This is a genomic window from Clostridium bornimense (assembly GCF_018917145.1).
In the GTDB taxonomy this organism is placed as follows: Bacteria; Bacillota; Clostridia; order Clostridiales; family Clostridiaceae; genus Clostridium_AN; species Clostridium_AN bornimense_A.
The window spans coordinates 57672-115342 of record NZ_JAHLOD010000004.1 but is presented as its reverse complement, the minus strand read 5'-3'; the positions used below and the strand labels follow the sequence as shown (position 1 = coordinate 115342).

The 57671-nt window shown below is 28.3% G+C and carries 55 protein-coding genes and 2 pseudogenes (2 of these 57 cut by a window edge); 48 read left to right on the top strand and 9 right to left on the bottom strand.

Going from position 1 to position 57671, the window contains the following annotated elements; all coding sequences use genetic code 11:
• The coding region annotated (locus KQI30_RS02675; protein ID WP_253287353.1) for an IS66 family transposase crosses the window boundary (this coding region is incomplete at its 5' end): on the top strand, positions 1–247 show 247 of its 396 nt. The annotated region extends 149 nt beyond the left edge of the window.
• 291 nt (positions 248–538) lie between these two features.
• On the top strand, positions 539–733 hold the full coding sequence (locus KQI30_RS02670; protein WP_216461612.1) for a hypothetical protein: 195 nt from the start codon (positions 539–541) through the stop codon (positions 731–733).
• Between the two features lie 307 nt (positions 734–1040).
• Here the strand turns inward: KQI30_RS02670 and KQI30_RS02665 are convergent, their stop codons facing one another.
• From KQI30_RS02665 to tnpC, 3 genes and pseudogenes are all read right to left on the bottom strand, one after another.
• Positions 1041–1274 carry a transposase domain-containing protein gene (locus KQI30_RS02665; protein ID WP_367397823.1) on the bottom strand — a complete coding sequence of 78 codons (234 nt, stop codon included), beginning with the start codon at positions 1272–1274 and terminating at the stop codon, positions 1041–1043.
• 12 nt (positions 1275–1286) lie between these two features.
• Positions 1287–1349: pseudogene (locus KQI30_RS17485) on the bottom strand (hypothetical protein); the annotation flags it as partial.
• A gap of 38 nt (positions 1350–1387) precedes the next feature.
• The gene (gene tnpC, locus KQI30_RS02660) at positions 1388–2761 is read right to left on the bottom strand and encodes an IS66 family transposase (RefSeq protein WP_216461610.1); all 1374 of its coding nucleotides are present in this window, start codon (positions 2759–2761) and stop codon (positions 1388–1390) included.
• Between the two features lie 106 nt (positions 2762–2867).
• Here tnpC and manA point away from each other — a divergent pair, with 106 nt between their 5' ends.
• Positions 2868–3800, top strand: a complete 933-nt coding sequence (manA, locus tag KQI30_RS02655) for a mannose-6-phosphate isomerase, class I (RefSeq protein WP_216461609.1) — start codon at positions 2868–2870, stop codon at positions 3798–3800.
• Positions 3801–3908: 108 nt separating this feature from the next.
• Here manA and KQI30_RS02650 read toward each other — a convergent pair whose 3' ends face one another.
• The 3 genes from KQI30_RS02650 to KQI30_RS02640 are packed head-to-tail and all read right to left on the bottom strand — an operon-like array spanning position 3909 to position 4614.
• The gene (locus tag KQI30_RS02650; RefSeq protein ID WP_216461608.1) at positions 3909–4127 is read right to left on the bottom strand and encodes a hypothetical protein; all 219 of its coding nucleotides are present in this window, start codon (positions 4125–4127) and stop codon (positions 3909–3911) included.
• A gap of 42 nt (positions 4128–4169) precedes the next feature.
• Complete coding sequence (locus KQI30_RS02645; protein WP_216461607.1) at positions 4170–4382, bottom strand: DUF2922 domain-containing protein; 213 nt, start codon at positions 4380–4382, stop codon at positions 4170–4172.
• Positions 4383–4398: 16 nt separating this feature from the next.
• On the bottom strand, positions 4399–4614 hold the full coding sequence (locus tag KQI30_RS02640) for a DUF1659 domain-containing protein (RefSeq protein ID WP_216461606.1): 216 nt from the start codon (positions 4612–4614) through the stop codon (positions 4399–4401).
• A gap of 206 nt (positions 4615–4820) precedes the next feature.
• On the opposite strand from KQI30_RS02640, the gene KQI30_RS02635 reads away from it, so the two are divergent.
• The 24 genes from KQI30_RS02635 (at position 4821) to KQI30_RS02520 (ending at position 34786) form a co-directional block, all read left to right on the top strand.
• Complete coding sequence (locus KQI30_RS02635; RefSeq protein WP_367397821.1) at positions 4821–5684, top strand: Rpn family recombination-promoting nuclease/putative transposase; 864 nt, start codon at positions 4821–4823, stop codon at positions 5682–5684.
• A gap of 359 nt (positions 5685–6043) precedes the next feature.
• Positions 6044–7126, top strand: a complete 1083-nt coding sequence (locus KQI30_RS02630; RefSeq protein ID WP_216461605.1) for an SEC-C metal-binding domain-containing protein — start codon at positions 6044–6046, stop codon at positions 7124–7126.
• A gap of 316 nt (positions 7127–7442) precedes the next feature.
• Positions 7443–8507, top strand: coding sequence for a YecA family protein (locus tag KQI30_RS02625; protein ID WP_216461604.1), 1065 nt, complete (start codon positions 7443–7445; stop codon positions 8505–8507).
• A 37-nt stretch (positions 8508–8544) separates the two neighbouring features.
• The gene (locus KQI30_RS02620; RefSeq protein ID WP_253287352.1) at positions 8545–9438 is read left to right on the top strand and encodes an LCP family protein; all 894 of its coding nucleotides are present in this window, start codon (positions 8545–8547) and stop codon (positions 9436–9438) included.
• 222 nt (positions 9439–9660) lie between these two features.
• The gene (locus KQI30_RS02615) at positions 9661–10512 is read left to right on the top strand and encodes an Rpn family recombination-promoting nuclease/putative transposase (protein ID WP_294346003.1); all 852 of its coding nucleotides are present in this window, start codon (positions 9661–9663) and stop codon (positions 10510–10512) included.
• A gap of 361 nt (positions 10513–10873) precedes the next feature.
• Entirely contained in the window at positions 10874–12619 is a 1746-nt protein-coding gene (locus tag KQI30_RS02610) for a methyl-accepting chemotaxis protein (RefSeq protein WP_216461602.1), read from the top strand.
• A 130-nt stretch (positions 12620–12749) separates the two neighbouring features.
• Positions 12750–13049, top strand: a complete 300-nt coding sequence (locus tag KQI30_RS02605; protein ID WP_216461601.1) for a hypothetical protein — start codon at positions 12750–12752, stop codon at positions 13047–13049.
• Between the two features lie 307 nt (positions 13050–13356).
• Positions 13357–14160: an ABC transporter permease gene (locus KQI30_RS02600; RefSeq protein ID WP_216461600.1), complete on the top strand. Its 804-nt coding sequence runs from the start codon at positions 13357–13359 to the stop codon at positions 14158–14160.
• Between the two features lie 13 nt (positions 14161–14173).
• Complete coding sequence (locus KQI30_RS02595) at positions 14174–16144, top strand: ABC transporter ATP-binding protein (protein WP_216461599.1); 1971 nt, start codon at positions 14174–14176, stop codon at positions 16142–16144.
• A 33-nt stretch (positions 16145–16177) separates the two neighbouring features.
• The gene (gene tagD / locus KQI30_RS02590) at positions 16178–16567 is read left to right on the top strand and encodes a glycerol-3-phosphate cytidylyltransferase (RefSeq protein WP_216461598.1); all 390 of its coding nucleotides are present in this window, start codon (positions 16178–16180) and stop codon (positions 16565–16567) included.
• Positions 16568–16594: 27 nt separating this feature from the next.
• Positions 16595–17788, top strand: coding sequence for a CDP-glycerol glycerophosphotransferase family protein (locus tag KQI30_RS02585; protein WP_216461597.1), 1194 nt, complete (start codon positions 16595–16597; stop codon positions 17786–17788).
• A gap of 28 nt (positions 17789–17816) precedes the next feature.
• On the top strand, positions 17817–18917 hold the full coding sequence (locus tag KQI30_RS02580; protein ID WP_216461596.1) for a CDP-glycerol glycerophosphotransferase family protein: 1101 nt from the start codon (positions 17817–17819) through the stop codon (positions 18915–18917).
• A 953-nt stretch (positions 18918–19870) separates the two neighbouring features.
• Positions 19871–22699, top strand: a complete 2829-nt coding sequence (locus KQI30_RS02575; protein ID WP_216461595.1) for a bifunctional glycosyltransferase/CDP-glycerol:glycerophosphate glycerophosphotransferase — start codon at positions 19871–19873, stop codon at positions 22697–22699.
• Between the two features lie 487 nt (positions 22700–23186).
• On the top strand, positions 23187–23672 hold the full coding sequence (locus KQI30_RS02570; RefSeq protein WP_216461594.1) for a VanZ family protein: 486 nt from the start codon (positions 23187–23189) through the stop codon (positions 23670–23672).
• 137 nt (positions 23673–23809) lie between these two features.
• Positions 23810–25540, top strand: coding sequence for a phospho-sugar mutase (locus KQI30_RS02565; protein ID WP_216461593.1), 1731 nt, complete (start codon positions 23810–23812; stop codon positions 25538–25540).
• Positions 25541–25630: 90 nt separating this feature from the next.
• Positions 25631–26695, top strand: a complete 1065-nt coding sequence (locus KQI30_RS02560; protein ID WP_216461592.1) for a tetratricopeptide repeat protein — start codon at positions 25631–25633, stop codon at positions 26693–26695.
• 14 nt (positions 26696–26709) lie between these two features.
• Positions 26710–27573, top strand: a complete 864-nt coding sequence (gene galU / locus KQI30_RS02555) for a UTP--glucose-1-phosphate uridylyltransferase GalU (RefSeq protein WP_216461591.1) — start codon at positions 26710–26712, stop codon at positions 27571–27573.
• 98 nt (positions 27574–27671) lie between these two features.
• Positions 27672–28400 carry a WecB/TagA/CpsF family glycosyltransferase gene (locus tag KQI30_RS02550; RefSeq protein WP_216461590.1) on the top strand — a complete coding sequence of 243 codons (729 nt, stop codon included), beginning with the start codon at positions 27672–27674 and terminating at the stop codon, positions 28398–28400.
• On the top strand, positions 28400–29392 hold the full coding sequence (locus KQI30_RS02545; RefSeq protein ID WP_216461589.1) for an LCP family protein: 993 nt from the start codon (positions 28400–28402) through the stop codon (positions 29390–29392). Before KQI30_RS02550 ends, KQI30_RS02545 begins: the two co-directional genes overlap by 1 nt.
• Before the next feature lie 72 nt (positions 29393–29464).
• Positions 29465–30652: an O-antigen ligase family protein gene (locus KQI30_RS02540; protein ID WP_253287350.1), complete on the top strand. Its 1188-nt coding sequence runs from the start codon at positions 29465–29467 to the stop codon at positions 30650–30652.
• 44 nt (positions 30653–30696) lie between these two features.
• Positions 30697–31539 carry a dTDP-4-dehydrorhamnose reductase gene (gene rfbD / locus KQI30_RS02535; RefSeq protein ID WP_216461587.1) on the top strand — a complete coding sequence of 281 codons (843 nt, stop codon included), beginning with the start codon at positions 30697–30699 and terminating at the stop codon, positions 31537–31539.
• Positions 31540–31543: 4 nt separating this feature from the next.
• Positions 31544–33085, top strand: coding sequence for a murein biosynthesis integral membrane protein MurJ (murJ, locus tag KQI30_RS02530; protein ID WP_216461586.1), 1542 nt, complete (start codon positions 31544–31546; stop codon positions 33083–33085).
• Positions 33072–33716, top strand: coding sequence for a cyclodeaminase/cyclohydrolase family protein (locus KQI30_RS02525; RefSeq protein ID WP_216461585.1), 645 nt, complete (start codon positions 33072–33074; stop codon positions 33714–33716). Before murJ ends, KQI30_RS02525 begins: the two co-directional genes overlap by 14 nt.
• Positions 33717–34276: 560 nt before the next feature.
• Complete coding sequence (locus tag KQI30_RS02520) at positions 34277–34786, top strand: hypothetical protein (protein WP_216461584.1); 510 nt, start codon at positions 34277–34279, stop codon at positions 34784–34786.
• 31 nt (positions 34787–34817) lie between these two features.
• Here the strand turns inward: KQI30_RS02520 and pdaA are convergent, their stop codons facing one another.
• On the bottom strand, positions 34818–35642 hold the full coding sequence (gene pdaA, locus KQI30_RS02515) for a delta-lactam-biosynthetic de-N-acetylase (RefSeq protein ID WP_216461583.1): 825 nt from the start codon (positions 35640–35642) through the stop codon (positions 34818–34820).
• Between the two features lie 84 nt (positions 35643–35726).
• Between pdaA and KQI30_RS02510 the strand changes: the two genes are divergently transcribed.
• Together KQI30_RS02510 and KQI30_RS02505 are read left to right on the top strand one after the other, a co-directional pair.
• Positions 35727–37451, top strand: coding sequence for an Eco57I restriction-modification methylase domain-containing protein (locus tag KQI30_RS02510; protein WP_216461582.1), 1725 nt, complete (start codon positions 35727–35729; stop codon positions 37449–37451).
• 17 nt (positions 37452–37468) lie between these two features.
• Entirely contained in the window at positions 37469–37924 is a 456-nt protein-coding gene (locus tag KQI30_RS02505) for an S-ribosylhomocysteine lyase (protein WP_216461581.1), read from the top strand.
• 352 nt (positions 37925–38276) lie between these two features.
• Here the strand turns inward: KQI30_RS02505 and KQI30_RS02500 are convergent.
• Positions 38277–39278, bottom strand: a pseudogene (locus KQI30_RS02500) (glycosyltransferase family 2 protein).
• 577 nt (positions 39279–39855) lie between these two features.
• On the opposite strand from KQI30_RS02500, the gene spoIIAA reads away from it, so the two are divergent.
• The 7 genes from spoIIAA (at position 39856) to KQI30_RS02460 (ending at position 44002) form a co-directional block, all read left to right on the top strand.
• Positions 39856–40191 carry an anti-sigma F factor antagonist gene (spoIIAA, locus tag KQI30_RS02490; RefSeq protein ID WP_216461578.1) on the top strand — a complete coding sequence of 112 codons (336 nt, stop codon included), beginning with the start codon at positions 39856–39858 and terminating at the stop codon, positions 40189–40191.
• Positions 40192–40202: 11 nt separating this feature from the next.
• The gene (spoIIAB, locus tag KQI30_RS02485; protein WP_216461577.1) at positions 40203–40619 is read left to right on the top strand and encodes an anti-sigma F factor; all 417 of its coding nucleotides are present in this window, start codon (positions 40203–40205) and stop codon (positions 40617–40619) included.
• A 29-nt stretch (positions 40620–40648) separates the two neighbouring features.
• On the top strand, positions 40649–41446 hold the full coding sequence (gene sigF / locus KQI30_RS02480; RefSeq protein WP_216461617.1) for an RNA polymerase sporulation sigma factor SigF: 798 nt from the start codon (positions 40649–40651) through the stop codon (positions 41444–41446).
• A 159-nt stretch (positions 41447–41605) separates the two neighbouring features.
• A complete protein-coding gene (gene spoVAC, locus KQI30_RS02475) occupies positions 41606–42058 on the top strand; it encodes a stage V sporulation protein AC (protein WP_216461576.1) in 453 nt (150 codons plus the stop codon).
• Between the two features lie 3 nt (positions 42059–42061).
• The gene (gene spoVAD, locus KQI30_RS02470; protein WP_216461575.1) at positions 42062–43075 is read left to right on the top strand and encodes a stage V sporulation protein AD; all 1014 of its coding nucleotides are present in this window, start codon (positions 42062–42064) and stop codon (positions 43073–43075) included.
• Positions 43076–43082: 7 nt separating this feature from the next.
• Complete coding sequence (gene spoVAE, locus KQI30_RS02465) at positions 43083–43439, top strand: stage V sporulation protein AE (RefSeq protein WP_216461574.1); 357 nt, start codon at positions 43083–43085, stop codon at positions 43437–43439.
• A gap of 2 nt (positions 43440–43441) precedes the next feature.
• Positions 43442–44002 carry a stage V sporulation protein AE gene (locus tag KQI30_RS02460; RefSeq protein WP_253287348.1) on the top strand — a complete coding sequence of 187 codons (561 nt, stop codon included), beginning with the start codon at positions 43442–43444 and terminating at the stop codon, positions 44000–44002.
• A gap of 32 nt (positions 44003–44034) precedes the next feature.
• Here KQI30_RS02460 and KQI30_RS02455 read toward each other — a convergent pair whose 3' ends face one another.
• Positions 44035–46623, bottom strand: coding sequence for a transglycosylase domain-containing protein (locus KQI30_RS02455; protein ID WP_216461573.1), 2589 nt, complete (start codon positions 46621–46623; stop codon positions 44035–44037).
• Positions 46624–46891: 268 nt separating this feature from the next.
• On the opposite strand from KQI30_RS02455, the gene hflX reads away from it, so the two are divergent.
• The 12 genes from hflX to tgt all read left to right on the top strand — a co-directional run.
• Complete coding sequence (gene hflX, locus KQI30_RS02450; protein ID WP_216461572.1) at positions 46892–48679, top strand: GTPase HflX; 1788 nt, start codon at positions 46892–46894, stop codon at positions 48677–48679.
• Positions 48680–48740: 61 nt separating this feature from the next.
• Positions 48741–49634, top strand: coding sequence for a nucleotidyltransferase domain-containing protein (locus KQI30_RS02445; protein WP_216461571.1), 894 nt, complete (start codon positions 48741–48743; stop codon positions 49632–49634).
• Between the two features lie 95 nt (positions 49635–49729).
• A complete protein-coding gene (locus KQI30_RS02440; RefSeq protein ID WP_216461570.1) occupies positions 49730–51163 on the top strand; it encodes a PLP-dependent aminotransferase family protein in 1434 nt (477 codons plus the stop codon).
• Complete coding sequence (locus tag KQI30_RS02435) at positions 51141–51800, top strand: HEAT repeat domain-containing protein (protein ID WP_216461569.1); 660 nt, start codon at positions 51141–51143, stop codon at positions 51798–51800. The genes KQI30_RS02440 and KQI30_RS02435 overlap by 23 nt, the downstream gene beginning before the upstream one ends.
• Positions 51797–51952: a hypothetical protein gene (locus KQI30_RS02430; protein ID WP_216461568.1), complete on the top strand. Its 156-nt coding sequence runs from the start codon at positions 51797–51799 to the stop codon at positions 51950–51952. Before KQI30_RS02435 ends, KQI30_RS02430 begins: the two co-directional genes overlap by 4 nt.
• A gap of 78 nt (positions 51953–52030) precedes the next feature.
• On the top strand, positions 52031–52675 hold the full coding sequence (locus KQI30_RS02425) for a YigZ family protein (protein WP_216461567.1): 645 nt from the start codon (positions 52031–52033) through the stop codon (positions 52673–52675).
• Positions 52676–52775: 100 nt separating this feature from the next.
• On the top strand, positions 52776–53510 hold the full coding sequence (locus KQI30_RS02420; protein WP_216461566.1) for a YebC/PmpR family DNA-binding transcriptional regulator: 735 nt from the start codon (positions 52776–52778) through the stop codon (positions 53508–53510).
• Between the two features lie 208 nt (positions 53511–53718).
• Positions 53719–54372 carry a hypothetical protein gene (locus tag KQI30_RS02415; RefSeq protein WP_216461565.1) on the top strand — a complete coding sequence of 218 codons (654 nt, stop codon included), beginning with the start codon at positions 53719–53721 and terminating at the stop codon, positions 54370–54372.
• Between the two features lie 356 nt (positions 54373–54728).
• Entirely contained in the window at positions 54729–55331 is a 603-nt protein-coding gene (ruvA, locus tag KQI30_RS02410; protein ID WP_216461615.1) for a Holliday junction branch migration protein RuvA, read from the top strand.
• Between the two features lie 12 nt (positions 55332–55343).
• Entirely contained in the window at positions 55344–56378 is a 1035-nt protein-coding gene (ruvB, locus tag KQI30_RS02405; protein WP_216461564.1) for a Holliday junction branch migration DNA helicase RuvB, read from the top strand.
• A 6-nt stretch (positions 56379–56384) separates the two neighbouring features.
• The gene (queA, locus tag KQI30_RS02400) at positions 56385–57407 is read left to right on the top strand and encodes a tRNA preQ1(34) S-adenosylmethionine ribosyltransferase-isomerase QueA (RefSeq protein WP_216461563.1); all 1023 of its coding nucleotides are present in this window, start codon (positions 56385–56387) and stop codon (positions 57405–57407) included.
• 127 nt (positions 57408–57534) lie between these two features.
• Positions 57535–57671 carry the start of a tRNA guanosine(34) transglycosylase Tgt gene (gene tgt / locus KQI30_RS02395; RefSeq protein WP_216461562.1) on the top strand. Its footprint extends 1000 nt past the window's final position, so only the first 137 of its 1137 coding nucleotides appear in the window; the start codon lies at positions 57535–57537; the stop codon falls past the right edge of the window.

Below are 57671 nucleotides of genomic sequence, written 5' to 3'. Positions count from 1 at the left end.
CAAACCTTTTGTTATTGGAAGAAAGAACTTCTTATTTGCTAATACTGCTAAAGGTGCAACAGCTAGTGCTAAGTTATACAGTATTATAGAAACAGCTAAAGCTAATAAAGTTGTTGTAGAAAAATATTTGGTCTATCTTTTCGATAATTTACTAAATATTGATTCTGATAATAGCGAAGCTTTAGAAAATCTAATGCCTTGGGCAAATAATCTTCCTGACAATCTAAAAGTCAAAATCAAGAAATAAATAAATCCCGATAGGGCTTTAAATCGCCCTACCGGGATATTTTAATATATTTTTTTAATTGATAAAAGGTACCAAAACTTTGACGCTTACATACATTTATTAACTGGTTCATATATAAAAACCTCCTCGTTAATGACTATACAGATTAGATGTTAATAAATGCTTAATTCACTGAAAAAAATAAATAAATTTTGATTAGTAGAATATTGTCAAATAAAGGATTAATGTTAATTTTATTACCAATAGTAATGTTGGATATATTATAATTATGGTTGAGACAAAGATTTGTGAATGGGTAAATATTATTATTGTGAAAATATAGAAAAATTGGTAGATGAAAAGTTGTTAATGCCATATTATATTGCTAACGAGTTAAGAATTAAGGAAGAACGTTTTAATGATTTAATTAATAAACGTTGCCAAACTACTGTGGAAGAATGTGTAATCATAAGTAAGCATTTCAATGTAAAATTGATTATTTATTAGGTTTACGATCAAAGCAACAAACGATAGCAGGAACTCAAGATAAGGTTATGACAGGTACTTTTTGGAATCGCTAAGAATGCAAAATACTATTAAAGCAAAAGATGATTGGTATCGTCAGCAGCAGGAAAGGAAAGAAAAACGAAGAAAAAGAACAAGCAAATTTTAAATCTGAATAAATAAATTTTATAGACACAGGAAATAGTGTAAAAACGTAAGCGTCAAAGTTTTGGTACCTTTAACAGTTTTGAAAAATATACTAAAATATCCCGTAGGGTAAATCAAAGTGATAAACCCTATCGGGATATTTTTATTCCTTTATTTTTGTCTTCAAGTTATTAGAAAGAGTATTTGACCAAGGCATTAATCTTTTTAAGTTTTCGCTATCAGTGATATCAAGATCTACTAAGTTCTCGAAAAGATAAACTAAATATCGTTCTATTACTAACTTATTAGCTTTAGCTGTTTCTATAATGCTATAAAGCTTAGCGCTAGCTGTTGCACCTTTAGCAGTATTAGCAAATAAGAAATTCTTACGTCCAATAACAAAAGGTTTAATAGCTCTTTCAGCAGCATTATTATCTACTTCAAGTGATCCATCTAACAACACATTTTTTAGCCCAGGTAAATGTTTTTTAGCATAATCTAATGCTTTACCTAAAGGACTTCCCCTAACAGTGCATCTTTTATTTCAGTTTCAACATATTCAATAAAGTTATCTATAATAGGAGCTAACTTTTCCTTTCTTATGTTAAATCTAATATCATAAAAATCTTCATTAGAAGCATAAGCTTCTCTCAGTTCTTTTTCAAGTTTATAAATTTGCTCACAATAATTAAACCCTATTACACCACGAGATTTTTTTAGGGCTTCTTCATCAAGATTTTCTATTATTTCATAGAATTTTCTTCGTATATGAGCTAAGCAATATATCCTAGTAGCTTCGCTTACGGAATTATATCCTGAATATCCATCTGTCTGTAGATATCCACTATATTCTCCAAGAAAAGCCTTAGGACATGAACTAGACCGCGTATTTTGATAATCATAAAGAATTATCGGCTTTGCATTAGTTTCGCTCATATATAACCACATATATTTTTTAGACTTGGAGTTCTTACCATTATCATTGATTACTTTCAATGTAGTCTCATCAGCATGAATATAATTTCTACGTAGAAGTTCCTTTTTCATGTGATTATAAATCGGATCTAATACATTAGCTGCTGACATAGTCCAATTACATAAAGTCTGACGACTAAGGGTGGCACCCATCATATCAAAATAAGACTGTTGTCTATATAATGGCATAGCGTGATGATATTTAAGAATAATAGTATGAGCGATTAACTCCTTAGAAGCCATACAGTTATAAAAAACAGATTTAGGCATTTCAGCTGAAATAATTTTACTATCCATATTTTCTTTTTCACATGATTTACAAGCGTAGCTGTACACTACGTGTTCTTCCACTATTAATTTAGCAGGAATAAACTTAAGTACTTCCTTTTTAGATTTAACCCCGATCTCTATTAATTCATTTCCGCATTCACTACAGATTAAATCTTTACCTTCTAATTTATGTTCTATAACTACTCTTTCTAAATTAGCAAGGTTATCTTTTTTACCAGTATTATTACTTTTCTTTGCTCTTTTATATGTAATTTCTTCAACCGTAGGTTCTTCTACTTTTGAATCACTATGTTTTTCTGCTTCATTAAAAAAGCATAATTGATTAGCATCTACCTGCTCACTAGATGCTCCAAATATTTTCTTATTTTTATTTGAAATAATCCCTTTTAAAAATTCTAATTCATTTTTAAGATTTTCTATCTCTTTATTTTTAGAATCTATTTCTTTTTCCATTTCTTCAACTTTTTCAATTAATACTTGGCTTTTTTCATCAAGTTCATTACTAATAATTTCGTGATTCATAAGTACTATTTTTTCAAGGGTATTTAAAAGATAATGATTGTTTAAATGACTTGATTTTATATTTGTATCATATACAGCAGCTTTAACCTTAGTCACATTTTAAGATGCATTTATTTTAGTTTCAATTATAAGTTATTTTTTTATATAGCAAATACGCTCTAATAAAATATACTAAATATAGAGTAATAATTGTGAGAACTATATGTATCCAATTAAATTTGAAAATCTATATTACGAAAAAATATGGGGTGGCAGAGATCTACAATCTTTTAGATTCAACTTACCAGAGGGGAATATTGGAGAAAGTTGGGATGTTGCTTGTCATGAAAATGGTACAAGCATTGTAGCCAATGGAAGATTTAAAGGAATTAGTTTTGATAAACTAATTGCAAGTAATGGTGAAGAAATCTTAGGTGAAAAATATGCATCTAAAAAGTTTCCACTACTAGTTAAACTTATAAATTCTAATGAAAATCTTTCAGTGCAAGTCCATCCTAATGATGAATATGCAAAGATAAAAGAGAATTCCTTTGGTAAAACAGAAGCTTGGTATGTAGTAGAAGCACAAGAAGGTGCAGAGCTTATTGTTGGTACAAATGGCTGTACTAAAGAAGAATTTGAAGCAGCGATAAAAAACAACACTGTAGAGCATTGTTTAAATAGAATTAAAGTAAAAAAAGGCGATGCATTTTTAATAAACAGTGGTCTTGTACATGCTATAGGTGCAGGACTTATAATAGCTGAAATTCAACAAAATAGTGATATTACCTATAGAGTATATGATTATGGAAGACCAAGAGAAATACATGTAGAAAAATCTTTAGAAGTTATAGATTTTTCATTAAGTCCTAAAAAGTTAATTGAACATTATAAAGAAGAATCAGGATATAAATTTACAACTCTATGCAAAAATCAATATTTTTCTATTGATAAATGCGCAATAGATAGTAGTTACACTAATAGTACTAATGGTGATAACTTTGTTATCTTAACTATAGTAGATGGTAGTGGTACAGTTATGGGAAATGGTTATACAGAGACTATTGAAAAAGGCGATAGTATACTACTACCAGCATCATTAGGAACCTACACAGTTGAAGGAAAACTAGAAGTGTTAATAACTAATCCACTTTGAGATCTTTTGGGTTAGAAAATATGAAAAAGAAAAAGCCAGAAACTTCTCTTTGAGTTTCTGGCTTTGATTAAGTAATTAAGATAGATGAGTGATTAAAATAGATAAGTATTAAATTTCATCTGCTGAGTTAATAGATATCTTAGCATCTTTAAATAGACCAAAGAATTTAGCTACTTTAATAATACAGAATATAAAGATAGCTATAAGAGAAAATAACGAACCTACTATAGGAGGCACATCTAATTCCTTATTTATAATACTTTTATCCTCTACAGTGTTAGTATCTGCATTATTCACCTTTTTAAAACCTTTAACTGTTAATTTCATATAAATCAATCCTCTCTTTTTCAATATAATAAATATTTTAAACTAAAGTGCAATATCAGTAGTTGTAGTTTCAGTTAAGCTAGCACTATCAATAGCAATTATATCTCCACCCTTAAAAGTGAAAACAGCTTTTTCTTTTACTAGCTCCATAAATTCTTTTATCTTTGTGTCATCCACAGTATCTTTTACTTTTGGTACATTTATAGATACCTTTGTTCCAGTTTCAGTGACAAATTTCATAACTAAAGTTTTCATTTATTATTCCCCCTTATTATTTAATTAATAAACTTTCATCTACAATGGTAGTGTTGGATAAAGATCCTTCCCTAAGCTCAGCATAGCTATCTATGATAGTAGCTACATCATCTAAGTTAGCGTCTAACTTAAGATTAGGTAAGGTCACTTTACTTGTTACCTCCTTACCATTTTCATCATTTGTTACAAAAGATAATTGAACAGTTTTGTTCATTGCAATTGTTGATGCCATTTTACATCACTCCTTTCACTTCTTAAATATGAGGATGTGATGAAAAGTTGACATATGAATTTTATGAAAATTAAAAAAAGCCAGAAACAATTTGTTTTCTGACTTAAATATATAAATAGTAATAATCTTGTACCCATTTGTATACTAATATATAATAATGGTAAAGATTATACTAATGATAAAATTAAAGTTGGAGGAAACCTTTAGTGGATGAAATAAAAAATGATCAGCTTTCAATGAAGCCCAAAAATGATTATGTATTTAAAAGAATTTTTGGAAATCCTAAAAATTCAGATTTGCTAATATCACTTTTAGAATCAATATTGAATGAAAAAATTTCTTCAGTAGAGATATTAAATAGTGAAATAACTAAGGAAAATATTGAATCAAAGAAAAGTATATTAGATATAAGAGCTAATATAGATAAAGGTGTACAGGTCGATATAGAAATACAACTTTCAAGAACAATATATATGCCAGCCAGAAGTTTGTATTATTGGTCAAAGATGTATGGAGAACAATTGCTTATAGGACAAAAATATAAAGGATTAAAGAAAACAATATGTATAAATATTGTAGATTTTGAGGCTACGAAAAGTAAGACATATCATAGTGTTTATAACTTGATGGAAAAAAATCAAGGATATATGTTAACAGATATAATGGAAATACACTTTGTAGAGATGACAAAGCTAAAAAAAGTTTATGAAGGCGATAAGTTATCACAATGGATAAGATTTATAAAAGGAGAATCAAGAAAGGAGATTGAGGAGATGGCTATAGCAAATAAAGATATTGATAAAGCCTTGGAGATATTAACAGCTATGAGTATGGATAAAAATGAAAGAGCAGCATATTTATCAAGAGAAATGGCCCTTCATGATCAAGCAACTTTTATTGAAGAGGGAAGAGAAGAAGGTAGAGAAGAAGGTAGAGAAGAAGGTATAAAAGAAGGTAGAAGAGAAGAAAAAATAGAAATAGCAAAGAAATTGTTAGATATACTAGATGACGAAACAATTGCATTAAAAACTGGATTAGATATTAATGAAGTAGCAAGAATGAGAAAATAAAGTACCTCTACGTAGTCACTATAAAAAACTGAGGCACAATGTTTATTTATTGTGTATCAGTTCTTTTCTATATTCTATAAAGCAATTATTTTTGTGTGGTGATAATTAAATAACCTTCGATGGACAAGTAATGGTAGGGTATTATATTTGGTTAAGTTTGATATATAAATCTGTTCTACTTAAGTGGTGGTGACAAGCAGTGGCTTAATTTCACCACTACTTAACTGCAACAGGTTACTAATATGGAATTTATATATCCTCACTAATCTTGTATCAATTTACATACTAATATATAATGAAGGTAATGATCGTGTTATGGAACATAAATTAAGAATTATATTTAATTAGGAGTAAATAATATGTTTAAAGAAAAAAATGTAACAATAACTTTGTTAGAACATTTAAGTAACTTAACTAAAACAGATTTAAATGAATTGACTTATACATATCCTATAAAAGGAAAATCAAAAATGAAAAAGCAAGAATTAGTAGAAGCTTTAAATAGTGAGATGAAAAAAGAAGATACTATAAGAGATCTTGTAATAATTATAGAAGAGTTAAAAATGGATATGTTAGAAAAACATGAAGATGAAGATTCTATTAAGATTAGCAGATGCTTAATGTTGCGTTCACTAGGCTATGTTGCAACAGAGTTTAAATCTGAATTAATAGATTATAGAATTGCATCAGATGTAACAAAATTAATAGATAACTTTGATGTAAATAGTATAAGTTATGAAATTGAAAGGTATCACCTTATAAGAAAAGTAATGTTTGCATGTATTAATTTATATGGTATTTATGAAATAAGCTTTTTAATAGATTTATTTAATGACTTATTTAATGATGTAGAACCGTTAGATTATGATGAATTAAATAGATATGTAGATTTACATGAGAAGAGTAGAGCGGGAATTGTTAAACATGGAATTTATTTGGCTAGTGATTCCTTATTTATTGGTGCGGGGGATTTTGAAAATATGCTTCATGCAAGAGAAGGAAAAGAATATTATATTCCTACTAAAGATGAGTTAATGAAGTATTATACTGAAGAATATGTTGAAGAAAATAAGCAATATAAGGAATTAAAAAAGTTTATTTATAGAATGGTTAAAGATAAAGAGTTAGCTGAAGATACTTTTGAAGAAATTACTTTTATAGCTAGATGGCATGAGGGTAAAATGGAGAGTGTTCTTATAGAACTTGAACTGAGAGGAATAAGATTTGAAAATATGAAACAAATTCAAGGATTTGTAGATGTATATATGAACTTTTATAACAACACCAGAATTTGGCAAAATAAAGGTTTTACGCCTTATGAATTGCGTAAATCAGAAAAATTGGAGCCGTTTAACCCTAAAGTGATAGTAGGAAGAAATGAACCATGTCCTTGTGGAAGTGGTAAGAAGTATAAAAAGTGTTGTTTAGGAAAAGAACAATAAAATATTAAATTAAAGAAGGTATCGTATTAACATATGAAAGTTTGTTATCGATGCCTTTTTTATTATTACATCATATAAAACTTCTTGTATTTATTTTGCAAATATTTTACTAAGGCTATATCAAAACTAATATATAATTTTTTTATGGTTTTTATATGTGTGAATTTTTATAGACAAGCAATAAGTGTGGTATTATATGTTAGTGATTTTTATATATAAATCTGTTCTAATTAAGTATTGGTGACAAGTTGTATCAGTTATAATACTAATATATAATGATAATAGCATCACGGATAATTAATTAGGAGAAGGTAAAATGAGAAAAGAAAGAACTTTGCAACAACAATTAAGCACTTTAACAAGAAAAGAATTAGACAAGTTAACAAAGATGTATCCAATAAAGGGAAAATCAAAATTAAAGAAGCTAGAATTAGCTGAAGTATTAACATTAGAAATGAAAAAGGATCAATATATAAGAGAACTTATTGTTATTATAGAAGAATTAAAACTTGCCATGAAGGAACAAGGATTCAGTGATGAGTATATCAAGGCTAGAATTCTTTCAGCAATGTGGGGACTTGGATATGCATTTTTTGATTTAAAAGATATTGATAGTGTTTATGAAGTTGCTAGTGATATAAAAGAATTAATAAATAATTTTGATATTAACAATATAAGTAATGAAGTTAAAAGATATCATTTGGTGAAGAATGCGCTAACAGCAGCAAATAATTTATATGGTGTTTATGAAGTTAGTTTCTTTATAGAATTGTTTAATGAGTTATTTAATGATGTTAAGCCATTAGATTATGATGAATTAACGCAATATGTAATGTTATGTGCAAGAGCTAATTCAGATATTATTGAATGTAGTGGTTATATAACTAGTAATTCTATATTTCTTATTGACGGATTTGTTCAAGAGTTACTTGATGTAATAGAGATAAAAAATTATTATATTCCTACTAAGGATGAATTAATGAAGTATTATGATGAAGACTATGTTGAAAAAACTAAGGAATTTATAAAAGCGGTAGATCTTATAGATAGAAAGATAAAGAATAGACAGAAAGCTGAAGAAATAGTTGAGTCTAATGTTAGATCTGCTAGACAAAGAGAAATAATTGTACAAGATATTAGCATTGAATTTAGAATAAATAAAATAGAATTTAAAGATAAGAAAGAGGAAAAAGAGTTTCAAGAGGCATATGTAGATTTGTATAATAACATTAGGATTTGGCAAGAAAGAGGATTTACACTTAATGAAATAGGCAAACCATTAAGTATAATGCCAGTAAAAAAAGTGGTATCAGTGGGGAGAAATGAACCATGTCCTTGTGGTAGTGGAAAGAAATATAAAAAATGTTGTTTAGGAAAATAGCTTTAAAATATTTTTAGGGAATATGGGGGAAAACAATATGAAAAAAATAGTTTTATGGATTTTAGGGGTATTATTATCGCTTACAGTTGTAGCAGTAGGTGGAACATTTTTTTATGTTAAACATATGATAGGAAAAGTCGATCATGTAAAGATTAAGAAAGATGATTTAGGTATTAATGAGGAGATAGAAGAAAAATATGGTGATATAAGAAATATTGCTTTATATGGTATTGATGCGGAGGAAGGAAAAGCCGGGAGATCTGATTCTATAATGATATTAACAGTAGATACAAAAAATAATAAATTAAAATTAACTTCTATAATGAGAGATTCATATGTTAATATAGCAGATCATGGTTATGATAAAATTAACCATGCATATGCTTTTGGTGGACCTGAACTTGCTATGAGAACATTAAATGAAAACTTTGATTTGAATGTAAAAGAATTTATGGCAGTAAACTTTACGTCTATGCCTGAGATTATTGATAAATTAGGTGGTGTAAATATTGATATAACTGATGAGGAGATTCAATACATACCGGGAATAACTTCTGCTGGTACTCAAAAGTTAACAGGTAAACAAGCTTTAGCTTATGCAAGAATAAGATATGCTACTGGAGGAGATTACAAAAGAACTGAAAGACATAGAACAGTTTTAACGGCTATTTTTAATGAAATGAAATCAAAACCTGTATCACAATATCCATCATTGGCATCAGACTTTTTACCATATGTTAGAACAAATATATCAAGTAATGAAATGTTATCTCTTATGGGAGATATAGGTACATTGATGTCAGGAAATTTGGAACAAAATAGATTTCCAACTGATGAACAAGGGGAAGGTAAGATGATAAATGGAGTTTACTATATGACTTTTAATATAGAAGAAGTTAAAAATAGTATGCATCAATTTATTTTTCAATAATAATTAAGCTACAAGAGTGTAAAAACTTTTGTGGCTTTTTCTATTTTGGGAGCACTTTGGACGAGCAGTGGTGGTATTATATGTTAATAAACTTCGTATATGTATCTGTTATAGTTAAGTGGTGGTGACAACTATTATAGTAATATTGTATCAGTTTGTATACTAATATATAATTAAGGTAATGATTATACTAAAGATAAATTTAAATACGGAGGATGTTCTGTGAATATATCAAATAATGATCAATTTTTAATGAAGCCAAAGAACGATTATGTATTTAAAAGAATTTTTGGGAATCCTAAAAATTCAGATTTATTAATATCACTTTTAGAATCAATACTAAATGAAAAAATTACATCAGTAGAGATATTAAACAGTGAAATTATGAAGGAAAATATTGAAGCAAAGAAAAGTATATTAGATATAAGAGCTAATATAGATAAAGGTGTACAGGTAGATATAGAAATACAATTATCAAGAACAATATATATGCCTGCACGTAGTTTATATTATTGGTCAAAGATGTATGGAGAACAATTGCTTATAGGGGAAAAGTATAAAGGACTAAAGAAAACAATATGTATAAACATTGTAGACTTTGATGCTACGAAAAGTAATACATATCATAGTGTTTATAACTTGATGGAAAGAAATCAAGGATATATGCTAACAGATATAATGGAAATACACTTTGTAGAGATGACAAAGCTAAAAAAAGTTTATGAAGGCGATAAGTTATCACAATGGATAAGATTTATAAAAGGGGAATCAAGAAGGGAGATTGAGGAGATGGCTATAGCAAATAAAGATATTGATAAAGCATTAGAGATATTGATGAATATGAGCATGGATAAAAATGAAAGAGCAGCATATTTATCAAGAGAAATGGCCCTTCATGATCAAGCAACTTTCATAGAAGAAGGAAGAGAAGAGGGAAGGGAGAAGGGTAGAGAAGAGGGAATAAAACTTACAAGAAAAATATTTAAGCTTCATAATAGTGGAAAATCTGTAGAAGATATTGCAAAGGAATGTTCGGTTTCTATTGAGGAAGTTAAGAGTATAATAGAAGATTAAAAAGAAAGGTCATGAAAGAATAAATTCTTTTGTGGCTTTTTCTATTTTGGGAGGATTTTGGACGAGCAGTGGCGGTGGTATTATGTGTTAATAAACTTCGTATATGTATCTGTTCTAGTTAAGTGGTGGTGACAAGATACTAGTGGAAATATATGCTTGTGAAGCGTATATTAATACCTGTTATAGTTAAGTAGTGGTAAATTACTTATATATGAATATATTCAATAAATTAAGTTGTACAATACTGTTTTACCACCACTTAACTGCAACAGAGTTTAATATGAAAAAATATATATACTGCACCAATGATATTTAAAATAAGTGCTTTTTAATATTAAGAAATTTACGACAAAAGTTTGATTTGTTAACAAAAGATAATGAAGATATACTTTTTATGTATGTAGTATATACTGATACAAAGCAAGCTATTTTTAGTGATAGATGGGATCCGGGTGAAGGGTATAATTTTGAAGAAAAAGAGTTCTATATGGCTCCATTAAAAAGTAAAAAGTTAACATATATAGAGCCACAGTATGATATATATACAGATCAAATTGTTATAACAATAGCGCAGCCAATTTATAATAATAATAATGAAATAATAGCAGTTACAGGTGCTACTATTAACTTATCAAAAGTAATATCTAAAATTAATAACTTAAATAAGAATAGTGATGATAGTAACTATTTAATGTTAGTAGATGATAATGGTTATATTGTTTCACATAGAAATAAGAAGTATATAGATAAAGAGATTTTAACTAATTTAGAAGATATAAAAGAGTTAGGTTATCATAATATTTATAAAGACTATGTAAAAGGCAATAAAACTGCAGGAAAGCTTAAAATGAATGTAGGAACAAGTTATTGCTTTGTTGATAAGGTAGGGGAAACAGGTTGGAGTCTTATACAGGTAACTGATGATAGTGCAATTACTAGTATAAGAAAAACTGCAATTATTTATGTTATAGCGATAGTAATTGTTATGACAGGAATTTGTTCTATTATACTTATGTATTTTATAAGAAATATTGTTTCAAGATTGAAAACTATATCTATAGAACTTGAGAAGATATCAAGAGGAGATATTAAAGTCTATAATGCTTTTGATAAATATAGAAATGATGAGATTGGGGATATATGTGAATCTATAAATAACGTTGCTTTATCATTAAACAATATGGTTGGAGATATAAGTGATAGTGAAACTGATTTATCAGATAACACAGTTGTATTATCTGATAATATTGAAAACTTTAATAATGGATTTACTAATATTCGTAATGCTTCTAAATCTATAAAAGTATCTGTAGAAAATCTGGAAAGTGATATAGAAAATGTTCGTGAAGAAGTAAATGAGTTGTCAAGTGATATTGAATTTATTAATAAGGAAATTGGAATGGCGTCACAAGATATGCAAAAAACAAGTGATATAAGTAAAGATAGCCTAATAGTTATTAATGATTTAGATGTTATAGAAGAGAAGACCAATACTCAGATTTCAGAGATTGGAGATATAGTTAATAATTTTAAAGGTAGTGTAAAATCAATAGAGGATATAACAAGTAACATATCAAGTATTTCCGAACAGACTGAATTATTAGCTTTAAATGCAAGTATTGAAGCGGTTAGAGCTGGTGAAGAAGGTAAAGGATTTATGGTAGTAGCTAATGAGGTTAAAAATTTATCTGCACAGACACAAGTATGTGTAAAAGAAATAAAAGAGTTGCTTAAATATCTAATTAATGAAAATGAGAAATTTGATGCAATTGAATCAGAGATACAAACTTTAGCAGAAGAGAGAATGCAAATAGGTAATAATACAAAGAATGCCTATAGAGAAATTCATGATTATGTATTAGAAAATCAAGATAAAGTTAGTAATATACAAAATCAAATTAATTCAATAGAAAACAAGAAGAGATTTTTAGAAGAAATAATTGAGAAGTTAGAACATTTATCTAAAAAGGTTGCTGTAGATATAAAAGGTATTTCAGAAACAATAGATGTACAAAATAATATAATAGAAGATATTAAAGATATTAACGTATCACTGAAGGTTAATAAAGAAAAGTTAAGTGATAATGTAAATAAATTTAATATATAGTTAATAAGAGGCTTTGGCAATAAGTACATATTTATTGCCAAAGCCTTTTTTGTGTGTGACATTATATGGCAAAACATTTATTGAGTTTGTGATATTATTTATTCAATATAGAAATAAAGGGGAAATTGAGATGGCTTTAAAGAAAGAGATATTAATTTATATGCCATGGGTTTATTTTGGGACATCATATGAATATAATGATTTGATTGATATATTCAATGAAATGAGAAGGTATTTTAATATAACAGTTATAACTATTGATGATGAGGGTAGGTTACTGGGAAATAGAAAACAGCGGTATTATGAAGAGAAAAGAAATAAAGTGACATTTGTAAAAATTGCTATATCTAAAAAGAAGATTATTTATCATGTAAGAAGTATAAAAAATTTCTTTATATTTTTGATTATAAATAATATTAAAACATCTTAGGAAAAATTCTAAGATGTTTTTTTGTATTTTATTTAAAAAAATAAATTTACAAATTTATTTGTAGGTAATGAAAAAAATCTGCAGTTCATATATCGATATTAATGAAAAAATTCCCGTTATAAGGAACTTGATACTTATTATGAGAAATGAAAAATATTTGATATTGTCACTATAAAAAATAGGTTGTGGCAATTTTTTTATGTAAAAATATAGCGAATACTAGTTCTTATAATTGACAAAAAATACTGTATAATGAAGTTAAGTTTATATTAGAATACAAAAAATCAAAATAGGTGACTAGAGTTTTATGAAAAGTATTATTTATGTGGTAAGTGAAAATATAAGGAATCTTTATAGAATATTATCTATTTCTAAATATGAATTATTGTCGGATATGAGGGATTCAAAATTAGGTATTGTATGGAATATACTTAATCCATTGATTCAAGTATCTACGTATTGGTTTGTTTTTGGAATAGGAATAAGAGGAGGAGAGCCGGTAGGTGGTGTAGAGTTTTTAGATTGGATGCTTGCGGGACTTTTAGTATGGTTCTTCATTAGACCATGTATAACTAAAGGTGTAAATGCTATAAGTTCTAAGATTAATGTAATAACGAAAATGAAATTTCCTATTAGTATATTGCCAGCCACAGTTGTTCTGAAAGAACTTTTTAATCATTGTTTTATGCTTGTTATAGTGTATCTTTTGTTTTTAATCCGAGGTATGGCACCAAGTATATATAATCTCCAAGTATTTTATTACATAATGTGTATTGTAGCATTATCTATATCAATTTCCATGATAACTTCTTCATTAAACGTATTTACTAAGGATGTTAGGAAGATGGTAAATGCATCAATGAGAATACTTATGTATTTAACGCCTATATTATGGACAATGGATAAACTTCCTGTATCTATTAAGATGGTGATGAAGTGTAATCCTATATTTTATATTGTTGAAGGATATAGGGATTGCTTCTTTTACCATAAGAGTATTTTAGCAGCACCAAGGGAAATGGCTATATTTTGGATTACTGTAGCAGTGCTATTTGTTATAGGAAGTAACCTTATATATAAGTTTAAACATAAGTTTATAGATTTATTATAGTTGGAGTGGAAAGATGGACAATAAGTATTCGGTAAGTTTTAAGGATGTCTCAAAGATTTTTAAGTTAAAAGGTAAGAATAAAGCAAAGAAAAAATTTGAGAAAAAAAGTTTTTATGCATTGCAAGATATAAATTTTAATGTGGAAAAGGGAGATGTTATTGGTATTCTCGGTACTAATGGTTCTGGAAAATCTACATTATCTAGAATTCTTGCTGGAATATCTGTTCAGGATTCTGGAAAGGTTGAGATAAGAGGAGAACAGGCTCTTATTGCTATTAAAACTGGACTTAATAACCAATTGACAGGATTAGAAAATATAAGATTAAAAGGTGCATTGTTAGGCTTAAGTAGAAGTAGAATCAATGAAATTATAGAAGAGGTTGCAGAGTTTTCAGAATTAGGAGATTTTTTATATCAACCTGTTAAGAAGTATTCTAGTGGTATGAAATCTAGATTAGGATTTTCTATATCAATATTCTTAGATCCAGATATAATCATCATTGATGAAGCACTATCTGTTGGAGATAAAGGCTTTTCAGCAAAATGTATGAAGAAGATGAATGAGTTTAAAGATCAAGGAAAAACAATATTTTTTGTAAGTCATTCATTAAATCAAGTGAAGAATTTTTGTAATAAAGGCTTATGGATTGAAGGCGGAAAACTCAGAGAGTACGGTGATATAAATACTGTAGCAAAGAATTATTCTGATTATATAAATGAATATAATGAGAAAAGTGATGAAGAAAAGAAAAAACAAAGAGAAGCAGTTTTTAATGAAAGAATAATTAAAGAAAAGACCAGGGTACTTAGTACTAGAACAATGTCTTTTATAATGGCAACTATTATTGCATTAATATTAGTACCATTATCAGTACTTGGATATAGTGCTTTTAAGGAAGATGATCTTAATAATAGATTAGTTAAAGATGTGAATTATACATTTTTATTAGAAGGAGATACAGTAGACAATTATCTAGATAATGAAAGAGAATATCTTAAAGATGCTAAAGGAAATACTATCGATAAAATTTTGATGTTTAATATAAAAAAGAGTGGGAAAATTAACATAGCAACATTACCTGTAACTAATGAATTTTATTATAAAAATATTGGAATTAGTGATGAAATAAGATTTTTAACTGTTATGGGGTACAAGGGGCCTGAGATAGCATCAATAATTTCAAAAGAGCTTTCTATAAAAAATGATGGAGTATTTATTATAAGTAAGAAGAATTTGAAGGATGCTTTAAATAAAATAAATTCACCTTATAAATATAATGAGTTTGATGAAAATGATAAAAAAGACTTTCAGGATGTATTTAAACAACTTTCGTCTGGTGGAAAATATAAAACTAATGAATTTTTATCAGTATTATTGGAAGGATGTACTGACAAAACTGTACTTAAAATAGAGAAAACAGTTAATATACTTGCTAATAAAAGATTATACGAGGATGTAAAATTTAGAATTAGTGATTTTAATATTAATAAAAGTACTATTAGAGATTTATTGCCTGAAGATAGAAAAGATAAATTAGATGATAGTGAGGTGCTATTAAATAAAACTCTTGTTTATACTAATGACACTAATTTAAAGGAAAATATATATTACAGATCTGTTAATAAAAAAATAGATGAAATTATTAAGATGGAAGAAGAAGAGAGAGCAAAGCAGCAAAATATAAAAAAATATGATGAGAGCCGTAATACAGGAGGATATACAGTACCAGAAAATACAATAATTAAGGAAGAAGAGAAAAAGGAACAAGAGAAAAAAGAAGATTTTAGCGATAAGAAGCCAGTAGTAACACCAACGGAGCCAACAAAAGAAGAAACTAAAGAAGAGCTAGATAGTAAAGATGATTTAGATGATAAGGATAATTCTGGTGGTTCATCAGATGATGATAAAAAAGATAGTGAGTCTGGTGATGAAACAGATACGGGTACTGAAACAACACCATCTAGCAATAACAAAAGAAGATAGAATTTATATTTGAAGTTATGAAGAGGTGATACGATGAGAAAGGTAATTACATATGGTACTTTTGATTTATTTCATGTAGGACATTTAAATTTATTAAGAAGAGCTAAAGAGCTTGGAGATTATTTAATAGTTGCTGTATCTAGCGATGCTTTTAATGCATCAAAAGGTAAAAAAGCATATCATTCAATAGAAGATAGGGTGAAGATATTAGAAGCGATAGAGTATGTAGATGAAGTGATATTAGAAGAGTCTTGGGATCAAAAAATAGATGATATATTAAGTAAAAATGTTGATGTTTTTGTAATGGGTGATGACTGGAGAGGCGAATTTGACTATTTAAAAGATTATTGTGAAGTTGTGTATTTACCAAGAACTAAAGGAATTTCTACTACTAAAATTAAAGAAGAATTAAAAGTTGGATAACTCTTTAAATGAAAAGGAACGATAGTAATGAAGTTAAAGAAAAAAATAAAAAAATTTTTAGGAAGGATTATAAAAACTTCTTATAATCTGTGGTATAAGTTTGTTACTGTAGATGAAAAAACTATTTTATTTATATCTTTTCACGGAAGAGGGTATAGTTGTAACCCTAAGTATCTTCATAAATATTTGTTAAGTAATGAAAAATATAAAGATTACAAATTTGTATGGGCTGTAAAAAAGGGAAAAGGAAAAGAAATTTCAGGCGCTAAGGTTATACGATATAACAGCGTAAAGTATTTTTATTATCTTGCCAAGAGTAAATATTGGATAGTAAATTGTAAATTACCAAGACACATATTAAAAAAAGAGAATCAAGTTTATTTGCAAACATGGCATGGTACACCACTAAAGAGGCTGGCACATGATATCCAAATTGGAAGTGATGCTAAGTTTTATAGAACCGGTGTTTCAAAAAAGGAAATGACAGATACTTATGATATAGATGTTAAGAGATATAATTATCTAATTTCCCCTAATAAGTTTTCTACAGAAAAATTTCAAAGTGCCTTTGAGATAGAAAGAAATAGAATAATAGAAACAGGATATCCTAGAAATGATTATTTAACTAATATAACAGATTCAGAGATAAATAATCTTAAAGAAAAGTATAAAATTCCAAAGGATAAAAAAGTTATACTATATGCACCGACATGGAGAGATAATTCTTTTAATGTGAAAGGATATACTTTTAAGTTAGAAGTTAATTTTAATAAGTGGAAAGAAGTTTTAGGAGAAGAATACGTTGTACTTTTTAAACCACATTATCTTATTACAAACAAATTTAATAATGATGGATTAGAAGAATTTTTATATACAATAAAAGAAGATAAAGATATTAATGAATTATATGTAATTAGCGATATTCTTGTAACAGACTATTCTAGTGTATTTTTTGACTATGCAATTTTACAAAGACCGATATTATTTTATATGTATGATTTAAAAGAATATGATGAAGAGATAAGAGGATTTTATTTAGATATAAATAAAGACTTACCAGGTAGCATATTTACAAAAGAAGATGACTTATTAAAGAAAATATTAAATATTGAAGATTATAAAAAGAGTACTTCTAAGTTATTAAATGATTTTAATAATACCTATAATTATTTACAAGATGGACATGCTTCTGAAAGAGTAATTAAAATTTTATTAGAATAATTATAAAATTGTGAGGGAGCACAAAGTTATGATTAAAAATATTGTTCTTTATATTTTGCTATTGCCAGTATATTTATTTACTTGCTTTTTTAAAATAGATAAATATAAAATAACATTTATATCTTATAAAGAAGATGAACTAAAAGGTAATTTTCTTAAGATTTCTGAGACATTAAAAAATTATAAAGAATATAATTTAAACTACATACTGATGAAATATGAGAATACCCTTATTTGCAATATAAAATACTTTTTTAATTGCATAAAGCAAGTATATTATATTAATACATCTCATGTTGTTATTTTAGATTATAATAATTATGTCGTTTCTCATTTTAAAAGAAATGGTGTAAAGGTGCTTCAAATATGGCATGCCAGTGGAGCTATTAAAAAATTTGGTAATGATATAAAAAGAGATTATAAAATAAAAAATTATGACTATGTTATAGCATCATCGGAAAAATGGAAAAACTGTTATAGTACAGCTTTTAATATTGATAAGAGTAATATTTTAATAACGGGAATTCCAAAGACAGATAACTTATTTTCTAAAGAAATTGTTTGTTCTAATAGAGAAAGTATGATGCAAAAGTATCCCTTTATTAAAAATAAGAAAGTAATATTATTTGCACCTACCTTTAGAGGAGATCCTATAAAAGATATAAAATATCAACCAATCAATTTAGAGTATATTAAAAACAAATTAGGTAAAGAATACGTGATAATTTATAAGATGCATCCTTGGTTTGGTAATAAAATAATTTCTCGTGATAAAGAAATAATAAATGGAAACAATGAAAGCATAAGGGCACTTTTTTCTGTAACAGACTATCTAATAACAGATTATTCTGCTGTATTATTTGATTTTACAATCATGAAAAAACCTATTATTTTATATTCACCAGACCTAGAAGAATATAAATCTACCAGAGGAATGTATGTAGATTATGAAAATACAATGCCTGCCCCTATATGTAAAACAGAGGATGATGTAATTAGTGCAATAAATAATAATGTTTTTGATATAGAAAGAATAATGAATTTTAGAGATATGTACTTTAAGTATCAAGATGCCAATTCTACGGAGAGAGTATGTAAGGTGATTAGGGGCATCATTGATTATGAATAAGGAGAAACAGGGAGCAGGTATATATCAGGGTACAGGTATGAGGACACAAAGCACAGTTATGGATGAAATTCCCTTTGGGGAATTTCTGAGATTTTAAGTGCCACAATTTTGTACATAGAATAAGTTAGTTTTCTTAAGGTACTTGTATTTGATATAGAACTGTTACGGGAGGCTAATGAAGGTTGCACCTTCATATAGCTTGTAGTGGGAACCCATGATTTATGAAAAACAACACTTAAGTACAATAGTTTTATATATAAGCTAAACATATATATTAATACAATTGTGAATTGAAATAGAATCTTTACTTTAAGCAACTATGATAACGTTTAACCTATTCTGTTATAGTTAAGTGGTGGTGAAGATAGTGAAAAGTTATTGATGAAACTTTAAGGGGTTAATATGGAACCGTTACAGAATACCAATGAAAGCTGTCCTTTCATATAGCCTGGATTAGAACCTATTGATTTATAGAAAAACAACACTTAAGTATAATAGTTTTATATACTCACTAAATACACCTAATAACACAATTGTGAAATACGAATTGATTGAACTGTGAATTGTTTGAATTGCTTGAATTGTGAATTGCCATCCGCAGGACTATAATATTTTCCCCACAGGGGAAAATTAGCATTTACTGTGCACTGTGCCCTGAAATGGTGCCCTGAAAAGTTCCCTTTTTCATGACAAAATAAAAGTAAATATGAAATTCAATTATAAGAAATAATGCATTATATCAATAATAAGGAAGTAATTCTTATTTTAGTAAGTTTGAAAATGCAATAAATATCTTCTACTAACAAAGTGAAAATTTGCTTAAATAAATGTAAAAATAGGGCGATTTAATATTGAACTAATACAATAAAAAATGTGCTATAATCAGCTTGATTTAAGAAAGTAACGTAAGGTATTGCAGTATATATGTAAGAGCTTTAAGGGGGATATTATGAATGAATAAAGTAAAGGTTAGTATAATTGTTACTATATATAATGCAGCGGATTATCTAAGAGAATGTTTGGAGTCTTTAGTAAGTCAAACACTAAAGGAAATAGAAGTTTTTATGATTAATGATGGTTCTACAGATGAAAGTGAAAAGATAGCTGAAGAATATGCTGTTAACTATGAAAATTTTTATATAGTAAATAAAGAACATGGTGGTAATGGTCAATGTAAGAACTATGGAGTATCTTTTGCTAAAGGAGAGTATATAGCATTTTTAAATAGTAATGATTATGTTGCAAATGAAACTTATGAAAAATTGTATGCGATGACTAATGATGGTACAGTTGATATAGTTACAGGTAATGTAGTAAGAATTGATGAAAAAGGAGAAGGATCTTCATTCCTTCATAATAGGGTTTTTAAGGAATCAGTAGAGAATACGCATATAACTAAAAATCCATCTCTTATATATGATACTTTTATTGGAAATAAGATTTTTAGAAAAGAGTTTTGGGATAAAAACAATATAAAGTTTATAGAACATATTGTGGAAGAGGACCTTCCTGTTATAATTCCAGCATTTTTTAATGCTAATTCTACAGCAATATTATCAGATGATGTTTATTATTGGAGAGCTGAAAAAAATTCATTAATAGGGGAGAAAATGAATATTAGTGAGTTTATAGATAGACTTTATGCAATAGAAGTTGTAGATAAGTTTATAACTGATAATGTTAAGGATGGAACATGTACTTATATTAAGAACAATAGGTGGATAAATGTAGACTTTATGTCTTATATTAATAGATTAGATGAAGTTAGACCTCAAAATAGAGGCATGTTTGTTAATATAATAAAGGAATATATTAAAGAAATGCCTAATAGTCTTTTTGATGATCTTAAAGCTATAGATAGAATTAAATACTATTGTATAAAAAATAATGAGCTAGATACTCTTATGGAAGTTATTAATTTTGAAAAAAATAATATAGAATCTCTTGAAGTAATTAGAAAAGGTAATAAGTACATTGGAAAATTCCCTTTTAAAGGTATTCCTAAGGAATATTATGATATGACTATAGAGTTAAATAGAGCGGAAGAAGTTAAGAAAATTAGTAAGATAACTTATGAAGATGGAGTTATGAACTTAAAAGGATATGTTTATATTCCAAGAGTTAATTTAGATAAAAGTGAAATTGTAAAGATGTCAGCCTATTTAATTAATACTAAGAATGGGAAAAAGGCTGAAGTAAAAATAATAAATGAAAAGAAACCTATTATAACACAAAATTATGGAGTTAGAGCGAAAGATTATAAGTTGAATAATCGTTTATTTAATTATGATTGGTGTGGATATAGTATAAACATCGATTTTAATAAAAAAGAAATCATGGCATTAGGTTCTGGAAAGTATAATATTATTATTAATTTAAAGGTACCAGGAATTGATAAAGATATTGTTTTAGGAAATCCATGCAAAGGTAAAGGAGCTACTCCAAAACCATATCTATGGAATCTAAATAAGTTATTAGTTAAATATGATGAAGAGGGTAATTTAATTATTAGTTCAACTAAACAATTTGCAGGTATAACTGCTTGCTCATTTAAAGATGATTCTGTAATTTTAGAAGGTTGGTTTAGTGATAAAGATTATGATAAGAAATTATTAATAATTAATTGGAAGACTGGAGTTCAATTTCCTATTTATGCTGAGGAAAATAAAGAATATACTATAAGTCCAACAATTTTAAAGAAACATCCTAATGCTGAAGGGTTTAAAGTAATTTTAAATAAAGAAAGAGTTATGAAGACTTGGGGTGTTGGTAGTTGGTTTTTCTACTATTTCAGAAATGGTAAAAGAAGACCTTTAACTGGTGTAAACATTCTAAATAAGAGAAAGGCTATTGATAATATTAATTTAGTAAGATTAGATATATCTTTATCTGGAGCTACTATATTAAGAAATACTAAGTTATCTACATATTTAGATAATATCAATATTAATGATGAAAATATAAGATTTGCAACTGTTTTGAATAAAGGGGAATTAAATATAAAAGGTAGCATATCAAAAGTTGCAATAAGATGTGTAACAAAAAAATCTGATGCAGATGTTGTTATACCAGGAGAGATTATTTTCAATGGTAAAGATATTTTGAAGGCTATTTTTAACTTAAAATTAGTAGATAATAAAGGTAGAAGCTTATTAACAGCAAATAATTGGAAAATATATATAGATTATGAAAGTAATGAAGAAAAGGTATCTGATGAATTATATACATTAGAAAATCAAGAGTATGATGTCATTAATACTGATAATCATAAATACACTCTAAATATAAGTAACAAAGGTGTATTAGGTATAAAATCAAAGCTTATATGGAGTTGGATAGATAAAGGACCAAGAAGAAGAGAAGCATTAGAAAGATATGTTTATCCTGCCCTTAGACTGTTACCATTAAATAAGAAAACAGTAGTATTTTCTGAACAAGCTATATCTAATGATGATACATCACCAAAATCTTTATATGAGTATATAGATAAATATTGTCCACAATATAAATGTGTATGGACAGTAAAAGATGAAAGTGAGAAAGTAGCTGGAGGAGCAGAAAAAGTTAGAATTGGTAGCGTTAAATATTTATATTATATGGCTACATCAAAATTTATGGTAAATAACTTAAGTTTACCAGAGTTTTATGAAAAGAGAAAACGTACTATTGAGATTAATACAGTAGATAGAAGTAACATATCTTTGGACAATCAATCAAGAGAATATAATAAGTCCACAGAAATGTTTTTCATCAATGAGGTTTTCAACAAAGCTAGTAGATAGATCCCTTTTAATATATTTTTGGGCTGCTACAATACGATTAAGTTTCGTAGGTGGCAGCTTTTTTATTAAGGAACAAGGCATATATCAGGGCACAAGTATGAAGGCACAAGGCGCAGGTGTCAGTGCACAGGGCACAGTTGTCAGTTCACAGTTATGGATGAAATTCCCTTTGGGGAATTTCTGAGATTTTAAGTGTGATAATTTTATGTATAGAATAAGATAGTTTTCTTAAGAGAGTTACATTTGATATATAAGTATCACAAGGGGCTAATGAAGGTTGCACCTTCATGTAGCTTGAAATAGAAGCTCATGATTTATGAAAACAACACTTAAGTATAATAGTTTTATATATGCACTAAACATATCTATAACTATTCACTCTTACCTATTCATTCCGAAACTATGCACTGAAATTTGATAGTCTTGTCCAAAAATATTGCTAGTGGTAAAATAATGTTTAAAATAAACATATGATGGGGGTAGATATATGAAGAAGGGGATAATTATTATAATATGTATTACAATTATAGGTTTTATATTTTACAATTCTAGCCAAACAGGAACTAGTTCTAATGATAGAAGTAGAGGCGTAATGCAAAAAATAATTGAAAGTGATTATATAAGCTCATCTTTTGATGGTGTAAATAAGGATAAATTAAATAAATTATTTAGAAAGTGTGCCCATGTAGCGGAATATTGTTTATTAGCATTTATTTTAGGAATAGCATTTCAAATACTTAAAGTTAATAATGGAAAATATATAATTCATATATTATTTACAATATTATTAATAGCGGTATTAGATGAATTTTATCAAATGTATATTCCAGGAAGAAATTCTAATGTATTAGATGTTTTAATTGATTTTTCAGGAGGAATAATAGGTACTATTATATTTACTGCACTTAGGAAAGGAATATTTTTACTGGCAAAAGGGTTTGGAAGAAGTCATAGCAAGAAAATTCGTCATTAATGCTGATAAAAGCTAGTTATTTAAGATAAATTTATTCAAGAAATATTTAAAAGTAATATCGATTTCATTTTACATTTTAACGTTTTGTTAGTATAATACAATTTAGAGATGATTTAATGTAACGTAGGAGGGAACATATGGATTATAGAACTAAATATGATGAATGGATTAATTCATCAATTATTGATGAAGATACTAAAAATGAGTTAAAGGCAATAACAGATGAGAAAGAAATAGAAGATAGATTTTATAAAGACTTAGAATTCGGTACTGGTGGATTAAGAGGGGTTATTGGTGCTGGAAGTAATAGAATGAATATTTACACAGTAGGACTTGCAACTCAAGGTTTTGCTAACTACTTAAATAATAAGTTTACAGGAGAAATATCAGTTAGTATTGCTCATGATTCAAGAATCAAAAGTGATGTTTTCTCTAAGAGAGCTGCTACAATTTTAGCTGCAAATGGAATAAAAGTTAACTTATTTGATTCTTTAAGACCAGTTCCAGAACTTTCATTCTCTGTTAGAGAATTAAAATGCAAAGGTGGTATAGCGATAACTGCTTCTCACAATCCAAAGCAATATAACGGTTATAAAGTATATGGACCAGAAGGATACCAAGTTACAGATGCTGATGCAACCGCTATAATAGATTTTGTTAACAAGGTTACTTCTTTTGCAGATATAAAGACAGTAGATTTTGATGAAGCAATTAAGAATGGAATGATTAAAATTGTTTCAGAAGAAGTTGACAAACCATATGTAGAAGCAGTAAAGAGTGCAACAATAAGAAAAGAATTAATAAAAGAAAAAGCTAAGGATTTAAAAATCATATATACTCCAATTCATGGAACTGGAAATATACCAGTAAGAAGAGTGTTAACAGAACTTGGATATACAGGATTAAATGTGGTTAAGGAACAAGAGTTACCAGATGGTAATTTCCCAACAGCTCCATATCCAAATCCAGAAGATCCAAAGGTATTTAAATTAGCTTTAGAAATGGCTAAAGAAATATCACCAGATATCATATTTGGTACAGACCCAGATGCTGATAGAATTGGTGTTGTTGTTAAAGATTCTAAAGGAGAATATCAAATTCTTTCAGGAAATCAAACAGGAGTTTTATTAACTCACTATATTTTAAGTTCTCTTAAGGAATTAAATCAATTAAAAGATAATTCAGTAGTAATAAAAACAATAGTTACTTCTGAAATGGCTAGAAAAGTTTGTGAAGACTTTAATGTTGAAATCATGGATGTTTTAACTGGATTTAAGTATATCGGTGAAAAAATCACTCAATTTGAAAAAGATGGTTCACACACTTATGTATTTGGATTTGAAGAAAGTTATGGTTCATTAATTGGAACACATGCTAGAGATAAAGATGCTGTTGTTACAGCTGCATTAGTATGTGAAATGACCTTATATTATAAGAATAAAGGATTAAGTCTTTATGATGCATTTATAGAATTAGGTAAGAAATATGGATTCTATCAAGAAAACTTAGTTTCTATAGAACTTCAAGGAAAAGAAGGTCAAGAAAAGATTTCTAAGTGTTTAGATCAATTAAGAAAAAATCCTGTTACTGAAGTAAATGGAGTTAAAGTAGCTACTGCTTATGACTATAAGGAATCTGTAGAAAAAGACTTAGCTTCAGGAAAAACTAGTGCTATAGATTTACCAAAATCAAATGTATTAAAATATGTTTTAGAAGATGGTTCTTGGTTTGTTGTAAGACCTTCTGGTACTGAACCAAAGATGAAGGCTTATATTGCAGTAGTAGGAAATAGTGTAGAAGATGCTAAGAAGAAAGTAGAAGTATTTAAAGAAAAAGTTATGGCAATAATAAATAAAGCTATGGCTTAGTAAATAAATATTATTTTAAATTAAAAAAACTATAGCGGAGGTCCTAAGTATGTGGACTTTGCTATAGTTTTTTAAACTATAGGAGGCAATATGGATATAAAAGCTAAATTTAGAGATAAGGTTTCGAAGTTACTATTTTTAGAAATGGATAGGGAAAGATTGAAAAGATTTTTTAATATAGAATTATCAGAATCAGTGTATATGCCACTTAAAAGTAGTAGTTTATATGAAAGAATTGAAAGAAATGAATCTTTAGAAGAAGTTAATTTAGGATTTTTTATAGAAGGTATGTTTTATGTTTTAGGTGGAGATCCTTCATTTAAATTTAATGGAATTTATAAAGAGATATTATTTGAAGATAATTATATAAAATATATAAAAGGAATAATAGCTAAATATGTTAATGAAAATAATTTAGAAGATGCTTATATATTAATTAAGGGTCTTTTAGTAGTTGAACCATCAAAGGAAAACTATGATAAATATTTTTATCTTGCTAAAGAAATATATTTTGTAGATAAAGAATATAAGGATGACATATTAGAAGTTGTAGAAAAGACAAAAGAAATGAAGGATTATGCTACAGGATATCTTGTAGAAGGAATTATAAAGAGAGATGAAGATGACTTCCAAGGAGCATTATTCTCTTTAAATACTTATATTTCTAAAGGTGGAGAAGAAACTGAAGAAGTAAAAGAGATGATGGATGGGTTATCCAAGGTAAGAGCTTATGAAAAAGGTAAAGAATTGTTGTATGCATCTCCAATAGAAGCTCTTAATTACTTAGTGCCTCTTGTAGAAGATTTTAAAGATGATGCAATTTTATATTATTATATAGGAAAAGGTTATAGATTAGCTGAAAGATATGATTTAGCAATAGAAGCTCTTAATATGGCATTAGCACTTGATAATGATTTAGTTGATGTTGTTTATGAAATGGGATTATCATATGCTTGTTTAGGAGATTATAAAACTGCAATAGAGTATTTTAGGAAGACATTTGAGTCATTAAAGACAATAGAAGTTTGCACAAACCTTATAATGTGTTATTATTATTTAGGAGATATAAAAAATGCAAAATTGCATGTTGAACTTGCAGAAAAAATTGATTCAAATGATGAAGTGTTAAAACAGATAAAAGATATGTTACATTAGGAGGAGTATTGAAAATGAAAGTAAAAAAGGCTATTATACCAGCTGCGGGATTGGGTACTAGGTTCTTGCCAGCTACAAAAGCACAACCAAAGGAGATGTTACCGATAGTAGATAAGCCTACAATTCAATACATAATTGAAGAGGCTGTAGCATCAGGGATAGAAGAGATTCTTATAATAACAGGAAAAAGTAAACGAGCTATAGAAGATCACTTTGATAAATCTCTAGAACTAGAGATGCAATTAAAAGAATCAGGAAAAGATGATTTGCTTAAGATTGTTCAAGATATTTCGAATTTGGTAGATATACACTATATAAGACAAAAAGAACCAAAGGGATTAGGTCATGCTATTCATTGTGCAAAGACATTCGTTGGTAATGAGCCATTTGCAGTTATGCTTGGAGATGATGTTGTAGATAGTGAAGTCCCATGTTTAAAACAATTAATTGATTGTTTTGATGAATATAAAACATCAGTATTAGGGGTACAAAGAGTAGCAGAAGATCAAGTGTCAAAGTATGGAATTGTAGAAGGCATAGAAATAGAAGATAGAGTATATAAGGTTAGAAACCTTGTTGAAAAGCCTAAGGAAGGCGAAACTAATTCTAATATAGCTATTCTTGGAAGATACATAATAACTCCAAAGATTTTTGAAATTTTAGAACATACTGCACCAGGAAAAGGCGGAGAAATTCAACTTACTGATGCACTTCAAACTTTAATGGGAGAAGAAGCAATGTATGCATATAACTTTGAAGGCAGAAGATATGATGTAGGGGATAAACTAGGATTTTTACAAGCTACTGTAGAATATGCTTTAAAAAGAGAAGAATTAAAAGATGATTTTAGAGAATATTTAAAATCATTAGATTTATAATATTTATATAGAAATCTCTTTGATTTTCAGAGAGATTTCTCTTAATATTTAAGGAAAAATGCAATATTGTTATAAAACGATGTTCATTAGGAGGATAAATGTTTAGTAAAATAAGAGGATTTAAGGTTTTTAACAAAGATTTTAATACATGTATATCATATATATTAGAAAAAGCTAAAACAGGAAAGGTACATGTTGTATCTGGAAATCCTGAGGTTTTAACTTTTGGAGAAAAAGATAAACTACTAAACGATGAGTTTAAGAAGGATACTACAGTAATAATACCTGATGGAATTGGAGTAGTAATTGCTTCAAAATTTGCTGGTGAACCTGTAAGTGAAAAAATTGCAGGTATTGAGGTAGTAGAAAAATTATTATCTATATACGAAAAAGAGAATAAGGGAATATTCTTATTAGGGGCAAAAGAAGAGGTTATAGTAGATACGTATAAAAGTATACAAGTTAAGTATCCTAAATTAAACATTACTGGCTATAATAATGGATATTTTGATATAGATAATTGTGATGAACTTATAGATAGAATAAATGAAGGAAATCCAGATGCTATTTTTGTAGCTATGGGGTGTCCAAGACAAGAAAAGTTTATTAGGAAGTATTTTGATAAGTTAAATTGCAAGGTATTTATGGGGATCGGTGGAGCTTTTGATGTAATAAGTGGAAAAAGTAATAGAGCACCAAGATGGATGATAAATTGTGGTCTTGAATGGTTGTATAGGGTAATAAAGGAACCATTTAGAATAAAAAGGTTAGCTGTAATTCCTAAATATCTTTTAAAGGTTATTTTCAATAATAAGGGGGAGAAGTAATGGCAAGATCTGATAGATATAAAAGCAAAAAAAAGATGTCTACAGGTAAAAAGGTAGCTATTTCTATAGTAAGTGTGATATTGGTATTGGCTTTAATCGGTGGTGGAGTTTTTGCATATGGCTATAGCAAGTTTTCAAAAATGAAACAGGTGAAACTTAGTGATAAGGCAGAAGATATTGGTATAACTAAAGATACAGAAGACATGATAAAAGATAAAAATAAGGTTAAAAATATACTTATAACAGGAATTGATCATGATGAAGATGCTACAGATACTATGATGATTGTTACTATTGATGATACTGAAAAAAAGATAAAGTTAGCATCTATTTATAGAGATACATATATAAAGAACACACCAGAGGGACAAGTTCCGAAACTTAATTATGCTCATAAATATGGTGGAATTCAAAATACAGTTAAAGTAATTAATGAAAGTTTTAAGCTAGATATAAGAGATTATGTTAATGTTGATTATGAAGGATTTTTTAAGATAATTGATATTGTTGGTGGCGTTGAGATGAATGTTCCATCAGATGATATATATGCTATTAATAATAAAATAGATTATATATGTAGTAAGGATTTTAAAGATGTTAAACCATCTGAAAATTATCTAAAAAAAGGTGGAAAACAAAAGTTAAACACTGTTCAAACAATGGCAATGTTAAGATATAGAACTAGCTCAGGAGACTATGCTAGAACTGATAGAAATAGAGAATTTATTGATGCTATGATAAAGAAACTTAGTAATTCTGGCATCAATAAGATGATAGAAGTTTATGATACTGTAGCTCCTTATGTAGAGACAACTCTATCAATGAAGGATCTAATGGGTATTGGTACATCTATTGTATCTTTTGGAGGAAACGATATAGAACAAGCTGCATTCCCATATGATGCAGAAACAATATTTGTTGATGGGTGGAATTATTTCGGTTGGGATGAAGAGAGCAATATAGAAAAAATTCATCAATTTATCTATGAATAGTAATAAAATTTGGGTATACTAATATGTAAGCGCAATCTTAAAAAGAATAGAAAGTTTGGTGAAATTATGATTATGAAGATTTTTAAGATATTATTTCCGATATATCTTATTATCTTTCCATTATTTCCAGCAGAGATAAATAAAAGAACATTATTTACAGAATTTTTTCTACTGGGGATTTTAATAATATATGTTATAGGAAAATTTATAAAGGACAGAGACGAGTTCGCTAATGAAGTTAGAAGCTTTCTTAAGAGTAATCTTATTAGGATTTTGCTTGTAATAACAATATTTATGGGGATATCCGTTTTATATAGTCCAAGTAAATTATTAGCATTAAGAGATACATTAAGATTTTTAGTGGCAACAGGACTTATTTTTATTGTAAAAAATGAATACAGTAATAAGTTTAGATTAAACAATTTAATAAAGTTAATATATATACCTGCATTTATTGAGATGATGTATGGTCTATATGAAAAGCTAAGTGGGAAAATTGAATTCTTTACAGGTGATATTGGAAGAATTCAAGGGACAATGGGACACCCTACTATTTTAGCAGGATATGCTACAATATTATTTTTTCCATTGTTTTTTATAATGGTAGCTGAAAAAAATAAAAAGTGGAAAATATTTTACATAATAGAGTTAATTTCTTTTGTGGTAATTATATTCTTAACTCAATCTAGATCTAGTTGGTTAGCATTTGGTATAGGTGCTTTAGTACTTTGTATATACTACAGTTATAAATTAATCTTTTTATTTATAATTGGTGGTGGTGTTGCACTTCTAAGTCCAGATATAAGGGAAAGACTATTGGGATTCACTAATGATGCTGGAAGATTTAATATTTGGAAACTTGCGATTAAGTGCTATAAAGATCATCCTATAAAAGGTGTAGGCGCAGGAAATTATGAAGCAGTGCATCCAGATTATGTTCTTAAGTATCCAGAACTTAATCCTGGTGAATATATTTATCATACACATAATGTATATTTAAAGATGGCAACAGAACTTGGAACAATAGGCTTAGGATTATTTATTGTTGCTATAGGATTTATTTACGGAAAGCTAGTGAAAGTTTATAAGATAGCTGAGGAATACAAAAACTTAGTAGTTGGTATAATAATTTCAATATCAGTTTTTGTATTTGTAGTAAGTATTTTTGATAATCTTATCTTATCACCTAAAATAATGAATTATTTCTTCATTTTTATTGGGATGTTATTCGCTGTTGAAAAAATAAAGGAAGATGAATAAGATAATTTTATATATTGACAGATTTTAAAGGAGAGAAAATTTATATGAAAATTTTAATAACAGGGGCAAATGGACAATTAGGAAGAGAGTTAACAAAGCAATATAAAGAAAAGGGAAATGTTGAGCTTATTTTAACAGATGTTGATACATTAGATATTACTAATGTTAATGATGTATACAAAATGGTAAATGAAACAAGACCTGATGTAATAATTAACTGTGCTGCTCATACTGCAGTAGATAAGTGTGAAGATGATGTTGATAATGCATATAAGATAAATGCAGTAGGTCCTAAGAATTTAGCTGCAGCAATGAATGCTATCGGTGGAGAAATAGTTCAAGTTTCTACTGATTATGTTTTTGATGGAACATCTGAAAAGCCATATTTAGAGTTTGATAAGCCATGTCCAGCATCAGTTTATGGTCAAACAAAATATGATGGTGAAGAATTTGTTAAATCATTAAATCCAAAACACTATATTGTAAGAACTGCATGGCTTTATGGAGATGGAAATAACTTTGTTAAGACAATGATTAGACTTGGTGAAAATAATCCAGAAGTTAAAGTAGTAAATGATCAATTTGGTAGCCCAACTTCAACTACAGATTTAGCAAGAGTTATAATTTCACTTGTTGAAAATAAAAATTATGGAATTTTCCATGCTACTTGTAAAGGACAATGCTCATGGTATGATTTTGCAAAAGAAATTTTTGAATTAAAAGGAATGGACGTTAACTTACTTCCATGTACTTCAGAAGAATTTAAGAGTAGAGCAAAGAGACCAAAGTATTCAGTACTTAGAAATTATATGCTAGAGCTTACAACTGGCGATATAACAAGAGATTGGAAGGAGTCTCTAAAGGAATATTTAGAGAACTTAAAGTAATAATATGAATATTAAGAAATTAGCTAATAGTTCATTGATAGTAATGATAGTTTTAGTAGTTTCTAAATTTTTAGGTCTTATTAGAGATTCTTTAATGGCAAAAAGCTTTGGACTAAATGATGTCCAAAGCTTTGCTTTAGGAACTACTATGTTATTTATAAGTATAAGTTATGGTATTACAGCAGTACTTATACCAATACATTCAAAAATTAAAGAGATAAAAAATCAAGATGAGAGAAATATCTTTATAAGTAATGTAATAAATGTTGTTATGATTTTTACATTACTTATTGTATTTGGATGTATAGCAGGTGCTAAATATATAGTATTGATATTTGGTTCTTCTCTTGCTAGAGATGCAGCAGTTTATGCTGAAGCAGTATATCTTCTAAGGGTAATGCTTTTATCATTATTATTCGTAAGTGTACAGAGTATATTAACAGCAGTGTTACAATGTTATAACAAGTTTTTAATAACATCATCAGCACCGATATTTTCAAATTTAATATACATATTATATTTATTGATTTTTGTAAATAAGTTTGGATTAAGAGGTTTTGGATTTGCTACAGTATTAGGTTTCTTTACTATGATGGCAATTAATATTCCTACTTTCATAAAATTAGGATACAGATATAAGTTTGTTATTGATTTTAATGATGAAAATATAAAACAAATGGGTAAACAATTAGTTCCAATAGTACTATGTTCATCACTAGTTCAAATAAACATATTTATTGTAAGGGGATTTGCTGGATCACTTGCACCGGGATATATGGCGGCAATTGATTATGCTAATCGTTTAGATATGCTAGTCTATGAAGTCTTTGCTCAAGCTATAACTATTGTAATTTATCCAACATTAGCTTTATATATATCAAAGAAGGATTCTAAAGGTTTTAGCAAAGAGTTAGTAAAGGGAATTAATTTAGTGATGATGCTAATGGTACCAGCATCTATAGGTCTTCTTGTTTTAAGAGAGCCATTACTTGCAATATACCTTAAAAGAGGAGAGTTTACTGCATCAAGTGTTACTCTTACAAGCAATGCATTAATGTATTATATACCAACAATGATAGGGTATGGAGTAAGAGATGTTATAAATAGAGGATTTTTTTCTATAAATAATGTAAAGACTCCAATGATGAATTCTATCTTAAATGTTATATTAAATATTTTAGCCTGTGCAATGGCAGTAGGCACTGGATCTATTAAAGCAATTGCTTTAGCTAGTTCTATAGCTACTATAATATCTACAGTAATTTTATTTATGTCACTTAAGAAGAAAATAGAAGATATAGATATGGGCAATATAATTAAAGCAATACTTAAGATATTAGTAGCAAGTATAGTAATGGGGGTTATGGTGTACTTTACAAATAATATTTTAGTAGACATAACAAATAGTGAAATGTTAAATTACTTAATTACTTTGGTGGCATCGACATTGGTGGGTGTAGTAGTATATTTTATTTTATTATTAGTTTTAAAGCTAGAAGATTTAAAATACTATATTAAGGTGGTAAAGAAAAATGAAAAATGTTAAAATTGGAGATTTTATTGAAGATTTATATTCTGATAAGCCAGCACCAGGAGGCGGCGGTGCAGCAGCGTTAGCAGGAGCATTAAGTTCAGCACTTTGTGGAATGGTATATAACTTAAGTGTACATAAAAAGTTTTTTGAAGAATATGATGAAAATATTAAAAATGAATTTTTTACCGGATTAGAAAAATTAGATAAACTTAAAGATAAAATGATAGACTATATAGCTAAGGATGGAGAAGCATTTAATGGCTTAATGAGCACTTTTAAGTTACCAAAAGACACAGAAGAAGAAAAAAAATATAGAACAGAAGCTATTCAAAAAGCTTATAAAGATTCATTAAATTCGCCACTAGCTATGGTAGAAGAAGCTTTAGAGGTTTATGAGCTACTAATAATAGGGGCTAATTACGGAAATCCAAATTTAATTTCTGATATATCAGTAGGAGCTTTAATGTTAAATAGTACTATAAGAAGTGGAATAGTAAATGTAAATATAAATCTTGCAGGTATTAAGGATTTAGATTATAAAACTTCTATAGAAGCTAAATGTAACGAGATATTGAAGTTGAATGAGGAAAATACAAAAGAAGTTGAAGAGATATGTATGAAAAAGTTAGGATTTAAATATTAATAATAAAATTTAGGAGCCTTTCAATAGGCTCCTTTTTTTATGGGCGTAGCCCTTTTCCGCAATGCAGCTAAAATGGACAAGCGTATAAAGATAACATTATGTCGCATATTGTAACAAGTAATATATGTTAAAAATTAAGAAATGCATTAACTATATTAATGTTATAGCACTAATATAAAAGTGCAGATCATAGATATGATTAATGAATTGTAGCAACTAATTAGTGAAACTGAGATACCATAAAACACTGAAAATAACTTGATTACAATTAAATTAGCATAATTGGATTTATACTGGTAGTACTTAATTAATGAAGTTGAGGTGGTAAAAAGGGCGTAGCCCTTAATACGTAAGGAGGAGAAGGATAGAAAATTATTTATTCAGTATTAATAAGGTTAACAGTTACATTAATCATGTTTAAGTACCACATTAAAATAAATAAGTGACGTAGAAATACATTTAATGAATATGGGGATTTTTTGCACTAAAACTGTATAGTAATAATTGGAATTGTCAAAAATCAAAATATCAAAAGTAAATTGTAGGATGGTATTAATATAATGAAGAAACAGGTATTTGATGTGATGATGAAACTAAGTTCACCTAATAAATTTACCACTAAAAATTTAGATTTTAGAGAAAAATATAGCGATATCTTTGCTGCTATGGAATATTTTAATTATAAATGTGCAAATAAAAAAGTTAGAATTTTAGATGTAAAAGTAGACTATATACAAGTTAGATTAGACATGGTATCCGAAGAGGGAGATATGACTCCGATACGTCAATTATCAGCAATGAGCAGATACTTATATAATCAATGTGGCTGGAGTAAGTATAGTAATTTAAAGCATAGGTTATTTTATATTTACATGTGGCAAGAAAGAGAATATGATCAGTATAGCATTGATGCAGTGATAAATGAGAAGCAGAGAGCATCAAAGGCAATTAGTGATGATGAAATGCTAAATTTTCTTGGATTAATAGTAAAAAATCAAGAAATGGGAGATAAGGAAAGAAAGAAAAAAATTCTTGGTGAAGTGAAATCTATTTTGTTAAGATATATTTAAAAAAGGATGCTCTATTTTTAGAGCATCCTTTTTACATTTCATCAAGAGTGTGGAAGGTGTAACCTTCGGCTTGTAAATCTTTTAGTACAGAATCTAATATTTCTGCATTAGTCTTTGATACAGAATGAAGCAAGAATACTTCACCGTTATGGAGACATTCTTTTATTATTTTCTTTGCTACTGATGGATCCATTTGTTTATTATTATCCCAGTCTTTATATGCAAAGCTCCAAAGCATACTCTTATAACCTAATTTAGTTGTATAGTATAATGAGAGTTCAGAGAATTCACCCATTGGTGGTCTAAAGTATTTAGGCATCTCTTGGCCTGTTATTTCTTTATAGGTTTCTGAATTTGTAACTAATTCTTTTTCAAATTTAGAAAAGTCAGTTACAGTAGGCATAGATGGATGGGTTGTAGTATGATTACCAACAATATGTCCTTCTTGTACCATTCTTTTTATTATATTAGGATTTTCTTTCATATATGGTGTAGTAACAAAAAATGCTGCTTTTACATTATTATTTTTTAGAGCATCTAATATTTTTTCTGTATAACCATTTTCATAACCACTATCGAAAGTCAAATATAAATTTTTACCGTCAGTTTTTCCAAGATAATGACCATCATATTTATTAAAAAGATTATCTATTTCACTTCCTGCGCAAGGAATTTCACCATTCTTGCAATGTTTTATACCGAATCCGATTTTCTTTCTACTTAAAGAATTACAATTTACAGAAGGGGCTTCTGTAGTTAAAGTTGTTTTTGCATTGCATATGTATGGATGAAAGCTACATAGCATTGATGTTACAGTAGTCGTTGCAATGAGAAGAGATATAAGTGATTTTTTCATAATAACACTCCATTCTTTATTTTTCATCATATTTAAGTTATAATGTTTTGTGTTGCGTAGGTATTTCATCACTAAGGAGGAGCAATGGATAACTATATTCTTGAAATTAAAAATTTATTTGATATTATTATTAACAAAGATATTCATAATTATTACAAAGACATAGCTATAGAGAATTTTAGGCGTAAATTTAATTTAGGTGATGTGACTTTCTCAGATAGCTATTATATAAGTTATGTAAAAGGTGAAAAAACTAGAGGAGTAGTATATACACCAGAAGATATAGCTGATTATATAGTTATGGAGACATTAAGAGATGATGAAATATTAAAAAACCCATTTGTGAAAATAGTAGATCCTTCTTGTGGTGGTGGGAGATTAATTATCTCTACATATAAATATCTAAAAGAATTATTTCTTAATAATAATGAAGTATTAGAGAAATTTAACATTAAAAATATAGATGAGCATATAATTAGTAATAATTTATATGGATACGATATAGATGACATAGCTATAAAATCATTAATTATTGATTTATTCACAATTTCTGGATTTATCAACAGGGAAAATTTTAAAGCTGTGGATTATTTATTTTCAAATGAAGAGAAGTTTGATTATATATTAGGAAATCCTCCATATGTGGGGATTAAATCTATTGATAAAGAATACTCTAAAAAATTAAAAGAAGCTTATAAAAATGTGTATATAGATAAAGGTGATTTATCTTATTGCTTCTTTCATAAGGGAATTGAGTCATTAAATACTAATGGAAGATTAACATTTATAACATCGAGATATTTTTTAGAATCACCATCAGGAGAAGAACTTCGTAAGACTTTAAAGGAATTTTGCAAAATATATAAGATAATAGATTATTATGGTGTGAGACCTTTTAAAGGTATTGGAGTGGATCCTGTTATTATATTTTTAGAGAATTCTAAAGAAAGAGTATATGAAATAGATGTATTTAAACCTAAGAAGATAGCTAAAAATATAAGCGTTATAAATAATCTATATGATGAGAATAGAGTTAAGAATTTCAAGGTTAATAGTTTATGGCTTAATGATAAAAGCTGGATTTTAAGAAGTGAAGAAGAAATGAATATAATTAACAAAATAGAAAACAAATCATTTTGTTCTTTAGGTAACATATGTAATTCTTATCAAGGGATAATTACTGGTTGTGATAAATCATTTGTAGTTACAGATGGTGATATAGAAGAGTATTCTATTGAGAGAGAATTAATTCATCCATGGATAAAGAGTTCAGATATAAATAAGTATTCATTAAAAGATACAAAAAAGTATATTATATATGGTGATGATATAGATAATGTAGAAAAATATAGAGGTGCTATATCATTTATAGAGAGAAATAAGGATAAGCTTTTAAATAGAAGAGAAACGAAAAAGGGGATGAGACAGTGGTATCATCTTCAATGGGGAAGAAATAAAAATATCTTTGAGAGCAAAAAGATAGTATTGCCTTATAAAAGTTCTTCTAATAGATTTGCTTTAGATAAGGGTAGTTTCTTTTCAGCGGATGTATATGCACTAATTTTAAATACTGATAGACCTTTTTCATATGATTATTTATTAAAAATTTTAAATTCTGATGTATATGAATTTTATTTCAAATCCTTTGGAAAGAAATTAGGAGAAAATTTATATGAATATTATCCTAATAATCTTATGAAGCTTTGTATCCCCACAGAATTTGATTTTGAAAAGGAAGAAGATTTATATAAGTTTTTCAATTTTACAGATAGAGAAGTGAATATAATTAAAGAAAATGTTATTATATAATAAAGGAGATGACATATATGTATAAAGTAGAAAGTTTTTCATTAGATCATACAAAAGTTAGAGCACCGTTTGTTAGAAGATGTTGTGTACTTAAAGGAAGCAAAGGTGATGTAGTTTCTAAATTTGATTTAAGATTTGTACAACCAAACAAAGAGTTAATGGATATGAGAGCTGTTCATACTATGGAACACTTATTAGCTGAAAATATGAGAGACAAGATGGAGAATATTATAGATTTATCTCCAATGGGATGCAGAACAGGATTCTATTTAACAGTATGGGGTGAAGTAGAGCCAGAAGAAGTTTTAGAAGCATTAAAATATGGATTAAACAAGGTTTTAGAAGCAGAAGATATACCAGCAGCTAATGAAGTTCAATGTGGTAGCTACAAAGAGCATTCATTAGAAGGAGCTAAAGAACTTGCAAGAAAAGTTTTAGATGGTGGTCTTTCAACTAAGTTTATGATGGAATAGTAGTAGTGGCAATGAATAACATTGCTATTTAGTACGTTTAAAAAACGGGACTGTCGCACAAAGAAGTCAGATTAAAGTGCGGCAGTTTTTTATTAAAATAGAATATCAGTGCACAGGTGTCAGTTCACAGTGCACAGTGATGGATGAAATCCCCTTTGGGGAATTTCTGAGATTTTAAGTGCAATAATTTTGTGTATAGAATGAGATAGTATCCTTCATAATAAAAGGAGGTATCGCTAACAACTTTTCATTTGTTAATGCGACACTTCCACTTAAAATTCTCATGGAACTTAGTTATTATAGTTTTTATATGACTTTGATAAGTTTAGGAGTTTGAATAATTTAATGTTAATTAATTCATAGAGTTTTTTTCTCTTAGGAATACTAGATTAGCAAAAAATCTATTAAAATATTTTAAGTATAAATTCTTAGGAAGCATACCTTTTAAATATTTATTTTTTCTAAAGTTAGGATAATTTCCTTTTACTTTTCTTGTACATTGGGTAAAACCTTTCATAAATAAATCTTTATCCTTGTATTTGGCTAATCTTTTTATGAAGGTAGCATATAAATATTTCATGTAAATATATTCTAACACATCTTTGTAATCATTATAGATTTCTTCAACTTTATAATATTCAATTATATTTTCTAAATTGATTAAAATATCATAGAGTTTACAAGTATAGGTATGAGTTATGGAGTTTGGTCTTTGAATATAATGATAAAATTCATCAGGAACTATAGCAGCACTTGTAATATCAGGAATTAACTTATAAATCATTCGTACATCTTCAAACCAAACTCCTTTTTTAAATAATCCATCATCTTCATATTTCTTTTTTAATAATAAAGATTTTTTATATATTTTGTTCCAAACAACAGGATAGCAATATAATATAAGTTTATTTTTATCATCTAAAGTTAGACTATTAAGATCCTTTTCTAATTCAGCTTGAATAGATAAATTTTTATTTGGATATACTATGTCAACATTACAGTAAACTACATCATAATCAGCTTCTTTAGCTTTATTATACATTACATCAAGCATATTGTTTTCAACATAATCATCACCATCTATAAATGAAATATATTCACCAGTGGCATAGGATAAACCATAATTTCGAGCGTCACTCATGCCACCATGTTCTTTTATTAAAGGTATTATTTTTTTATTGTGTCTATTGTTAGTTATATATTAACTTATTATTTTTTGGCTATTATCTGTTGAACCATCATTTACTACTATAATTTCAATATTATCTAAAGTTTGATTAATTAGTGAATCAAGACATTTAGCTATGTAGTTTTCTACATTAAAGACTGGTACTATAACACTAATTTTTGACACATATATCCTTCCAATGTATAAATATGACATAATTAATATTATATTGATATTTCTTGCATTTTTCAAATTAAAATATAATTAATATAAATAAGAATGGTGAGTAAATAAAATATAGCTTAATATTAAAAGAAATTTCACAAAGTTTATGAAAATATTTTTAGGTATAATAAGTTTTGCATTATCTTATTCAAGAAATGATTGGTTGGCGTTAGGAGTAGGTTTGGTGATTTTATCTATACCTTTTTATTTTTTTATAAAATTCTAATACATGAATGCTGTACAATGACTATGTATATTTTATAAAAAAATGGGTAATAATATATATAAATAAAAATTCTATTTGGAAATAAAAGGAAATTGTATTATAATAAAGAATATACTAATTCGTAATTGTTAATTCATAAGCAAAGTATATATTTTTATATCTAGAATACATAATACTTAATTATGGATATATAAGAGATAAAAATTAGAATACTAAGTTATAAAATTAAAGAAATTTAAAAAAATTTCAAGTAAATTGTGAATTGAGAATTGTGAATTGAGAATTGTGAATTATATTATTAGGGGTGGGAAGATGAATGTAGAATTCAAAAGAAATGGTCATACACTTATTGTAAATTTAAGTGGTGAATTAGATCATCATAGTGCAGAGAAAATAAGAGAAGAAATAGATTTAACTATGGATAAGGGATTCAAAAATCTTATTTTCAATTTTAGTAAGGTATCTTTTATGGATAGTTCAGGAATAGGTGTTATTATAGGAAGATATAAAAAGGTTCAAAGAAAAGGTGGTATTACTTGTATAACTTGTCTAAGTGATAAAATTAAAAGAATTTTTGATATATCTGGATTGTTTAAGATAATACCTTATTATTCAAGTGATGAAGATGCTTTAGAGAAAATAGTTTAGGGGGGTAAAAAATGAAAAATTCAATGAAAATTCAGTTTCTTAGTAAGTCTGAGAATGAGGCTTTTGCTAGGGTAGCAGTGGCTGCATTTGTTTCTCAATTAGATCCAACTCTAGATGTAATAAATGATATAAAAACAGCGGTATCAGAGGGAGTAACTAATGCTATTATTCATGGATATGAAGGAAGAGATGATGAGGAAGTTTATATTGAATGTGAGTTAGATGATAATACATTAACTATAAAGATAATTGATAATGGAGTTGGAATAAAAAATATTGAGGAAGCTAAGGAGCCTTTATATACATCTAGACCAGATCTTGAAAGGTCAGGAATGGGATTTACTCTTATGGAAACTTTTATGGATGAAATGGATGTTTCATCTAGAGAAGGACAAGGAACAGTAATAACACTTAGGAAAACTATATAGTTTTTATTAAGCTAGGGAAGGGAGGGAGTATTACGGAAAAGGGAGCAACCTCTAAGGAGTTAAAAGATAATAAATATGAGATGAATGTAGAACTTATAAGAAAGGTTCAAGAAGGAGATAGTGAGGCTTTAAATATGATAATAGAAAAAAACTTGCCATTAGTTAATGCTATCTCTAAGAAGTTCCTTAATAGAGGATATGAATATGATGATATTTTTCAGATAGGTTCGTTAGGATTAGTGAAAGCTGTACAAAATTTCAATCCAGACTTCAATGTAAAGTTTTCTACTTATGCTGTCCCTATGATTATGGGAGAAATTAAAAGATTCTTAAGAGATGATGGAATGATTAAAGTAAGTAGAAATTTGAAGACAATAGGAAAGAAGGTTCACTTTTGTAGAGAAGAGTTAGTAAATGAATTAAAAAGAGACCCCACCATTGAAGAAATTGCAGAAAGATGCGATATAGAAGTGGATGAAGTTATTATGGCAACAGAATCTATGAACAGTATCAATTATTTATATGATATAATTCATCATGATGATGGTTCTCCTGTGTTACTAATAGATAAATTAAGTGAAAGTGGTTCAGAATATGAAGAACTAACTGATAAGATAGCATTAAAAGAGGCACTTAGAAATCTTGATGATAAATCAAGACAGATAATAGTATTAAGATATTTTAAAGATAGAACACAAAGTGAAGTAGCGAAATTACTTGGAATAAGCCAAGTTCAAGTATCAAGAATAGAGAAGAAGGTTCTTAAAGTTATGAGAGATAATTTTAACGAAGAAGCGTATAAAGAAAAAAAGAAGAAAAAGAAATGATGTGAAATAGAAAATCATAAATTTATATTTATAATTATGAAGGAACTGTTGTATGATAAGTGAAAATTTATCGACAATGGTTCTTTTTATTATATTTATGAGAGAAAAATCGTGTATTAAAAATATTCTTTTGAAAATACTAAAACAGGAGGTGATTTTATGAAGGCTAAAGAGGAGCAAATAAAGCAGGTTTTTAAGGATCTAAGCGAAACTGATAAGCCTAAACCACATTTAATTAAAAACTGTATATTTGCTTTTATAGTTGGAGGAATTATTTGTGTTATTGCTCAAGGGATTATGAATTTTTTGGAGTATCTAAAGTTCTCTACTGAGGATATAGCTAGTATCACACCAATGGTTATGGTATTTTTGGGGGCTCTTCTTACTGGAATAGGAATTTATGATAAGTTTGCAACTTTTGGAGGTGCAGGGACTGTAGTTCCAATAACAGGGTTTGCCAATGCTATAGTGTCTCCAGCTATAGAATTCAAGAAGGAAGGATATGTATTTGGTGTAGCATCGAAGATGTTTACAATTGCTGGTCCTGTTCTAGTTTATGGAATAAGTGCATCAGTAATAGTAGGAATAATTTATTATTTCATTGGAGGATAAAAGATGGGAAAGAGAATAGGAAATCAAACTATACAAATGGAGTTGAAACCTTCTATAGAAGTTACAACATCTGTTGTAGGACCTAAGGAAGGTAATGGACCATTAGCAGATTATTTTGACATAATTCTAACTGATGATACTAATGGGCAAGATAGTTTTGAAAAGGCTGAATCTTCTATGATGAATAGAGCTATTGTAGAAACAATAAGTAAAGCTCAAATAGAAGATAAAGATATAAATTATATTTTTGGTGGGGACTTGTTAAATCAACTTACAGCATCACATTTTGCTATAAGAGATATAGATATTCCCTTTTTTGGTTTATATGGTGCATGTTCTACTATGACAGAATCTTTATCGTTAGCAAGTTTAATGGTGGAGGCAGGATTTGCTGTTAATGCTATTGCAACTACATCATCACATTTTTCTTCATCTGAAAGGCAATTTAGATTTCCGCTAGAATATGGAGCTCAAAGAAAGGTTACTTCACAATGGACAGTAACAGGATCAGGAGCTATGTTAGTTAGTAATAAGAAAACTAAAGGAAAACCAGTGGTTACCTTTGTTACGACAGGAAAAGTAAAAGACTATGATATAACAGATGTTAATAATATGGGAGCGGCAATGGTACCGGCGGCAGTAGATACGTTAAAAGCTCATTTTGAAGATACAGGAAAAAATCCTAGTGATTATGATTTAATTGCTACTGGAGATTTAGGATCCGTAGGTGGAGACTTAATGGTAAAGCTTATGAAGGAATATGGATATGATATTTCTAAAAATTATATTGATTGTGGAGATCAAATTTTTATTAAGGATAATACTGTTTGTGCTGGTGGTAGCGGATGTGGATGTTCAGCTGTAGTTGATTGTGGATATATATATAAAGAAATGCTTAAAAAGAAGTTTAAAAAAGTATTAATTATGTCAACAGGTGCACTTATGAGTACTACATCTAGTTTACAAGGTGAATCAATACCTGGAATTGCTCATGCAGTTGCTTTAGAAATGGAGTGATAGATATATGGATTATTTATGGGCATTTATAATTGGTGGGCTTATATGTGTAATAGGTCAGATATTAATGGATGTGGCAAATTTGACGCCTGGGGTAATTCTTGTTGCTTTTGTTACAGCAGGTGTATTTTTAGGTGCATTAAATATATATGATTATATTATTGATATTGGTGGAGCAGGAGCTACAATTCCTTTACCTGGGTTTGGATATTCTTTGGCGAAAGGTGCTATAAAAGCAGTAAATGAAAATGGATTAATTGGAGCTTTTACAGGAGGAATAACTAGCACCGCAGGAGGAATAACTGCAGCTATAGTATTTGGATATCTTATGTCACTAATTTTTAATGCAAAAACAAAGAAATAATTATGAAGAAAGTAATAATTATAACTGATGGTGACAATGTAGCAAGACGTTCTGTGGAGTTTTGTGCTAGAGAAATTGGTGGTAGATGTATTTCTCTATCAGCAGGAAACCCTTCTCATATAGATAGTGATACATTGATAAGTTATATAAATGAAGCACCACTAGAACCGGTTCTTGTTATGGTAGATGATAAAGGTTCTAGAGGTTATGGAAGAGGAGAGGAAAATCTTATTCATTTATTAATTAATGATGACATTGAAGTGATTGGAATAGTTGCTGTTGCATCAAATACTTTTAGTGGATCACCAATAAAAGTAGATGTATCTGTAACAAAAAACTTAAAAATTAGTGATAAAGCTGTTGATAAATATGGTAATGAGCAGAAAGATAAAAATTTTTATGGTGATACCATAAATGTTATAGAACAATTTAAAGTTAGACCAATAATAGTTGGCATTGGAGATGTAGGAAAGATGCACGGAAAAGACGATATTTCATTAGGATCACCGGTACTTATGAAAGCAGTAAGGTATATATTAGATAAACATAAAAAAGTGTTGTAGAATAGTTTAACTATTCTACAACACTTTTTTAGTTAATTTGCAGGTATTTGACTAGAGTTAGGTGCGTTAGATGTTGTATCATTTTTCTCATTATTAGATATATTATTTTTATCATCAGTATTAGTAGTATTAGTGTTAGTGTTAGTAGTATCTTTACTAGTATCAGTATTTGTATCAGTATTTGTATCAGTAGTGTCTTTATTAGTATCAGTATCTTTGTTTTTATCAGTATCTTTATCTTTGTCTTTATCTTTGTCTGTTTCATAATATTTTGTTTTATGTGAAGAACAGTATTTTGTTGGTTGTGTTCCTTTTACAAAATATTCTGTATAACCATAACTGCAATTTTTACCTGCTAATAAGCCACTTTCTTCACAAATATATGCTGATACAATATCTGAAGGTTGAGCTATTGACTTTCCAGGTAAATTTTCGTGAACTTTTTTCATAATAAGCCCCCAAGCATTGGAGATTGAACTTGAACTAGCAGAATTAAAGTTATTTCCACTTTGATCGTCATAATATAAGAATAATGATCCACTATAGTAAGGGCTTAATCCTGCAAAAGTAAGTACTCTAGATTGTTCAGAAGTACCAGTTTTACCAGCAAGATTTAAATCACTTCTAAAGTTTGCCGCTGTACCAGTAGGAGTAACTTTACCTCCAGAAGTTAGTGGAGCTTTTAGTAAGTCATAAGTTATAAAAGCAGTTTCAGGTGAAAATACTTTGTGTGAGTTAGTTGAAGATTCTAGTATAGTTGCTCCGTTTCTATCAACTACTTTTGTATATAATCTTGGTTCTGTATACATACCTTGATTTCCAAAGGTACCAAATGCAGCAGCCATTTTTAATGGAGTAGTACCATATGTTTGTTCACCTAAAGCTAATGCAGCTACTGCTTTATCGCTTTCATTTAAATCAAGACCTAATTTTTGACCATATTCGAAGGATTTTTCAATACCTAATTTATCTACTGCTCTTATAACAGTTAAGTTTGAAGAAGTTCTAATTGCTTGCCTAACTGTTAATTGACCATAATTTCCACGTTGTTTTGTATACCAGTTAACAGGAGTTTCTGTATATCCAGTAGATTTTAATTCACTATCAGTAAGAGCAGTATCTTTAAGTGTTGAACCAGCATTTATAATGCCTTCTTCTATAGCAGGTGCATAACCTGTTAATGGTTTTGCTGAAGAACCAGTTTGCATATTTGTCATAGCTCTATTAATACTTAAAGGGGGCATGTCTTCAATATTTCTTCCACCAATAATAACTTTTACTTCTCCAGTAGTATAATCTATAACACTACCACCAATTTGAGGTTGAGATATACCATTATTATCTACATAAAAGTTTATACCTCTAAGTGGATAATAACTATTAGGATTATCAACGATATCTTGTGCAGCATCTTGTAAGTCTTTATTCATAGTTGTGTATATTTCTAAAGAACCAGTAGCTAAAAGATTATCAATATAATCATCATCATAGTTATATTTCTTTTTCAAATCTTTTCTTACTTGTTCTTCAACAGGACGGATGAAAAATTCGTAATGTTGTCTATTATTACTTGTACTAGCACTTTGGTTAAAAGGTATACCTTCAGTAGTTAATTGATTCATAGCAGTATTATATTCTTCATCGTTTATCTTGTTAAGCTCTTTCATTTTCATAAGAACTAATTTTGTTCTTTTTATATAAGGTCTATCATTGATAGCCATATCTTCAAAGCCTTCATTAAATGGATAATTTGAACCAGGACTCTGTGGCATACCAGCTAGAAAAGCACATTCTAATAATGAAAGGTCTTTTACTTCCTTTGTAAAGTAACTTTCAGCAGCAATACCGACACCTACATTTTGACCTCCGAAGTTTACTGTATTTAAATAAGCTTCAAGAATTGAATCTTTATTTAATACATCTTCTAATTTAATAGAATAATATATTTCTAGAACTTTTCTTGTAATCTCATTTCTATTATTTAATGCATCATCCATAAATAACTTATTTTTTATAAGTTGTTGAGTAAGGGTAGATCCACCTTGTCTACCACCACTACCTGTTAACTTTGATTTTAAATTATTTATGGCAGCTCCTGCTAATCTTTTTATATCAATACCACTATGTTTATAGAAACGTTCGTCTTCAATTGAAACAATAGCATCTTTAAGATATTGAGGCATATCATCATAAGCTACCAATTTTGTTTTGGTTACAGTAGCTACACTACCAATTTCAGTATTGTTATCAGAATAATAAGTAGATGGTTCTCCGATAGTTACAATATCATCAACATTAAGAGGAGCGGCAGAACTTATTATTGAACTAGCATACAATGAAAATGTTATTGCACTAATTGAACCAATAATAAATATTGATATAAGAGCAATTTTTAAAAATGTAAGAAATGTATTTGACTTCTTAGCACTACTTTTTTTAACAGTAGATTTGGAAGTTGATTTTCCTGTACTACTATTTTTAATTGTATTTTTATTAGTTGAGTTTTTTGAATTAGTATTTTTAACAGTTGTATTTTTATTTGATTTCGTATCATATTTTTTGTTAGGTTTTGTCGATACGTTCTTTTTTGACTTATCGTTATTTTTTTCACTTTTGCTCATTATTTATCCTCCTCAAAGAACAATATAAAGAAATTATATCATATTTCTAAAATTATAAAAACATATCTTGAAATTGAATTAGTAGAAATTAGCAAATTTTCAAAAGTGACTTCCATAAAGTTACTATTTATTTTTATGGAATATAATTGAATTTAATGTTGTAAATAATTTAATTTAGTTAATAAAATTCATTTATTTACAATCGTATTCTTATAGTATAGAATTATATTTAAAATGTTAAGACTACCTTATAGGAGGTAAATTTTTTATGATATATGGAAATTTAGAAGGAATTAAGAATTCCTACATTAATGAGTTAGAGGAATTATATAATATAAAAGTTCCAAGAAAAGAATTTATTACAGAAGAAATTATAAATGTTATGTGTAAAATAACAGAATTAATAAATAGAGAAGTTTCTGTTTCTATTAACAGAAAGGGAGATGTTTTAGGTATATCAGTAGGGAATGCTGAAAGTGTTGAGCTTCCAGTTATAGATATAGAAGAAAAATCACTTAGTGGTGTTAGAATTATTCATACTCATCCAAGTGGAAATTCACATTTATCAGTTATAGATATTTCTGCATTGCTTAAGTTAAAGTTAGATGTAATGGCAGCAATTGGAGTTGAGGATGGAAAAGCTAAGGATATTTCATTAGGATTTTGTGGGGTCTATGAGAATAATTTAGTTGTTGAGAAAAAGTATAATAATACAATAGAAGAAGTATTACAATTTGATTATTTAGATAAAGTACATTATATTGAAGAATCAATAAAAAATAGTGATATAAAAGAAATTGAAGAAGAAAAAGCCATATTAGTATCAACAGATAGTGAAGAAATGCTTGATGAGTTAGAAGAACTTGCTTTTGCTTGTAATGTTACAGTAGTTTATAAAGTGTTACAAAAGAAAAACAAGATAGAAGCAGCTACTTTTATAGGTAGTGGAAAAGCTGAAGAAATAGCATTATTAAGACAAGTTTATGATGCTAATGTTATAATTTTTGATGATGAGCTTTCAGGAGCACAAGTTAAAAATTTAGAATCTATAATTGGAACAAAGGTTATAGATAGAACAACATTAATTTTAGATATATTTGCAAGAAGAGCGAAGACTAGGGAAGCTAAGATACAAGTAGAATTAGCTCAGTTAAAATATAGATCGGCTAGACTTTTAGGTTTAGGTGTAGTTATGTCAAGAACTGGGGCAGGTATAGGAACAAGAGGACCAGGGGAAAAGAAGCTTGAAATTGATAAAAGAAAGATTAGAGAAAATATACATGATTTAAATAAAGAATTAGAAAAGATTCGAAAAAACAGATCTGTTCAGAGGGAAAAAAGAAATAAGGCTAATATGCCTAAGATATCTTTAGTGGGATATACAAATGCTGGTAAATCTACTTTAAGAAACTTATTAGCTAATAATTATGCAAAAGATAGCGCCTTAAATAAAGAGAATGTATTTGCAGAAAATATGCTTTTTGCTACTTTAGATGTTACTACTAGAGCTATTGAACTTAAAGATAGAAGAATAGCGGCTCTTACTGATACTGTTGGATTTGTAAGAAAGCTTCCTCATGATTTAGTAGCAGCGTTTAAGTCTACATTAGAAGAAGTAACTTACTCAGATTTACTATTACATGTTGTAGATGGATCTTCACAGGCTGTTTTTGATCAAATAGAAGCAGTAGAAGAAGTATTAGTTGAGTTAAGTGCAAATGATAAACCTCAAATATTAGTTATTAATAAGATAGACCTAATGGATGAAGAAAAAGTTGCGAAGTTAGAAGAAAAGTTTAATTACTTACCTATAGTAAAAATAAGTGCTAAGAAAGAAATTAATATAGAAGATCTTATGGAGAAAATGACAGAAGTTATACCATCTACAATGAGAAAAGTGGAATATCTAATTCCTTATACTGATTCAAGTGCAGTTTCATATATTCATAGAACTTCTATTGTTGAGGAGGAAGAATATTTAGAATATGGTACACGAATTGTAGCAACAGTGGATGAGGAGGTTTTTAATAAAACTGCAAATTATATTAAAAAATGATTAAATATGTATTATAATAAGGATATATGAATTTTTATTTGGTTTTAGAGGGGGGTCCGTTGTGGAAAGAACTATATTACAATATCAAAAAGCATATAATTCTATAATAGAAAAGCTTAAGGAGAAGAATAATATTATAGGCGTTATGGTCTTTGGTTCAATGGTGTCAGGGGATCTCTGGGAAGAGTCTGATATAGATTTGTTTGTTATAACTAAAGATGGACCTAGTGGCATTGAAAATATTCATATTGATGAAAAAGGGGTACCTGTTCATATAAAATTAATGGGGAAGGATAAGTTTATAAATTTACATGAGAAAGATTTAAAAGGTGGATTTATTCACAGAATTTTTGCATCATCTAAATTAGTTTTTTCAAAGGATAAAGAGATTACTCAGAGATATGATGATGGAAGATATTATCCAGACTTAGACAGGGAAAGATGGAATATTGTGTATCTAGGTGAGTTTTTAAAGAGTATGGGAAGTTGTAAAAAGCAATTAGGAAACAATTCAACATATATTGCTAATGTTTCTATGAATAAGTGCTTAGAAAGTTTTGCAAAGTTATATGTAAATTATTCTGGATATATGATAAGCAAAGATGCATTAACAATGGTGATAAATTTAGATGATGAATTCAAGATGTATGTAGATAAGTTTATATATAATAAGGAGGATATTAACAAAAGTATTAATGAATGTATAGATTACTTATGGGATTATGTAGATTTGAATTTGAAGTCTATTTGTAGATTATTACTAGGTTATATAAAAGAACAGGATAGATTTTTATCTTCTTCAGAGATAAAGAAAGATCCTTTATTTGCAGATTTTAATATTGAGGTAGAAGAAATTTTAGATAAGTTATGGAATAAGAATATAGTTAAAAGAGATTTTAGAGAATATAAATTCAATGGTGAAGTTTTATTCAAAGAAAATGTTTATTATATATAGAAGTATATAACAATGTTTTATATTAATAATAGGGACTTGCAAATTATAAACTTTAATTTGTGTAGTCCCTGAGGTTTTATATGTGGAGTTTATATATGGATAAATATATTTTTAAATTTAATGAAAAGGAAGAAAAGCCTAAGTATATACAATTGTCTGAATATATAATTGGTCTTATTGAAGATAAAAAGATAGGTGAAGGTGAAAAGTTACCACCGATAAGAAAATATGCTAAAGAATTGGGTGTTAATAATGATACTATTGTAGCTGCATATAAAAAGATTGTTTTACTTGGATATGCATATCAAAAAATGGGGTCAGGTACTTATTGTAAGAGAAGAGGAAAAACTAGAAATTTTAAAAGTGATTACTCAAGAATAATTAAGGATAGGTTTAATAATAAAGCTAATAAGTCATATATAGATTTTGTTGGGGAAGGATTTAATAATGAATACTTTCCCGTTGAAAAGTTTAAGGAATGTATAAATGAGGTAATTGATAGAGATGGAATATATGCATTAACATCTTATGACACTACAGGATATTCTGGACTTAGAAGTAATATTTCTAAAGTGTTTTGGAATGGAGAAGTTAAGGAAGAAGATATTCTTATTTTGTCAGGGGCTCAACAAGGTATAGATGTTATTGCTAAGGTGCTTTTAAACCCAGGTGATAAAGTAGTAGTTGAAAAGCCAACTTATGGTGGTGCACTGTATGCTTTTGCATCTAGAAGGAGTAATGTTTTAGAAATAGATATGGAGGTCGACGGAGGAAATCTTGTGGAACTTGAGAAGATCTTGAAGGGTAATAAGGTTAAGGCTATGTACCTTATGAGTTACTTTCAAAATCCTACAGGGGTTTCTTATTCAAAAGAGAAAAAAGAAAAATTGTTAAAGCTTGCGGAAAAATATAACTTTTATATTATCGAAGATGATTATTTGTCAGAGCTTATTTATGACAAGAAGGAATACATTACAATAAAGAAATTAGATATCTATGATAGAGTTATATATATAAAGTCATTTTCAAAAATATTTGCACCAGGTATAAGATTAGGATATATGATACTACCTAAAAGAATAAAGGAATCCGTGGAAAGTTCAAAAATTTCTACAGATGTTTTGACATCATCGCTTATGCAAAGAACTCTTGATAATTATATTAGTAAGGGTCATTGGATAAGATATATAGAAGAAATTAGAAATCATTATAAAGATATGTATTATATGATGATAAAATTATTAGAAGAAAATTTATCTGATTATATAAAATTTCATAAACCTAATGGTGGATTAGTGATTTATTGTGAAATATTAGATAGTCGAATATCTTCAAGAAAGTTGTTTAATAGTTGTTTGAAAAGAAATGTATTGATAACACCAGCGGTGCTTTTCTATAATAATTATAAAATTGGTGATAAGTATTTTAGATTATCATTTTCTAGTGCAAAGGAAGATGAAATGAAAAAAGGAATTACTTGTTTAAGGGAGGTTTTTCAAGAGTTATATGAAGAACTTGGGATTTATTAATATAAATTTAGATAATCTATATGAAGCTTCAGAAGAAGAAATAACATATTATCTCTTCCTAAACGGATATAATGTAAAAAATCTTATGGCAATACGAAGGTTGCCAAAGGAAGAGATACAAAGTCACATTATAGAGGGAAAAATGAAATATAAGGTAATAGAGAAGGCTAGTAATCCTAAAGAACTTTTAGATAAGCTTTGTAAAACACCTAAAAATGATAAAATATATGCATTAAATATGTTAGATGAAGATATTAAAAATAAATTAATAGAGTTTGTTAGAAAAAATTATGTTAATCTTTATTCAAAAGAGAAAGAAACAGCACTATGGATAATTGGAGAGTTGAAGGCAGAAGAGGCTATGGATGTTCTAATAAAAGGAGCAGTACATAAATTTGTTAATGTTAAAAGAATGGCTCTTTCTGCTATGAGCAAAATAGGAAGTAAAAAAGGAGAAGCAGCAGTACTTAGGGCGCTATCTGATGAAAATCCACAGGTGGTTGCCTATGCTATTAAAGCTTTAACTTCAATAAGTCCTGATGAACATAGTGATAAGATTGAAGATATTAGAATGAATAGCAATAATAAGGGGATTTGTGCTGCTTGTGATGGATATTTAAATAGGGCACAAGTATGAGGGCACAAGTCACAGATTTTATTGCAGTAATTCATGTTGGTATTGTTTTTATAGGTATTCCAATATTAAAATATATTTATATGATATTATTAATTTTAATAACATGGTTAAGTTGGAAGTTTGGATTTAAAACAAGTAAACTTAAAAATTGATTAGATGTGCACGGTATATAACTTATTAGTGAATAAGGAATGTATTTTCACTGAGCACTGCTAAAGGAGGAATATTTTTTGTATAAGACGATATTAAAATATGGTGAAGATAGATTTGAAGAAAAACGTTCTGAATTTATAGGATATGCTAAAAGAGTTGAGTCAGAGGAGGAAGCCAGGGCTTTTGTTGATGAAATAAAGGCTATGCATAAACAGGCTACTCATAATGTATACGCTTATATAATTGGTGAAAATATGGGGATACAAAGGTATAGTGATGATGGTGAGCCACAAGGTACAGCAGGGGTTCCTGTTCTTGATTGTATAAAGAAAAAAGGCCTTACTAATGTAGCTGTTGTAGTAACTAGATATTTTGGTGGTGTGTTATTAGGAACAGGGGGGCTTGTTAGAGCTTACTCACATGGAGCTTCTATAGCTCTTGAGGCTGGTGAACCTGTTGAGAAAGTTTTAGGTAGAGCTGTTTATTTTAAATTGAGTTATGATTTGTATGGGAAAATACAATATCTTTGTGGCACTAATAATTGGCATATAGAGGATTCAGTATTTACTGATGAAGTAGAGGTAAAAATATATTTTGAAAGTGCTATAATAGAAGAGGTAAAGAAAAGTGTCATTGAAGCAACTAATGGTAAAGTTGCTATAAGAGAAGATGATGAGATGTACTATTATAAGATGGAAAATAGATTATATCCAGAGGTATAATAATATTTACCTTGTAATTGGTATATAAATAAGTTTAAAATAATATATAGATTTAAAGTTAAGTTGTTATACTTTAATTTATGAAAATAGGAGGGTTAATATGTCAGGACATTCAAAGTGGCATAATATAGCGGCTAAAAAAGGAAAGAATGATGCTGCAAGAGGAAAGATTTTTACTAAGTTAGGTAAGGAAATAGCTATGGCAGCTAAGGATGGATCTAATCCAGACCTTAATGTTAAGCTTGCTAACATAATTGCAAAGGCAAAGGCAGCTAATATGCCTAATGATACAATAAATAGAGCTATAAAGAAAGGCTCTGGAGAATTAGAAAATGTTAATTATGAAGAAATTACATATGAAGGATATGGCGCTGGCGGAGTTGCTTTTGTAGTAGAAGCATTAACTGATAATAAAAACAGATCTGCTGGTAATGTAAGATCACACTTTACAAAATGTGATGGAAATTTAGGAGCTACTGGTTGTGTATCATGGATGTTCCAAAAGAAAGGTCAAATAGTTATTGAAAAGAATGACCTTGATGAAGATGAAGTTATGATGCTTGCACTAGATGCAGGAGCAGAAGATTTTTCTTCAGAAGGAGATGTGTTTGAGATAACAACATCTGTTGAAGATTTTGGAGCTGTTAGAACAGCGTTAGAAGCAAAAGGATTAGAATTCTTATCAGCTGAAATTACTATGATACCAGATAATTATACAGCTGTAGATATGGAAACAGCTGCAAAAATACAAAAGTTAGTTGATAGACTAGAAGATGATGATGATGTATCTAATGTTTATCACAACGCAGAATTTCCAGAAGAATTTGAAGGATAATTTTAAGTAAAATTGAGCTACTGCACAAAAGAGAGTGTAGTAGCTTTTTTAGTGTACAGATATATATTGAGGTACAGGAAAAGTACATGTAGAGTAAGAATTAATAAATATCAAAATTTAAAAATAATGATAATTTAGATTTGAAATTTGTAAAAATATGATTAAAAAATGAGTTGTTGTCCATAATACTTAAAAAAGGAGTGGTATTATGAGTGATAATTCTTTAAATAAATATCCAAAGATAAGATTTAATAAAGTTAATATTAGAGATATAATTATTGGAACATTACTATTAATTATAGTAGCATTAGGTAGTGTTATAGTATACCTTGTTAATAACAATGATGATGAAGTTTTACAAACCATGAACGAATTTTCAAATACATTAGTAAAGGATAATGAAGAAGTTATATTAAGAACTGTAACAATAAGAGCAATTGATAATTTTGAAGAAAAAGAACCTTCTAGTGTATTAGAAAAAGAGAAGTTGAATTATTTAAATAAGATAAAGATATATAACGATAGTGGTAAAATTGAAGATTTAAATATGAGAAGTAAGGAAAATTTAATCGATAGAGAGTTTGTTATAAATAAAAACTTATATGTAACATCTCTAGAAAATGGTAAGGTGATTTTTACTCATTATCAATATGAAAGACCTTATGTACTTAAGACAGAAAATAGCTTAGTTAATGTATATAAGGTAGATGGTAGTGGACAATTAAAGCTTGTGCGAAATACAGATATTAAATTACAAATAAGAGAAAGTTCAGATCTTAGACCTATACAAGAAGGTAAGGCACAAATTAAAGAAGATAGTGATGATAATATTAGAAATTATCTTCATGTATTTATTTCATAATAATTGCTAGTAGAATAGGGTGATGTCATATTAATGAATAAATTTTGTGGCAGTCACCTGTTTTATTATCAGTGCAAAGGTATATATAAGTGCACAGTGATTTATGAAATTTCCTTTGGGCAATTTCTGAGATTGTAAGTGAGACATTTTTGGATATATAGTAAGCTTTAGTTTCCTACACTATTCACTATTACCTATTCATTCTCAAACTGTGCACTGAAAATGTGAACTGATTGAATCGTCAATTGTTACTGTTTTTTAAAATCCTTCCCTTGATAAAAAACTATTTCAATGTTAAAGTATAAAATGACTAAGTATGTGAGAGGGGGAAGTCAAAGAGGTCTTTGACGAAAAATTTGTACGAATATATAAAAGGAATATATAAAGGGTTTAAGAAAGATTATATTATTATAGAGAATCAAGGAATTGGTTATAAGATATTTACATCGGGAAGTACAATGGCAGCTCTTCCAGACTTAGATCAAGAAGTATTTGTTTATTTAAAACAAGTAGTTAGAGAAGATTTTATTGGATTATATGGATTTATAACAGAAGAAGAGTTAGAATTATTTAATAACCTTACAAATATAAATGGTGTAGGTGCTAAGGCAGCATTATCTATTTTATCTATTGGTAATGTAACTAATATAAAATATGCAATAGTTTCCGGTGATGAAAAATTTATAATTAAGGCACAGGGAATAGGTAAGAAGATAGCACAAAGAATTATATTAGAACTTAAGGATAAGTTATATAAGGAACAAATAAGTGAAGGTATTACTGTAGACGATATTTCAATTGTAGATAATATCGATAATAATAAGATTGCAGAAGTAAGAGAGGCTTTATTAGCATTAGGATATGGCGAGAAGGAAATAGAAAAGGCACTTAAAAAGGCTACTCTTACTGAGACTATAGAGAATATTATTAAAGAAGCGTTAAAACTTCTTATGAATTGAAGGTGATTTTAGATGGATGATAGATTGATCTCACCAGATATAAAAATTGGGGAAGAAGTAGAGTATTCTTTAAGACCAGAAAACTTGGCAGAATATATTGGTCAAGAAAAGGTAAAAGAAAAATTATCTATTTTTATAAAAGCTGCAAAGAAGAGAAATGAAGCGCTAGATCACGTGTTGTTATATGGACCTCCAGGGCTTGGAAAGACAACATTAGCTAATATTATTGCTAAAGAAATGGGTGGTAATCTTAAGGTAACATCAGGACCAGCCATTGAAAGAGCTGGTGATTTAGCTGCAATATTGACAACATTATCTCCTTATGACGTACTTTTTATAGATGAAATTCACAGGTTGAATAGATCTGTAGAAGAAATCTTATATCCTGCAATGGAAGATTATGCTTTGGATATAGTTATAGGTAAAGGTGCTGCAGCAAAATCAATAAGAATAGATTTGCCTAAATTTACTTTAATTGGTGCAACTACTAGAGTAGGCCTTTTAACAGCACCACTTAGAGATAGATTTGGAGTAATGTGCTCTATGGAATTTTATAATGATAATGAACTAAAAGAAATCATAATGAGGTCTGGAGAAATCTTAGATGTTGATATGGATAGTGCTGCAGCTATGGAGATAGGTAAGAGAAGTAGAGGTACGCCTAGAATAGCTAACAGGCTATTGAAAAGAGTAAGAGATTATGCAGATGTTAAGTGTGATGGTATTATTGATATAGATAGTGCGAGGGAAGCATTAAATCTTATGGAAGTCGATAGTGAAGGCTTTGATAAGGTGGACAATAAAATTCTTAAAGCTATCATAGAATCTTTTAATGGTGGACCAGTAGGAGTAGAAACATTATCTTATTTTATAAGTGAAGAGTTGGGTACTATTGAAGATGTATATGAACCATATCTTCTTCAAAAAGGTTTCATTGTTAGAACGCCAAGGGGTAGGATAGCTACAGATAAGGCTTATGAACATTTAGGATATAAGAAAAATAAAAAAGAAAATTCAAATCAAATTAACTTTTTAGATAAGGAGTAATAAACTATGAAGGTTTCAGATTTCGACTTTCATCTTCCAGAAGAACTTATAGGTCAAACACCGTATAAAGATAGAGATCAGTGTAGACTATTAGTTATGGATAAGAAAACAGGAGAAATTGAACATAAACATTTTTATGACATATATGATCAGTTACAAAAAGGAGATACTTTAGTACTAAATGATACGAGGGTAATTCCTGCAAGACTTATAGGAGAAAAAGAAGATACTAAAGGAAAAATGGAGTTTCTTCTTTTAAAGAGAATAGATAAAGATAAATGGCAAACTCTAGTTAAGCCTGGTAAAAGAGCAAAAATAGGAACAACATTTGTTTTTGGTGATGGATTACTTAAGGCAAAAGTTGTTGATATATCTGATGAAGGAAGCAGAATAGTAGAGTTTTCATACGAAGGAATATTTGAAGAAGTATTAGATAAACTTGGAGAGATGCCACTACCTCCGTATATAACAGAAAAGTTAGAAGATAAGGAAGCATATCAAACTGTTTATTCTAAAAATTCAGGATCTGCTGCGGCACCAACAGCAGGACTTCATTTCACTGAAGAATTACTTGAAAGAATAAAAGAAAAAGGAATAAATATTGTATATGTTACACTTCATGTAGGACTTGGAACTTTTAGACCAGTAAAAGTAGAAGATATTGAAAATCACTTTATGCATTCAGAGTACTTTGAAATAAGTGAAGAGAGTGCAAAAGTAATCAATGAAACAAAAGAAAATGGTGGAAGAGTAATCTGTGTAGGTACAACATCTATAAGAACAGTAGAATCTTCCTCTGAAAAAGGAAAAGTTATACCAGGAAGTGGATGGACTAATATATTTATATATCCAGGTTATGAATTTAAAGTAGTGGATGCACTTATAACAAACTTCCACTTACCAGAATCAACATTACTTATGTTAGTATCAGCATTAAGTGATAGAGAAAAAATATTAAATGCATACAATATAGCGGTAGAGGAAAGATATAAGTTCTTTTCTTTTGGAGATGCTATGTTTATTAAATAGTGCACAGTGAAGGTTAATTTTCCCCGGTGGGGAAAATAATGTAGTCCTGCGGACGGCGGAAGTAGCTTGGGGAGTGCACTGAAAACTGTGCACTTACATGCACTGATAGAAAGGAACGTTATTATAGATGGCAAAATATACTTTGTTGAAAAAAGATGGAAATGCTAAAAGAGGAAGATTTGAAACAGTACATGGTGTAATTGAAACACCTGTTTTTATGAATGTAGGAACTTTAGCTGCTATAAAGGGTGCTGTTTCTTCTAT

What these genes read in the sequence shown, in the direction of transcription:
- KQI30_RS02670 (WP_216461612.1), top strand. Translation starts at nt 539, where the DNA reads ATGGGTAAATATTATTATTGTGAAAATATAGAAAAATTGGTAGATGAA.
- manA (WP_216461609.1), top strand. Translation starts at nt 2,868, where the DNA reads ATGTATCCAATTAAATTTGAAAATCTATATTACGAAAAAATATGGGGT.
- KQI30_RS02650 (WP_216461608.1), bottom strand. Translation starts at nt 4,127, where the DNA reads ATGAAATTAACAGTTAAAGGTTTTAAAAAGGTGAATAATGCAGATACT.
- KQI30_RS02645 (WP_216461607.1), bottom strand. Translation starts at nt 4,382, where the DNA reads ATGAAAACTTTAGTTATGAAATTTGTCACTGAAACTGGAACAAAGGTA.
- KQI30_RS02640 (WP_216461606.1), bottom strand. Translation starts at nt 4,614, where the DNA reads ATGGCATCAACAATTGCAATGAACAAAACTGTTCAATTATCTTTTGTA.
- KQI30_RS02630 (WP_216461605.1), top strand. Translation starts at nt 6,044, where the DNA reads ATGTTTAAAGAAAAAAATGTAACAATAACTTTGTTAGAACATTTAAGT.
- KQI30_RS02625 (WP_216461604.1), top strand. Translation starts at nt 7,443, where the DNA reads ATGAGAAAAGAAAGAACTTTGCAACAACAATTAAGCACTTTAACAAGA.
- KQI30_RS02620 (WP_253287352.1), top strand. Translation starts at nt 8,545, where the DNA reads ATGAAAAAAATAGTTTTATGGATTTTAGGGGTATTATTATCGCTTACA.
- KQI30_RS02605 (WP_216461601.1), top strand. Translation starts at nt 12,750, where the DNA reads ATGGCTTTAAAGAAAGAGATATTAATTTATATGCCATGGGTTTATTTT.
- KQI30_RS02600 (WP_216461600.1), top strand. Translation starts at nt 13,357, where the DNA reads ATGAAAAGTATTATTTATGTGGTAAGTGAAAATATAAGGAATCTTTAT.
- KQI30_RS02595 (WP_216461599.1), top strand. Translation starts at nt 14,174, where the DNA reads ATGGACAATAAGTATTCGGTAAGTTTTAAGGATGTCTCAAAGATTTTT.
- tagD (WP_216461598.1), top strand. Translation starts at nt 16,178, where the DNA reads ATGAGAAAGGTAATTACATATGGTACTTTTGATTTATTTCATGTAGGA.
- KQI30_RS02585 (WP_216461597.1), top strand. Translation starts at nt 16,595, where the DNA reads ATGAAGTTAAAGAAAAAAATAAAAAAATTTTTAGGAAGGATTATAAAA.
- KQI30_RS02580 (WP_216461596.1), top strand. Translation starts at nt 17,817, where the DNA reads ATGATTAAAAATATTGTTCTTTATATTTTGCTATTGCCAGTATATTTA.
- KQI30_RS02575 (WP_216461595.1), top strand. Translation starts at nt 19,871, where the DNA reads ATGAATAAAGTAAAGGTTAGTATAATTGTTACTATATATAATGCAGCG.
- KQI30_RS02570 (WP_216461594.1), top strand. Translation starts at nt 23,187, where the DNA reads ATGAAGAAGGGGATAATTATTATAATATGTATTACAATTATAGGTTTT.
- KQI30_RS02565 (WP_216461593.1), top strand. Translation starts at nt 23,810, where the DNA reads ATGGATTATAGAACTAAATATGATGAATGGATTAATTCATCAATTATT.
- KQI30_RS02560 (WP_216461592.1), top strand. Translation starts at nt 25,631, where the DNA reads ATGGATATAAAAGCTAAATTTAGAGATAAGGTTTCGAAGTTACTATTT.
- galU (WP_216461591.1), top strand. Translation starts at nt 26,710, where the DNA reads ATGAAAGTAAAAAAGGCTATTATACCAGCTGCGGGATTGGGTACTAGG.
- KQI30_RS02550 (WP_216461590.1), top strand. Translation starts at nt 27,672, where the DNA reads ATGTTTAGTAAAATAAGAGGATTTAAGGTTTTTAACAAAGATTTTAAT.
- KQI30_RS02545 (WP_216461589.1), top strand. Translation starts at nt 28,400, where the DNA reads ATGGCAAGATCTGATAGATATAAAAGCAAAAAAAAGATGTCTACAGGT.
- KQI30_RS02540 (WP_253287350.1), top strand. Translation starts at nt 29,465, where the DNA reads ATGAAGATTTTTAAGATATTATTTCCGATATATCTTATTATCTTTCCA.
- rfbD (WP_216461587.1), top strand. Translation starts at nt 30,697, where the DNA reads ATGAAAATTTTAATAACAGGGGCAAATGGACAATTAGGAAGAGAGTTA.
- murJ (WP_216461586.1), top strand. Translation starts at nt 31,544, where the DNA reads ATGAATATTAAGAAATTAGCTAATAGTTCATTGATAGTAATGATAGTT.
- KQI30_RS02525 (WP_216461585.1), top strand. Translation starts at nt 33,072, where the DNA reads ATGAAAAATGTTAAAATTGGAGATTTTATTGAAGATTTATATTCTGAT.
- KQI30_RS02520 (WP_216461584.1), top strand. Translation starts at nt 34,277, where the DNA reads ATGAAGAAACAGGTATTTGATGTGATGATGAAACTAAGTTCACCTAAT.
- pdaA (WP_216461583.1), bottom strand. Translation starts at nt 35,642, where the DNA reads ATGAAAAAATCACTTATATCTCTTCTCATTGCAACGACTACTGTAACA.
- KQI30_RS02510 (WP_216461582.1), top strand. Translation starts at nt 35,727, where the DNA reads ATGGATAACTATATTCTTGAAATTAAAAATTTATTTGATATTATTATT.
- KQI30_RS02505 (WP_216461581.1), top strand. Translation starts at nt 37,469, where the DNA reads ATGTATAAAGTAGAAAGTTTTTCATTAGATCATACAAAAGTTAGAGCA.
- spoIIAA (WP_216461578.1), top strand. Translation starts at nt 39,856, where the DNA reads ATGAATGTAGAATTCAAAAGAAATGGTCATACACTTATTGTAAATTTA.
- spoIIAB (WP_216461577.1), top strand. Translation starts at nt 40,203, where the DNA reads ATGAAAAATTCAATGAAAATTCAGTTTCTTAGTAAGTCTGAGAATGAG.
- spoVAC (WP_216461576.1), top strand. Translation starts at nt 41,606, where the DNA reads ATGAAGGCTAAAGAGGAGCAAATAAAGCAGGTTTTTAAGGATCTAAGC.
- spoVAD (WP_216461575.1), top strand. Translation starts at nt 42,062, where the DNA reads ATGGGAAAGAGAATAGGAAATCAAACTATACAAATGGAGTTGAAACCT.
- spoVAE (WP_216461574.1), top strand. Translation starts at nt 43,083, where the DNA reads ATGGATTATTTATGGGCATTTATAATTGGTGGGCTTATATGTGTAATA.
- KQI30_RS02460 (WP_253287348.1), top strand. Translation starts at nt 43,442, where the DNA reads ATGAAGAAAGTAATAATTATAACTGATGGTGACAATGTAGCAAGACGT.
- KQI30_RS02455 (WP_216461573.1), bottom strand. Translation starts at nt 46,623, where the DNA reads ATGAGCAAAAGTGAAAAAAATAACGATAAGTCAAAAAAGAACGTATCG.
- hflX (WP_216461572.1), top strand. Translation starts at nt 46,892, where the DNA reads ATGATATATGGAAATTTAGAAGGAATTAAGAATTCCTACATTAATGAG.
- KQI30_RS02440 (WP_216461570.1), top strand. Translation starts at nt 49,730, where the DNA reads ATGGATAAATATATTTTTAAATTTAATGAAAAGGAAGAAAAGCCTAAG.
- KQI30_RS02435 (WP_216461569.1), top strand. Translation starts at nt 51,141, where the DNA reads ATGAAGAACTTGGGATTTATTAATATAAATTTAGATAATCTATATGAA.
- KQI30_RS02430 (WP_216461568.1), top strand. Translation starts at nt 51,797, where the DNA reads ATGAGGGCACAAGTCACAGATTTTATTGCAGTAATTCATGTTGGTATT.
- KQI30_RS02420 (WP_216461566.1), top strand. Translation starts at nt 52,776, where the DNA reads ATGTCAGGACATTCAAAGTGGCATAATATAGCGGCTAAAAAAGGAAAG.
- KQI30_RS02415 (WP_216461565.1), top strand. Translation starts at nt 53,719, where the DNA reads ATGAGTGATAATTCTTTAAATAAATATCCAAAGATAAGATTTAATAAA.
- ruvB (WP_216461564.1), top strand. Translation starts at nt 55,344, where the DNA reads ATGGATGATAGATTGATCTCACCAGATATAAAAATTGGGGAAGAAGTA.
- queA (WP_216461563.1), top strand. Translation starts at nt 56,385, where the DNA reads ATGAAGGTTTCAGATTTCGACTTTCATCTTCCAGAAGAACTTATAGGT.